The 57,009-nt window shown below is 50.0% G+C and carries 56 protein-coding genes and 1 pseudogene (2 of these 57 cut by a window edge); 37 read left to right on the top strand and 20 right to left on the bottom strand.

All coding sequences use genetic code 11. The features are described from left to right. From panC to AADEFJLK_RS01795, 7 genes are all read left to right on the top strand, one after another. Positions 1–504: the 3' portion of a pantoate--beta-alanine ligase gene (panC, locus tag AADEFJLK_RS01825; RefSeq protein WP_088618770.1), read on the top strand. 372 nt of this gene lie to the left of the window's left edge; the window shows 504 of its 876 coding nt (coding positions 373–876); the start codon falls outside the window, past its left edge; it ends in the stop codon at positions 502–504. A 141-nt stretch (positions 505–645) separates the two neighbouring features. Beyond that, on the top strand, positions 646–1,029 hold the full coding sequence (gene panD, locus AADEFJLK_RS01820) for an aspartate 1-decarboxylase (protein WP_088618769.1): 384 nt from the start codon (positions 646–648) through the stop codon (positions 1,027–1,029). Between the two features lie 601 nt (positions 1,030–1,630). Continuing rightward, positions 1,631–2,560 (top strand): hydroxymethylbilane synthase, encoded by a 930-nt coding sequence (hemC, locus tag AADEFJLK_RS01815; protein ID WP_088618768.1) that lies wholly within the window; start codon positions 1,631–1,633, stop codon positions 2,558–2,560. Continuing rightward, positions 2,557–3,327 (top strand): uroporphyrinogen-III synthase, encoded by a 771-nt coding sequence (locus AADEFJLK_RS01810; RefSeq protein WP_103973100.1) that lies wholly within the window; start codon positions 2,557–2,559, stop codon positions 3,325–3,327. Before hemC ends, AADEFJLK_RS01810 begins: the two co-directional genes overlap by 4 nt. Before the next feature lies 1 nt (position 3,328). After that, positions 3,329–4,567 carry a uroporphyrinogen-III C-methyltransferase gene (locus tag AADEFJLK_RS01805; protein WP_088618766.1) on the top strand — a complete coding sequence of 413 codons (1,239 nt, stop codon included), beginning with the start codon at positions 3,329–3,331 and terminating at the stop codon, positions 4,565–4,567. 15 nt (positions 4,568–4,582) lie between these two features. Then, a complete protein-coding gene (locus AADEFJLK_RS01800) occupies positions 4,583–5,827 on the top strand; it encodes a heme biosynthesis HemY N-terminal domain-containing protein (RefSeq protein ID WP_103973099.1) in 1,245 nt (414 codons plus the stop codon). A gap of 124 nt (positions 5,828–5,951) precedes the next feature. Beyond that, positions 5,952–6,299, top strand: a complete 348-nt coding sequence (locus AADEFJLK_RS01795) for a hypothetical protein (protein WP_088618764.1) — start codon at positions 5,952–5,954, stop codon at positions 6,297–6,299. A 68-nt stretch (positions 6,300–6,367) separates the two neighbouring features. On the opposite strand, the gene AADEFJLK_RS01790 is transcribed toward AADEFJLK_RS01795, so the two are convergent. Beyond that, on the bottom strand, positions 6,368–8,014 hold the full coding sequence (locus tag AADEFJLK_RS01790) for an OFA family MFS transporter (RefSeq protein WP_103973098.1): 1,647 nt from the start codon (positions 8,012–8,014) through the stop codon (positions 6,368–6,370). A gap of 792 nt (positions 8,015–8,806) precedes the next feature. Between AADEFJLK_RS01790 and AADEFJLK_RS01785 the strand changes: the two genes are divergently transcribed. The 7 genes from AADEFJLK_RS01785 (at position 8,807) to clpB (ending at position 20,977) form a co-directional block, all read left to right on the top strand. Then, on the top strand, positions 8,807–12,205 hold the full coding sequence (locus AADEFJLK_RS01785) for a transglutaminase family protein (RefSeq protein ID WP_103973097.1): 3,399 nt from the start codon (positions 8,807–8,809) through the stop codon (positions 12,203–12,205). 115 nt (positions 12,206–12,320) lie between these two features. Further along, complete coding sequence (locus AADEFJLK_RS01780) at positions 12,321–14,894, top strand: circularly permuted type 2 ATP-grasp protein (protein WP_332455534.1); 2,574 nt, start codon at positions 12,321–12,323, stop codon at positions 14,892–14,894. Continuing rightward, positions 14,891–15,823, top strand: coding sequence for a transglutaminase family protein (locus AADEFJLK_RS01775; protein WP_088618761.1), 933 nt, complete (start codon positions 14,891–14,893; stop codon positions 15,821–15,823). Before AADEFJLK_RS01780 ends, AADEFJLK_RS01775 begins: the two co-directional genes overlap by 4 nt. 59 nt (positions 15,824–15,882) lie before the next feature. Further along, positions 15,883–16,578, top strand: coding sequence for a P-loop NTPase family protein (locus AADEFJLK_RS01770; protein ID WP_088618760.1), 696 nt, complete (start codon positions 15,883–15,885; stop codon positions 16,576–16,578). 35 nt (positions 16,579–16,613) lie between these two features. Then, positions 16,614–17,411, top strand: coding sequence for a transglutaminase-like domain-containing protein (locus tag AADEFJLK_RS01765; RefSeq protein ID WP_088621533.1), 798 nt, complete (start codon positions 16,614–16,616; stop codon positions 17,409–17,411). 68 nt (positions 17,412–17,479) lie between these two features. Then, positions 17,480–18,235, top strand: a complete 756-nt coding sequence (locus AADEFJLK_RS01760; protein ID WP_088618759.1) for a proteasome-type protease — start codon at positions 17,480–17,482, stop codon at positions 18,233–18,235. 165 nt (positions 18,236–18,400) lie between these two features. After that, positions 18,401–20,977, top strand: a complete 2,577-nt coding sequence (gene clpB / locus AADEFJLK_RS01755) for an ATP-dependent chaperone ClpB (protein WP_103973096.1) — start codon at positions 18,401–18,403, stop codon at positions 20,975–20,977. A gap of 56 nt (positions 20,978–21,033) precedes the next feature. On the opposite strand, the gene AADEFJLK_RS01750 is transcribed toward clpB, so the two are convergent. From AADEFJLK_RS01750 to AADEFJLK_RS01735, 4 genes are read right to left on the bottom strand one after another with little or no spacing between them, the layout of a single operon-like run. Then, positions 21,034–21,732 carry a (5-formylfuran-3-yl)methyl phosphate synthase gene (locus AADEFJLK_RS01750; protein ID WP_088618757.1) on the bottom strand — a complete coding sequence of 233 codons (699 nt, stop codon included), beginning with the start codon at positions 21,730–21,732 and terminating at the stop codon, positions 21,034–21,036. After that, positions 21,729–22,292 (bottom strand): DUF447 domain-containing protein, encoded by a 564-nt coding sequence (locus tag AADEFJLK_RS01745; protein ID WP_103973095.1) that lies wholly within the window; start codon positions 22,290–22,292, stop codon positions 21,729–21,731. The genes AADEFJLK_RS01750 and AADEFJLK_RS01745 overlap by 4 nt, the downstream gene beginning before the upstream one ends. Next, positions 22,289–23,677 carry a DUF6513 domain-containing protein gene (locus AADEFJLK_RS01740; protein WP_103973094.1) on the bottom strand — a complete coding sequence of 463 codons (1,389 nt, stop codon included), beginning with the start codon at positions 23,675–23,677 and terminating at the stop codon, positions 22,289–22,291. Before AADEFJLK_RS01740 ends, AADEFJLK_RS01745 begins: the two co-directional genes overlap by 4 nt. Continuing rightward, entirely contained in the window at positions 23,674–24,210 is a 537-nt protein-coding gene (locus AADEFJLK_RS01735; protein WP_103973093.1) for a flavoprotein, read from the bottom strand. Before AADEFJLK_RS01735 ends, AADEFJLK_RS01740 begins: the two co-directional genes overlap by 4 nt. A gap of 327 nt (positions 24,211–24,537) precedes the next feature. On the opposite strand from AADEFJLK_RS01735, the gene AADEFJLK_RS01730 reads away from it, so the two are divergent. From AADEFJLK_RS01730 to AADEFJLK_RS01715, 4 genes are all read left to right on the top strand, one after another. Then, positions 24,538–25,134 (top strand): TetR/AcrR family transcriptional regulator, encoded by a 597-nt coding sequence (locus tag AADEFJLK_RS01730; RefSeq protein WP_103973092.1) that lies wholly within the window; start codon positions 24,538–24,540, stop codon positions 25,132–25,134. Positions 25,135–25,192: 58 nt separating this feature from the next. After that, positions 25,193–25,468: a DUF4242 domain-containing protein gene (locus AADEFJLK_RS01725; protein ID WP_088618752.1), complete on the top strand. Its 276-nt coding sequence runs from the start codon at positions 25,193–25,195 to the stop codon at positions 25,466–25,468. A gap of 78 nt (positions 25,469–25,546) precedes the next feature. After that, positions 25,547–26,716: a YncE family protein gene (locus tag AADEFJLK_RS01720; RefSeq protein ID WP_088618751.1), complete on the top strand. Its 1,170-nt coding sequence runs from the start codon at positions 25,547–25,549 to the stop codon at positions 26,714–26,716. 150 nt (positions 26,717–26,866) lie between these two features. Then, positions 26,867–28,162 (top strand): MATE family efflux transporter, encoded by a 1,296-nt coding sequence (locus AADEFJLK_RS01715; protein ID WP_103973091.1) that lies wholly within the window; start codon positions 26,867–26,869, stop codon positions 28,160–28,162. A gap of 3 nt (positions 28,163–28,165) precedes the next feature. On the opposite strand, the gene AADEFJLK_RS01710 is transcribed toward AADEFJLK_RS01715, so the two are convergent. Together AADEFJLK_RS01710 and AADEFJLK_RS01705 are read right to left on the bottom strand one after the other, a co-directional pair. Beyond that, on the bottom strand, positions 28,166–28,585 hold the full coding sequence (locus AADEFJLK_RS01710; RefSeq protein ID WP_103973090.1) for a hypothetical protein: 420 nt from the start codon (positions 28,583–28,585) through the stop codon (positions 28,166–28,168). After that, a complete protein-coding gene (locus AADEFJLK_RS01705) occupies positions 28,585–29,871 on the bottom strand; it encodes an AAA family ATPase (protein ID WP_103973089.1) in 1,287 nt (428 codons plus the stop codon). Before AADEFJLK_RS01705 ends, AADEFJLK_RS01710 begins: the two co-directional genes overlap by 1 nt. 248 nt (positions 29,872–30,119) lie before the next feature. Between AADEFJLK_RS01705 and AADEFJLK_RS01700 the strand changes: the two genes are divergently transcribed. From AADEFJLK_RS01700 to cobT, 4 genes and pseudogenes are all read left to right on the top strand, one after another. Further along, positions 30,120–30,401, top strand: coding sequence for a hypothetical protein (locus AADEFJLK_RS01700; RefSeq protein ID WP_232463780.1), 282 nt, complete (start codon positions 30,120–30,122; stop codon positions 30,399–30,401). 17 nt (positions 30,402–30,418) lie between these two features. Further along, on the top strand, positions 30,419–31,276 hold the full coding sequence (locus tag AADEFJLK_RS01695) for a quinoprotein dehydrogenase-associated putative ABC transporter substrate-binding protein (RefSeq protein ID WP_088618748.1): 858 nt from the start codon (positions 30,419–30,421) through the stop codon (positions 31,274–31,276). A 32-nt stretch (positions 31,277–31,308) separates the two neighbouring features. Beyond that, a pseudogene (bluB, locus tag AADEFJLK_RS24970) lies at positions 31,309–31,956 on the top strand (5,6-dimethylbenzimidazole synthase); the annotation flags it as partial. 3 nt (positions 31,957–31,959) lie between these two features. Continuing rightward, positions 31,960–33,000, top strand: a complete 1,041-nt coding sequence (gene cobT, locus AADEFJLK_RS24965; RefSeq protein ID WP_211299153.1) for a nicotinate-nucleotide--dimethylbenzimidazole phosphoribosyltransferase — start codon at positions 31,960–31,962, stop codon at positions 32,998–33,000. A gap of 138 nt (positions 33,001–33,138) precedes the next feature. Here cobT and AADEFJLK_RS01685 read toward each other — a convergent pair whose 3' ends face one another. Beyond that, positions 33,139–33,741 (bottom strand): nitroreductase family protein, encoded by a 603-nt coding sequence (locus AADEFJLK_RS01685; RefSeq protein WP_088618745.1) that lies wholly within the window; start codon positions 33,739–33,741, stop codon positions 33,139–33,141. A 400-nt stretch (positions 33,742–34,141) separates the two neighbouring features. Here AADEFJLK_RS01685 and AADEFJLK_RS01680 point away from each other — a divergent pair, with 400 nt between their 5' ends. From AADEFJLK_RS01680 to AADEFJLK_RS01670, 3 genes are all read left to right on the top strand, one after another. After that, entirely contained in the window at positions 34,142–34,993 is an 852-nt protein-coding gene (locus AADEFJLK_RS01680) for a PEP-CTERM sorting domain-containing protein (protein WP_088618744.1), read from the top strand. Positions 34,994–35,079: 86 nt separating this feature from the next. After that, positions 35,080–35,928, top strand: coding sequence for a sterol desaturase family protein (locus AADEFJLK_RS01675; protein ID WP_249027953.1), 849 nt, complete (start codon positions 35,080–35,082; stop codon positions 35,926–35,928). A gap of 212 nt (positions 35,929–36,140) precedes the next feature. Beyond that, entirely contained in the window at positions 36,141–36,755 is a 615-nt protein-coding gene (locus AADEFJLK_RS01670; protein ID WP_103973087.1) for a hypothetical protein, read from the top strand. Positions 36,756–36,789: 34 nt separating this feature from the next. Here the strand turns inward: AADEFJLK_RS01670 and mtgA are convergent, their stop codons facing one another. The 6 genes from mtgA to AADEFJLK_RS01640 all read right to left on the bottom strand — a co-directional run bounded on the left by mtgA (position 36,790) and on the right by AADEFJLK_RS01640 (position 42,663). After that, entirely contained in the window at positions 36,790–37,500 is a 711-nt protein-coding gene (gene mtgA, locus AADEFJLK_RS01665; RefSeq protein WP_170065009.1) for a monofunctional biosynthetic peptidoglycan transglycosylase, read from the bottom strand. 18 nt (positions 37,501–37,518) lie between these two features. Continuing rightward, complete coding sequence (locus AADEFJLK_RS01660; protein ID WP_103973086.1) at positions 37,519–39,039, bottom strand: efflux transporter outer membrane subunit; 1,521 nt, start codon at positions 39,037–39,039, stop codon at positions 37,519–37,521. A gap of 5 nt (positions 39,040–39,044) precedes the next feature. Further along, complete coding sequence (locus AADEFJLK_RS01655) at positions 39,045–40,007, bottom strand: efflux RND transporter periplasmic adaptor subunit (RefSeq protein WP_088618741.1); 963 nt, start codon at positions 40,005–40,007, stop codon at positions 39,045–39,047. A gap of 111 nt (positions 40,008–40,118) precedes the next feature. After that, positions 40,119–40,829 carry an ABC transporter ATP-binding protein gene (locus AADEFJLK_RS01650; protein WP_103973085.1) on the bottom strand — a complete coding sequence of 237 codons (711 nt, stop codon included), beginning with the start codon at positions 40,827–40,829 and terminating at the stop codon, positions 40,119–40,121. 17 nt (positions 40,830–40,846) lie between these two features. Beyond that, a complete protein-coding gene (locus tag AADEFJLK_RS01645) occupies positions 40,847–42,007 on the bottom strand; it encodes an ABC transporter permease (protein WP_103973084.1) in 1,161 nt (386 codons plus the stop codon). Beyond that, positions 42,004–42,663 carry a TetR/AcrR family transcriptional regulator gene (locus AADEFJLK_RS01640; protein ID WP_103973589.1) on the bottom strand — a complete coding sequence of 220 codons (660 nt, stop codon included), beginning with the start codon at positions 42,661–42,663 and terminating at the stop codon, positions 42,004–42,006. Before AADEFJLK_RS01640 ends, AADEFJLK_RS01645 begins: the two co-directional genes overlap by 4 nt. A 158-nt stretch (positions 42,664–42,821) precedes the next feature. Here AADEFJLK_RS01640 and AADEFJLK_RS01635 point away from each other — a divergent pair, with 158 nt between their 5' ends. Beyond that, complete coding sequence (locus AADEFJLK_RS01635; protein WP_103973083.1) at positions 42,822–43,670, top strand: GNAT family N-acetyltransferase; 849 nt, start codon at positions 42,822–42,824, stop codon at positions 43,668–43,670. Here AADEFJLK_RS01635 and zapE read toward each other — a convergent pair. Continuing rightward, complete coding sequence (gene zapE / locus AADEFJLK_RS01630) at positions 43,667–44,824, bottom strand: cell division protein ZapE (RefSeq protein ID WP_088618736.1); 1,158 nt, start codon at positions 44,822–44,824, stop codon at positions 43,667–43,669. The genes AADEFJLK_RS01635 and zapE overlap by 4 nt on opposite strands. Before the next feature lie 285 nt (positions 44,825–45,109). On the opposite strand from zapE, the gene lpxC reads away from it, so the two are divergent. Together lpxC and AADEFJLK_RS01620 are read left to right on the top strand one after the other, a co-directional pair. Beyond that, positions 45,110–46,033 carry a UDP-3-O-acyl-N-acetylglucosamine deacetylase gene (lpxC, locus tag AADEFJLK_RS01625; RefSeq protein WP_088618735.1) on the top strand — a complete coding sequence of 308 codons (924 nt, stop codon included), beginning with the start codon at positions 45,110–45,112 and terminating at the stop codon, positions 46,031–46,033. A gap of 821 nt (positions 46,034–46,854) precedes the next feature. Then, positions 46,855–47,604 (top strand): hypothetical protein, encoded by a 750-nt coding sequence (locus tag AADEFJLK_RS01620; protein WP_088621530.1) that lies wholly within the window; start codon positions 46,855–46,857, stop codon positions 47,602–47,604. Between the two features lie 108 nt (positions 47,605–47,712). Here AADEFJLK_RS01620 and eutC read toward each other — a convergent pair whose 3' ends face one another. From eutC to AADEFJLK_RS01600, 4 genes are all read right to left on the bottom strand, one after another. After that, complete coding sequence (eutC, locus tag AADEFJLK_RS01615; protein WP_103973082.1) at positions 47,713–48,516, bottom strand: ethanolamine ammonia-lyase subunit EutC; 804 nt, start codon at positions 48,514–48,516, stop codon at positions 47,713–47,715. After that, complete coding sequence (locus AADEFJLK_RS01610) at positions 48,503–49,906, bottom strand: ethanolamine ammonia-lyase subunit EutB (RefSeq protein WP_103973081.1); 1,404 nt, start codon at positions 49,904–49,906, stop codon at positions 48,503–48,505. Before AADEFJLK_RS01610 ends, eutC begins: the two co-directional genes overlap by 14 nt. Before the next feature lie 44 nt (positions 49,907–49,950). Further along, positions 49,951–50,526, bottom strand: coding sequence for a retropepsin-like aspartic protease family protein (locus AADEFJLK_RS01605; protein WP_170065008.1), 576 nt, complete (start codon positions 50,524–50,526; stop codon positions 49,951–49,953). Positions 50,527–50,614: 88 nt separating this feature from the next. Continuing rightward, a complete protein-coding gene (locus AADEFJLK_RS01600) occupies positions 50,615–51,085 on the bottom strand; it encodes a retropepsin-like aspartic protease family protein (protein WP_170065007.1) in 471 nt (156 codons plus the stop codon). A gap of 658 nt (positions 51,086–51,743) precedes the next feature. Here AADEFJLK_RS01600 and AADEFJLK_RS01595 point away from each other — a divergent pair. Further along, positions 51,744–52,070, top strand: a complete 327-nt coding sequence (locus tag AADEFJLK_RS01595) for a CCDC90 family protein (RefSeq protein ID WP_103973078.1) — start codon at positions 51,744–51,746, stop codon at positions 52,068–52,070. Positions 52,071–52,132: 62 nt separating this feature from the next. Here the strand turns inward: AADEFJLK_RS01595 and AADEFJLK_RS01590 are convergent, their stop codons facing one another. Beyond that, on the bottom strand, positions 52,133–52,477 hold the full coding sequence (locus AADEFJLK_RS01590) for a helix-turn-helix domain-containing protein (RefSeq protein ID WP_103973077.1): 345 nt from the start codon (positions 52,475–52,477) through the stop codon (positions 52,133–52,135). 122 nt (positions 52,478–52,599) lie between these two features. Here AADEFJLK_RS01590 and AADEFJLK_RS01585 point away from each other — a divergent pair, with 122 nt between their 5' ends. The 8 genes from AADEFJLK_RS01585 to AADEFJLK_RS01555 form a co-directional block, all read left to right on the top strand. Further along, positions 52,600–53,139, top strand: coding sequence for a hypothetical protein (locus AADEFJLK_RS01585; RefSeq protein WP_103973076.1), 540 nt, complete (start codon positions 52,600–52,602; stop codon positions 53,137–53,139). Positions 53,140–53,148: 9 nt separating this feature from the next. Then, positions 53,149–53,622 (top strand): hypothetical protein, encoded by a 474-nt coding sequence (locus AADEFJLK_RS01580; RefSeq protein ID WP_103973075.1) that lies wholly within the window; start codon positions 53,149–53,151, stop codon positions 53,620–53,622. A gap of 292 nt (positions 53,623–53,914) precedes the next feature. Further along, a complete protein-coding gene (locus AADEFJLK_RS24960) occupies positions 53,915–54,085 on the top strand; it encodes a hypothetical protein (protein ID WP_211299128.1) in 171 nt (56 codons plus the stop codon). Between the two features lie 105 nt (positions 54,086–54,190). After that, positions 54,191–54,334 carry a hypothetical protein gene (locus tag AADEFJLK_RS24310; protein ID WP_170065006.1) on the top strand — a complete coding sequence of 48 codons (144 nt, stop codon included), beginning with the start codon at positions 54,191–54,193 and terminating at the stop codon, positions 54,332–54,334. A 443-nt stretch (positions 54,335–54,777) separates the two neighbouring features. Beyond that, entirely contained in the window at positions 54,778–55,134 is a 357-nt protein-coding gene (locus AADEFJLK_RS01570) for a hypothetical protein (RefSeq protein WP_103973073.1), read from the top strand. After that, the gene (locus tag AADEFJLK_RS01565; protein WP_103973072.1) at positions 55,131–56,519 is read left to right on the top strand and encodes a replication endonuclease; all 1,389 of its coding nucleotides are present in this window, start codon (positions 55,131–55,133) and stop codon (positions 56,517–56,519) included. Before AADEFJLK_RS01570 ends, AADEFJLK_RS01565 begins: the two co-directional genes overlap by 4 nt. A 5-nt stretch (positions 56,520–56,524) precedes the next feature. Further along, positions 56,525–56,881, top strand: coding sequence for a hypothetical protein (locus AADEFJLK_RS01560; protein ID WP_103973071.1), 357 nt, complete (start codon positions 56,525–56,527; stop codon positions 56,879–56,881). 12 nt (positions 56,882–56,893) lie between these two features. Beyond that, positions 56,894–57,009, top strand: partial view of a hypothetical protein gene (locus AADEFJLK_RS01555; protein ID WP_103973070.1) — the 5' portion only. Its footprint extends 190 nt past the window's final position; only the first 116 of its 306 coding nucleotides appear in the window; the start codon lies at positions 56,894–56,896; its stop codon lies off the right edge, out of view.

The following is a 57,009-nucleotide window of genomic DNA, read 5'->3' as shown; positions in this document are numbered from 1 at the left end:
TTTACCGGCGTAGCAACAGTGGTCTGTAAGTTGCTGAATATGGTACAGCCGGACATCGCTGTCTTTGGCGAGAAGGATTTTCAGCAGTTAGCGGTGATACGCGCGATGGTCAGGGATTTGAACATGCCGGTCGCTATCCGCAGTGTCGCCACGGTACGCGAAGCCAGCGGCTTGGCGATGAGTTCACGTAACAATTATCTGACAACGGCGGAAAAGGCTACCGCTGTTGTGCTGTACCAAGCACTATGCGCGGCCCGCGAGGCCTTGTTGCAGGGGGGGGCTGCGGTTGCCGAGATTGAGGCCGAAGCCCTGCACCGTTTGCGGCAAGCAGGCTTTCTGCCGGATTATTTCAGCGTTTGCCGTAGTGCCGATTTGCAGCCCGCTAGCCATGATGATAGCGAATTGGTCATTTTGGCGGCGGCAAAATTGGGCAAAACCCGCTTGATCGATAACGTCAGCTTGGTGCGCTTGCCCAAAGAAGCCCCTGTTCTAAACGGGCGATGAGCCGGGGCAGAACAGGGTTATGACCCCGCGATGATGGTCTTTTTTTAATGCTAATCCGAGACAAAACCCGCCAATAGTTGAAGGAAATGGTAGGTTAAGGGATAATTAGCGGTTTTCTAACGTATTTTATAGTGTTTTATTATGCAAATTACGCTGCTTAAGGCAAAGTTACACAGAGCGACGGTCACCCGTTCGGAATTGGGTTATGAAGGGTCGTGTGCGATTGATGGGGCTATTTTGGATTTGTCAGGCATCAGAGAATACGAGCAGATTCAGATTTACAACATTAACAACGGTGCACGGTTTACCACCTATGCTATCCGCGCCGAAGACCATTCAGGAGTGTTTTCGGTTAATGGGGCAGCCGCGCGTATGGCTTGTCCGGGCGATTTGATTATTGTCTGCGCCTACGCTAGTTTTAGCCAAGAAGCCGCTGACAAGCATAAGCCCATCTTGGTTTATTTCAATGACAAGAACGAAGTTTTGCGTTCTGCTTCCGCCATTCCTGTACAAGCCGCCGGTTAATTTAGGGCAGGGAGGCAACGCATCGCCTCCCTGCGGCACGCGTCCAGCCGCTGTTTGCCAGGTAACCGTCCCCAGCAAACAGCAATACCCTTTTGTCCGGTTGCTTAACCGGCAAGACACTTTCACCGCTAAAGCAAGCGTTTGCCCGTATTATTGGCTTGTTTGCCTCATGCGCATCGCCTTAATCATTAAGGTTAGGGCAATTTCTTAAGGCCAAGCGGGGCGGACAGGTTTAATGCGCCGTATTTATTCGGCAATGCGTTGATAACGGCACAATAACCTGCCTTAGGATAACCTTAAACATGGCCGTAGCTTTGGCAATATTACCCGTTTAAAAACTATTTTTTCGCGGAAATATAATGGGATACCAATGTATTGGGATTATCGGGGCCTTAATAACGAAGAATGGCATTTAAGAGTACAGGTCAAGCAGGTTACAATAGGCATATTTATCTGCCCTGTTCCGCGCTATAGCACCGCATCCCAAGGCGGTTGTGCCATCCGGCGGATTCTGGGGCAACGCTTGTGAAGGTTGCCGTGCGGAAACTATAAATATGCGGCATAACCCGTTTCTTTTTGCTAAAAATGCAGGTCTTTTCCTTTGACTAAAAAAATTATTCGCATTGCCACGCGGCAAAGCCCTTTAGCCGTTTGGCAAGCCGAGCATGTCGCCCAACGTTTACAGCAACTGTTTCCGAATATCAGCACCGAATTGGTGAAAATGGTGACGCGCGGCGATAAAATCCTTGACGCGCCCTTGGCAAAAGTCGGCGGTAAAGGCTTGTTCGTTAAAGAATTAGAGCAAGGTATGCTGGAGGGGATTGCCGATATTGCCGTGCATTCCATGAAAGATGTGCCGGTTGACTTTCCCGACGGCCTGCATTTGGCGGCTATCTTGGAGCGGGAAGACCCTAGTGATGCGTTTGTCTCTAACCGCTATGCGTCGATTGACGACTTGCCCGGCAATGCCAAAATTGGCACGTCTAGCTTACGTCGCCAATGCCAAATTAAAGGGCGTTTCCCCGAAGCCGAAATTCTGTCTTTACGCGGTAATGTCAATACCCGCCTAGCGAAACTCGATGCGGGTGACTATGATGCGATCATTTTGGCCTCGGCAGGGTTAAAGCGTTTGGGCTTGGCTGGGCGGATCCGCCAGGCTTTGCCGGTTAACCTGAGCTTGCCCGCCATAGGGCAGGGGGCTATAGGCATAGAATGCCGGATTGACGATGCCGAAACCAATGCCCTGTTGGCGGCCTTGCACGATGCTGATACGGGTTTATGCGTGGCGGCGGAGCGGGCGATGAACGCACGTTTGCAAGGCGGTTGCCAAGTGCCGATTGCCGGTTTTGCCATTCATCAAGACGGGAAGTTGTATATGCGCGGTTTAGTCGGGGCACCTGACGGCAGTCTGCTCTACCGTAGCGAGGGCGTGGCCGACTTAGATGCGGCGCAAGACTTGGGCCGCCAAATTGCCGAAGATTTGTTAAGCCAAGGCGCGGATAAAATTCTTCAGGCCTTGTTTGCCGAATGAGCGGGTTAGGCGGGGCGGGTGTGTTAGTGACCAGGCCTGCGCATCAGGCTGAGGTTTTGTGTCGCCTGATTGCCGAACAAGGCGGTACCGCCATCCGTTTCCCGACCTTAGCGATTGAGGCCACCGCAGATACGGCGGCGGTACAAACGGCTTTGGCAAATTTGGGAAATTTTCAATGGCTTATTTTTATTAGCGCCAATGCGGTAAATTTTGCGCTCAAGGCGAATGGTGGCAAAATACCCAAATTAATTGCACCACGCTTAGCGGCCATTGGCCAAAGTACCGCCCAAGCCCTCGCAAATGCGGGCTTGGGTGTCGATCTCGTGCCTGCACAGGGTTTTAACAGCGAAGCCTTGTTGGCGGAGCCGCTTTTGCAACAAGTCGGTGGGCAACGCATCTTAATTGTGCGTGGTGAAGGCGGGCGCGAAGAATTGGCGGCACAGCTACGGCATCGGGGGGCTGAAGTCAGCTATATTGATGTCTATAAACGGGTTATGCCGGATAATAATGCCTCCGAGGTGCAGGCGTTATTAACGCAGCAACGCTTGCAGGCCATTACCATCACCAGCGGCGAAGCCTTGCAGAATCTATTGATGATGGTTGCACCGGCTTACCATCCGTTATTGACGGCGATCCCCGTCATTGTGGTGAGTGGGCGGCTGGCGCAAATGGCAAATAATTTAGGCTTTAAACACGTTGTCGTGGCGGAGCAGCCTGCCGACAGCGCAATGATTAAAGCAGTAACAATGTGTTTAACGGGGAAATAGCGTGGCAGAATTGAGCGGACAACAACAAGAAGAACTGGGCGCAAGCACAAAAGTCCAGCGGTCACGAAACGGATTCTGGTTTGGTATCATCATGTTACTGATTATTGCCAGTTTGGCAGGGGCAGGTTTTTATCTGTTTACCCAACTGCGTGACCGTCAGGAAGGCCTAGGCGGTGAAGTAAAAGGCGAAATGTCCAAACAATTAGGCGACTACCAAAGCCAATTGGCCGCCATCCAAAGCCAACTCGCCGCGTTAGAAACTAACATCAGCAACAAAGACGGCCATTTTACCAAGACGTTGGCCGATTTTTCCCAACTGCATGAAGAAAAACTGAACAACACGCGTAAGGAATTAGGCGAATCTATCCAGCACCTGCAACGTCAGCTCGGTAAGACCCGTGGCGATTGGCTGATTGCCGATGCCGAATACCTGCTCAGTATCGCCAACGAAAGGCTGCATTTGGTCGGCGATGTCAATACTACCCGTGAAGCCTTGGAAGCCGCCGACCAGCGTTTGCGCGAAAGCGGTGATGTCGGGGTTATTAAAGTCCGCGAGCAAATCGCCAAGGACATCAGTGCCCTGCGCAATATCAGTATGCCTGATATAGTCGGCATTTATGCAAAATTACAGGGCTTGGAAGCGGTGGCCGATAAGCTCAACCTGCTGTTGCCTTATGCCGGCAAGCCTTTATCAGGGGAGACCGCCGTCCATGCCCACGCCGATAGCACAGCCGAAGCCGAAGGCCATGACTTGTTGCAGTCGGCGATGGACCAATTGGAAGGCATTGTCACCATCCGCCACACCGACCAACCGGTTAAGGAAATCTTAACCCCAGAACAGGCCCAGTTTATCCATGAGCAACTGCGCGTGAAGCTGGAAATGGTCAAAATTGCTTTGGTCGAACATAATGAGGCCATTTATCAGGCCGGCTTGGGTGATGCCCAAGCTTGGTTGGCCGAGCATTTTACCAAAAATGACGAGAGCAAGGCGTTAGCTGGCGAACTTGAGCGTTTGGCGGCGGTTAAACTCAACAGCCAATTCCCCGATATTAGCCAATCATTTAAAATGCTCAGGGACATCGCCAAACTCAGGCTGGATACCGATAAGGACATAAAACCGGAAGCGGAAGCCGCCCCGTCGGCACCGCCTCCCGCCCCACAGCCTGCCGTACAACCCGCACCGCCCGCAGCAGCCCCCGCTGCCCAACCCAGTACCGAACATGCGCCAGAAGCAGAATAATAACTGAGCATTCAAATGAAAAAACTATTTTCGAAAAAGATACTGTATGTTCTGGTACTGCTTCTGCCTGCCATCGTCTTAGGGGGATTGGCTTATGTTTGGCTAGAGAGTTTTGACACTCCGGGCTATGTCTTATTGGGGATTGGCCATTGGTCGTTGGAAACCACCCTGTCGGTATTCATCTTCGCCCTGATTATCACCTTTTTCCTTTTGTACTTTAGCCTTAGGACGCTGGATTATTTAATCCGCCTACCCGGACAGCTTAAGGCGCGTTCAAGGTTAGTCAAATTTAACCGCTCGCAAGATGCTTTAATCTCCGGATTGGTCGATTCCGCAGAAGGTAACTGGGAAAGGGCAGAAACCGCCTTAATTAAACATGTTTCCCATAGCGGTGCGCCGTTACTGCATTACCTGACCGCCGCCAAAGCCGCACAATCGCGCGGGGCTTTGGACAAACGTGACGAGTACCTGAAAAAAGCCAGTGACCATGCCCCCGATTCGGCTATCGCCATCGGCCTCACCCAAGCTGAACTGCATCTGTCGGGTAATGAATTCGACCAAGCTTTAGAGGCCTTGGGCAAACTGCACGCCATTGAGCCCAGCCATGCCAGCGTTTTAAAATTGCTGCACCAAACTTACAAAACGATGGGCGACTGGGAGGCTATCCGCAAATTATTGCCGTCCTTACATAGCCATAAGGTGTTATTGGAAACCGAGATCAGGCAATTGGAAACTGAAGCGTTCACCCGCTTGTTAAAACAATCGGCCGCCACCGGACACATCGACACCCTCCAGCAACATTGGGCGGAAGTCCCCAATTACATCCGCAAACTGTCGGGCATTTCCGCCATTTACTTTGCCGCCATGATTAATGGCGGGGCAGGGGCTGACATTGAAGATGAGCTGGCCTTGGCCCTGTCGATTGATTGGGACACCACGCTATTGGTGCTGTTTGGCAGCGTCCCGTCTAACGATGCCTTAAAGCAACTGGCGATGGCGGAACGCTGGCTATCGGTACATGAAAACGATGCCGTGTTATTGGCGGTGTTAGGTAAATTAAGCGCGAAATGCGCCGATAACACCAAAGCGCGGACGTATTTGCAGCAAAGCTTGGCGATTGAGCCGACCGTGTCCGCTTACCAGTTACTTGGTGATCTGCTCACCGCCGAAGGCGAACAGGCCGAAGCCAGCCAGTGCTATAAAAAAGGTTTGGAATTGGCTTCTAATGAAGCGGTTAGCCGGATAATTCCTGCTGTATAGGCAGTGTGCCGCATATAATAAAAACCCTTACAATCATAAGGTACAAGCATAAAAAGCCCCAATAAATGCCGATTTTTATATAAAATATTGATTGTGCGGTAATTTAAAAAGAGAGGCGGGACTTATGCTAAAAGAAGCGGTTTCATGGGTGTTATTTGCCCTGCTGTTTATTGAAGGCATTTACCTGAACGTCTTACTAGTACGCACCGATTATGCAAGCCATGCGACGACTATTGGCTGTGATGCCCTATTAATGATGTACGCGTTGTGCCTAATGACACTTACCATTGCATCTGCCCTTTTCTTTAAAACTAAGCCCATATCTTATTTCTACTTGATTTTTATGGTGTTAAGTTGCTTCATGTTAGGCGTATTTTCTCTCATGAATGTAACCCAAATTTTTATTGGGATTGGTGGCGACGATATAGAAGGTAGCTGGATGCACTTTTTTTGTCCTCATGGATTCAAGTGATCAGTGCATACCCGTTTTTCAGTAATAACCCTCGCGCGGAATACCTTGTAAAGCGGCTTCCCTTTGCTTCAAGAAAAAAACTTACTGACATTCAGTGCCGTTTTGTAAATCCCCCAAGACAAAGGGATAACCACCCCTGCCCAGGCCAATACCGCCAAGGCGATAGCCAGTGCTTTGGGTTGGGCGGCGGCTTGGGTTTCGGCGGCAATGACCACTGCCGGGGCGGGTTGTTGGGGCGTTTGTTCCGCCAGCAATTGTTCTTCATTCATAAACCATTTCTCGGCAACCGGACGCACCAAGAGGTTGCAAAGCAGGCCGAGCATCAGCATGCCTGCCAGAATCATCATGGTTTGGTTATACACCTGCTCGCGCGGCAAGCCGATGCTGAGCTGGTATTCGCGCATGTAATTGACGATGACCGGCCCCAGGATACCGGCGGTCGCCCAAGCCGTCAGCAACCGCCCGTGGATGGCGCCGACATTTAAAGTGCCGAACAAATCGGCAAGATAAGCGGGGATGGTGGCAAAGCCGCCGCCATACATGCTCAAGATAAGGCAAAACGCCCCGACAAACAGCAATTTGTTGCCTGAGGCCGCGCTACTTGGGATGCTCAGATACAACAGGCCACCTAAGACAAAAAAGACAATGAAGGTCACTTTTCGCCCCATTTTGTCCGATAAGCTGGCCCAGAAAAACCGCCCGCCAATGTTAAATAAGCTCAGCAGGGCGGTAAATCCGGCGGCGATGGCGGCAATGGCGGCGAGTTGGCTTTTATCCAGTTCGCCGTAAGTTTTGCTGATACCGATCAATTGCCCGCCGAACACTTCTTGCAACATCGGCGAAGACATGCCGATCACGCCGATACCGGCGCTGACATTCATGCACAAGACCCCCCATAACAGCCAAAATTGCTTAATCTTGAAGACGTTCTTAACGTGAACATGGTGGGGGGTAATCATGCGGTTGCGGTTTTGCTTGGCGGGGGCTGTCCACCCGGCGGGTTGCCAATTTTCCGGTGGGATGCGGTAGCCGAGCGCGCCTGCCATCATAAAGACGAAATAAATCGTCGCCATACTGATAAATGTCGCCATAACCCCGACATCACTAGGGCTGGCAAAGAATTTCATCAGTTCGGTCGCTAAGGGTGAGCCGATCATCGCGCCGCCGCCAAAACCCATGATGGCCATGCCGGTTGCCATACCGCGCCGATCGGGAAACCATTTGATGAGGGTGGAGACGGGCGAGATATAACCCAACCCTAGTCCCATGCCGCCGATAACACCCGATCCTAGCAGCATTAACCAAAATTGGTGCAGATAAATGCCTAAGGCGGACAGCAGCATCCCGCCGCACCAACAACAGGCACTGACCACGCCGGCTTTGCGCGGGCCGGCATGTTCCAACCAGCCGCCCCACACCGCTGCCGAAGAGCCTAAAAAGACAAAAAATAAGGTATACATCCAACCGAGTGTGGATATTTTCCAGTCGCAGGTAGTGGTGAACAATTCTTGGAAAAAACCGACTTCGGGAGGGCAGGCCACACTGTCTTTTATGCCGATGGCTTTCGATAACGGCAACCAAAATACCGAGAAGCCATAAGCCATGCCGATACATAAATGGATGGCCAGGGCGGCGGGCGGGACTAGCCAGCGGTTAAAGCCAGCCTCGGCAATAATGCGTTTTTTGTCTAAAAAAGGATAGGTGGTAGGCATCATAATGCAGCTGTGTCAGTTAAGCATAAAAAGGATAAGACTAGTTTAAGCCAAAGCGGATTATTATCAGAACAAAAAAGTGGCGGGCTTTATCGTAGGGTGGGTCAGGGCGAAGTTAAGCCCAAAAGTGTGTGTTTGCAGATGGGGGAGGGGAAACCGTCAGGCAAAAAAAAGCGCATTAAACCGACGACAGGATTAATGCGCAGTGCTTAACAAAGCAAATTTTATCACGAGGAGGTAAAACAAACCGATGAATGCTTGTATTAAACATAAAGCATATATTATGCCAATAATACAGTTATTAAGGATTTGTTTTATCTCATTGAAAGTAAAGTGTTTATATTTTATTTTGGGATTTTTGCCATTCAGCCGTTTTGTAGGGCTTCGCACCGAAGCCAAGCAAACAGTCCGCTAATTACCCATTAGTGGGCGATAACGTGCCAAAAAAGCCGCTAGCCACGGGCTAAGCCTATTTTGCTTCAAATTGGTGCAAAAGCCTTATAAAAAAAGCCGCCACCGTTGACCACTAACAAGTAGGTGATAGTTAAAGCGGCGGATTTTGTTAGTATAGCCTTCATCTATAAAATAAAGGTTCGGGAAAAAGGTAAATCAATTTACCACTGACATTATGGTATAGTGCTTGCTTAATGATTGCTGTATAAAGTGCCGGGCGTGTCTTCCTTGTGTAGGCGCGTCTTTTGGGCTTTAGGGCGGTTAGTGCCAAGCCGGTTCGGCGTGTACTGTTTACCCCCAACTTTTGATTACCACCCCACACAGGCAATAGGAATAATCATCATGACAATTCGAGTGGCCCTCAGTCACAAAACCAAATATATCTTTGATCGGGCTGTATCTTTGTCGCCGCATGTGTTTCGCTTGCGTCCTGCGGTACATAGTCGGACACCGATTATAGGGTATAGCCTGAATATCGAACCGAAAGAACACTTTATTAATTGGCAGCAAGATCCGTTCGGCAATATTTTGGCGCGGGTCGTGTTTCCTGATAAGTGCCGACATCTCAGTGTTGAAGTGGAGGTTATCGCGGATATGACCGTCATTAACCCCTTCGATTTCTTTGTTGAGGAATATGCCGAAAAATTTCCGTTTAAATATGAGGAACAACTGCTTAAAGAGTTGCAGCCCTATCTTGAAGTCACTGAAGATGGGCCATTGCTGGCGCAATGGGTGGAAGATTTTGATTTGACCCCGCGCAACATCAACGACTTTTTAGTTGATGTCAACCGTAAGCTGTACGGCGACATCAGTTACAATATCCGCATGGAAGTCGGTATTCAAAGTTGCGAAGAATCACTGACCAAACGTAGTGGCTCCTGCCGCGATTCGGCATGGCTATTGGTGCAGATACTGCGCCATTTGGGCTTGGCGGCGCGTTTTGTGTCCGGCTATTTGGTACAGTTGACCGCTGACATTAAATCTTTGGATGGCCCGTCCGGCCCCGAAGAAGATTTTACTGACCTTCATGCTTGGACAGAAGTCTATGTGCCTGGGGCAGGCTGGATAGGCTTAGATCCGACTTCCGGGCTGTTAGCAGGGGAAGGCCATATCCCCCTGGCCTGCACACCGCATCCTTCCAGTGCCGCGCCAGTGACCGGGGCGACCGATGAATGTGAAGTGGAATTTGAGTTTAGCAATTCCGTCGAGCGTCTGCATGAAGACCCGCGCGTCACCAAGCCTTATACTGATGAGCAATGGTATTACATTGACGCTTTAGGTGAGCAAGTCGATCAGCAATTTCTTGATGACGATGTCCGCCTGACGATGGGCGGTGAGCCGACCTTTGTATCGGTGGATGATATGGAAGGTGGGGAATGGAATACGCTCGCTGATGGTGCGCACAAGCGCGAACGCGCACAAGAGTTGACCAAGCGTCTGCGCGATGTGTTTGCCAAAGGTGCATTGCTACATTATGGGCAGGGCAAATGGTATCCCGGAGAACCGATACCGCGTTGGCAATACGGCATTTTTTGGCGCAAGGACGGTGTGCCTGTTTGGCGGAACCCTGAGTTGCTTGCCGATATTAATAAAGATTATAAGCACACGGTCAAACATGCCGAGCAATTTGTTTTGCAAATGAGCCAGCATTTGGGGGTAAAACCCGGCTATATCAGCGCGGCGTTTGAAGATAATTTTTATTATCTGTGGCAAGAAGGCAATTTGCCGACTAATGTCAACCCGCTAAAATATGATCTGAAAGATTCGATAGAACGCAAAACCATCACCAAGGTGTTGGATGCCAATTTGGCGATACCGGTCGGTTTTGCCCTGCCGCTAAAATGGAACTGGTACGCGCAAACGTGGCAAAGCGGGCCGTGGGATTTCCGACGCGGCAATATGTTCCTGATCCCCGGCAATTCGCCTATGGGGATGCGGATGCCGCTCAATAGTTTGCCTTGGGTCGCTCCTGATAAGCGTGACCACCAGGAACCCCAAAGTTTGTTTGGCGATTTGCCGGAATTAGGCGATTATTACGGCGAAGTGGCTCGCCGTTACAGCCATTTTGAGGAAAAAACCAAGGAACATCCAGAGATTGTCGACCAAGAAGTTGGCGATGCGCCGACTGTACACGTCGAAGTGCCGCACACCGCCGTGTGTATCGAGCCGCGTGATGGCCGCCTGCACATTTTTATGCCGCCGTTATCGCTGCTGGAGCATTATCTGGATTTGATCGCCGCAATTGAGGCGACCGCAGAGAAGTTGGCGATGCCTGTCGTGCTTGAAGGCTATGAGCCGCCGCGTGATTACCGGATTGAACGCCTGATGGTCACGCCTGACCCAGGCGTGATTGAGGTCAATATCCATCCGTCCAAAAGCTGGCGGGAATTGGTCGATAAAACCACTATTTTGTACGAACAGGCTTTCCAAGTCCGTTTGGGTACGGAAAAATTCATGTTGGACGGCCGCCATACAGGAACGGGCGGCGGCAACCATATTACGATGGGGGCGGAAACCCCGACCGATAGCCCCTTGTTACGCCGCCCCGATTTGTTGCGCAGTTTGGTGACGTATTGGCAGCATCATCCTGGCTTGTCTTATCTGTTTTCCGGCATGTTTATCGGCCCTACCAGCCAAGCCCCGCGTGTTGATGAAGGCAGGGATGAGAAGTTGTATGAGTTGGAAATCGCTTTCCAGCAAATGCCCGAAGGTGAAGTCCCGGCACCGTGGTTGGTGGACAGGTTACTTAGGCATTTGTTGACCGACATTACCGGCAATACGCACCGTTCGGAATTTTGTATCGATAAACTATACTCACCTGACAGTTCCACAGGCCGTTTAGGCATTTTGGAACTGCGGGCTTTTGAAATGCCGCCCCATGCCCGGATGTCGTTGGTGCAGATGGTGTTGTTGCGCTCGTTGATCGCTTGGTTTTGGCGCAATCCGTACAAGCACGAATTGGTGCGGTGGGGTACGGAGTTGCATGACCGCTTTATGTTGCCGCATTATGTGCGTGAAGATTTGCGCCATGTCGTCAAAGATTTGCAACGTGGCGGGTACGCTTTTGAATTGGAATGGCTAGACCCATTTTTTGAATTCCGCTTCCCGCGCTACGGCACCACCATGATTGATGAGATGGAATTGGAGTTGCGTTTTGCCATCGAACCTTGGCATGTGTTGGGTGAGGAGGTCAGCAGTACCGGCACCGCCCGTTATGTCGATTCTTCAGTGGAGCGTTTGCAGATAAAAGTGACGGGCTTTACCGAAGGCCGTTATGTCTTGGCCTGTAATGGCCGCCGCCTACCAATGCGCAGTACCGGACGCAAAGGCGAATATACCGCCGGAGTCCGCTACCGCGCTTGGCAACCGCCGTCAGCTTTACACCCGACCATAGCCCCGCACGTTCCGCTAGTGTTTGATGTCATTGATACTTGGAACGGCCATGCCATAGGCGGCTGTACTTATCACGTCGCCCATCCGGGTGGCCGCAGTTATGATTCGTTTCCGGTCAACAGTTTTGAGGCCGAAGCGCGGCGCATTACCCGTTTCTGGGATTATGGGCACACCCCTGGGGCGGTCATCCGTCCGCCGTTATCGGCCTCTTACTCAGAAGCCTCGGAAAAGCCGTTCCTGAACCGTTTCAGTATCAGCAATACCGCGCCGAGACCGATGGCACCGCCCGCTGAGGAGCTGAATCCTGAATATCCGTTCACCCTGGATTTACGGTTGCGGGGACGCTGATTAAGGTGTAAAACGATATTATATTGGCCTGGTTAACCGATGGGGTAAAAAGCCATTTTTACCCCATCGCCGTATTATCCAAACCATAAAAATTAACCAACCAAAGGCCTAGTGAGTGCGTAGCCCTAGTGAATTAGCCAACGACATCGGTGTGCAATATTACGAGACCCGACTGGGTGTCTATGATGAAATGGTCACGACTGAGCATAAGGTCTTGCCCTATTGGCAGCATTTTGTCAACGCCTTGGAAACCATGGGCAGCGAGGAAATCGAGCATCGCCGCCGTGAAGCCCAACGCCTGCTCAGAGAAAACGGCGTTACTTATAATGTCTATGGCGATACCCAAAAACTGACCAGGCCGTGGCGGTTAGACCCTATCCCTTTGCTGATCAGCAGTGAGGAATGGACGGTTATTGAAGCGGGTTTAAAGCAACGGGCGCGGCTGTTGGATTTGATCCTTAAAGATATTTATGGCGAACAAAACCTGCTGAAAAAAGGCTTGTTGCCTATGGAACTGGTCTTTGCCCATCAGGGTTTTTTGCATCCCTGTCAGGGGACTTTGCAAAACCAGCCTATCCAATTGACAATTTATTCGGCCAACTTAGTCCGTGGTGCCAAAGGCCGCTTTTGGGTATTGGATGACCGCGCCCAAGCCCCGTCAGGCTTTGGCTACGCGCTGGAGAACCGTACCGTCATGACGCGGGTCTTGCCGGATATTTTGCGCGATACCCAAGTCCACCGCCTGTCGGGTTTTTTTAAGGGCCTCAGTAAAGGCTTGGCCAATATTGCCCTGCACAATAAGGAAAATCCCCGGATTGTCGTCCTGACTCCGGGCCCTTTTAACGAGACTTATTTTGAACATGCGTATTTGGCGGCTTATCTAGGCTATACCTTGGTGCAAGGTGATGACTTGACGGTGCGGGACGGGCATGTTTGGCTAAAATCGTTGGAAGGCTTGCAGCATGTTGATGTGATTTTGCGCCGTGTCGACGATTCTTTTTGTGATCCTTTGGAACTGCGTATCGATTCGCGTTTGGGGGTGACCGGCTTATTGGAGGCGGTACGGCGCGGCAATGTGGCGATAGCCAACCCCTTAGGCAGCAGCGTCTTAGAAAATCCGGCTTTGCTGGCATTTTTACCGAAACTGGCCAGGTACTTTTTGAATGAAGACCTACTTTTGCCGTCAGTGGCGACGTGGTGGTGCGGACAACAGCGCGAGCGTGATTTTGTCCTGCAAAACCTCGAACATCTGGATATTAAGCAAATCAACCGTCGGCAAGATACTAGCTTTTTGGCGGGCAATACCTTAAGTGCCGCGCAAAAAGATGCCTTACGCGCGGCAATTTTAGCCAAGCCGCATTTGTATGTCGGCCAAGAGCAAGTGACCCCTTCGACCGTACCTTCTTTTATCAGCCACCGTATCCAGCCGCGCACGGCGGTGTTACGCAATTTTGTGGTGGCTAATGGTGAAGATTACTTGGTCATGCCAGGTGGCCTGACGCGTGTCGCTCAAGATAAGGACGATGTGGCCGTTTCTAACCAAGCAGGCGGCATCAGTAAAGACACTTGGGTATTGGCGGCCGAGCCTAGCCAAGCGCCGAGTGTTTTGGTTCAGCCGAACCGTTTGTTTCTGCTTGATGCCGTCACCGAACCGTTAACCAGCCGCGCCGCCGACCATTTGTTTTGGGTAGGGCGTTATCTGGAACGTACGGAAGCGGTCGCCCGGTTATTGCGTACGGCCTTGTTAAAATATCAGGACATGCTGGAGTTTAAGGACACGATTGACAGTGTCGCGCTGGCGGCCTTACTGCATAGCCTGACTCACGTTACAATGACGTATCCTGGGTTTGTTAACGGCCCGCCTGAGAGCTTGGAACATCCGCAAGACGAATTATTATCCCTTGCTAAAGATGGCCACCGCCCTGGGTCATTGGCGGCAAATATCCAGGCATTCGTCCAATCCGCCTATAATATCCGTGACTTATGGTCACAGGATACTTGGCGGAGTGTCGATAATATCCAGTACCGCTGGAAATTGCGGGTGGTCAATGGGGAAATCGTCATTGAGCAATTGCAAAGTTATTTGGATGACCTGATTACTGGGGTCGTGGCTTTTTCCGGTCTGACTAGCGAAACCATGACCCGTGAGGCCGGTTGGCTGATGCTGGGTAGTGGCCGCCGCTTGGAACGGGCTTTGGCGTTGATTGCCTTATTACGCGCCACGCTGGTCCAGCGCTATGACACGGCGGTGCAAAATCAAGTATTGGAGGCGGTGCTGTTTTCTACCGACAGCCTGACCATTTACCAGCGCCGCTACCGTTCTTTTATGGAATTGTCGGCAGTGCTGGAATTATTGCTGTTGGACGAGACCCATCCGCGTTCTGTGGCCTATCAGCTACGCTTGTTATCTGAGCATATCAGCGCTTTACCTAGAGACCGAAGCAAGCGTAAGTTAAGCGAAGAAGAGCGTTTGATTATTAAAGCTTATACTGACTTGCGTTTGAGCAATATCGTCGATTTGCTAAAAATTAGCGATGACGAGGGCATCTATACGCAGTTGGAGCAATTGCTTGCCGACACCACAAAATTATTGTGGGGGATTGCCGATACTATCGCCCAAGCCTATTTCAGCCATTCCCAGACCTCGCAATTAATGACCGCGAATATCCCGCCTGAGGACGAGCCGTGAAATACCGCATCACCCATACAACGACCTACAATTACAGCCAAGCCGTTGGTTTATGCCAAAACCAAGCGCGTTTGCAGCCGCGCAATTTTTGGCGGCAACATTGTGTGGACAGCCGTTTTGAGATTATCCCGCCCCCTAAAGATTTTCGGGAACTGAGCGATTATTTCGGCAACCGCCTCGCCTATTTTGCTATCCAGCAACCACATAGGCAGCTAGTGGTGACGGCAGTCAGCGATATCAGCTTATTTCCCGGACGGCAACGGCATGAACTGTTACCGCAGCAAAGCTGGCGGCAGGTGCAGCATTTTTTTCAGGAAACCTCCGGGCAAAACCTGAATAAGCAACAACTGCAAACCTTATTGGAGGCCAAGCAATATGTTTTGGATTCGCCGATGATTAGTGCTTCGCCGGAATTGGCGGACTACGCCCTGCCGTCTTTTCAAGACGACCGCCCGCTGCTGGATGTCGTGTCGGATTTGATGCGGCGGATTTACACCGATTTTACTTACGACCCCACTTCCACGACTATTGCCACACCCTTATTGGAGGTGTTGGCGAAACGGCGCGGGGTTTGTCAGGATTTTGCCCATTTGGCTATCGGTTGTCTGCGTAGCTTTGGCATTCCTGCCCGTTATGTCAGCGGTTATCTGGAAACCGTACCCGCTCCGGGCAAACCCCGCTTAGTGGGTGCCGACGCTTCCCATGCGTGGTTTGCCGTTTACATCCCTGATTTGGGCTGGCTGGATTTTGACCCGACCAACAACAAAATGCCCCATGACCAGCATATCACGTTGGCTTGGGGACGTGATTATGCCGATGTCACGCCGCTAAAAGGCATTGCTTTCGGGGGAGGCCAGCATACGCTGTCGGTCTCTGTGGATGTGTTGCGCCTGGAGGGGGACGGAGGATTTGGCGAAGAATTTTTTTAACCTTTACCAGCATAACCATAAGGCTATTGCTAAGCATTCAAACTAAAACGGAGGATTTTATGACTACTATACATCTAATTGGCGGTGAAAAAGGCGGTGTCGGCAAATCGGTGCTGGCGCGGGTATTGGCGCAATATATGATTGACAGCAATATCCCTTTTATTGGTTTCGACACTGACCGCTCACACGGTGCGTTACTGCGTTTTTATGCCGATTATGCGTCACCGACCATCATTGACGATTACCAAAGCCTGGATGTTATCATGGAAACGGCGGTCGCCAATCCTGAGCAACGGGTGTTGGTGGACTTGGCGGCGCAAACTCACCATTCGTTGGCGACATGGATAGATGATGGCGGAGTGCTGGAATTAGCCGAAGAAATGGGCGTGTCTTTGGTGTATTGGAATGTTATGGATTCGGGTAAGGACAGTGTCGAACTGCTCAGTAAGCTGCTCGACCATTATGGCGTGAAATTACACTATGTTCTGGTGCAAAACCAAGTGCGCGAAGATGATTTCAGCTTACTGGAATTTTCCGGTGTTAAAGACCGTGCGGTGGATATGGGCGCAAAAGTGATGACGCTAAAACGTTTGTATACGCCGATCATGACCAAAATTGACGGTAACAATTCCAGTTTTTGGGCGGCCAGAAACCGTGACCTTGAAAACCTTAACGCCTTGGGCCTGATTGATAGGCAGCGGGTCAAAATGTGGTTGAACCATGCCTATAGCCAGCTTGATATGTTGGGCGTTTGAACCGTTTGATGGGCAGGGCAGGGGATAAAACGGTTATGAGGCTGTTAGTCACTTGTAACTTATGCTTCCAAATTGATAATCCGGTCGCGCTGATCTTAATGTTGCGGCCATTTCGGGGCATACAACAATGGATTATCCGGGAGACCTACACCATCAAGCCCGCCGTGGCAGTGACCGAAAGCACGGATAGTTACGGTAATTCCTGCCAGCGGCTGGTAGCGCCACAAGGGGATTTTTTACTTTATACCTCGGCGGAAGTGATTGTTAATGATTTTATCGACACCATGCCGGGAGCGCATTTTGTCGAAATCCAATACTTGCCTAATGATGTCTTGCCGTATCTGTTGCCTAGCCGCTATTGCGAATCTGACCGCTTTGGTGAGCTGGCCAGAGACCTGACCGCAGGGGCTTTGCCGGGTTATGACCAAGTGGCTTGCCTGGCCGACTGGATACGCCAAAATGTGCAGTATTTGCCCGGCTCTAGCGATGTCCATTTATCGGCGACCGAAATTTACCAACGGGGTTTCGGGGTCTGCCGTGACTTGGCACATTTGGGGATAGCCTTATGCCGCAGCATCAGCATTCCGGCACGGATTGTCGTGGGGTATCTGCATAATCTCCAGCCTATGGACATGCACGCTTGGTTTGAGGCCTATATTGGCGGGCAATGGTATGCTTTTGACCCTACCCAATATGGCTTATATGGTGGGCGGGTGATTATCGCATTTGGCCGCGATGCCGCCGACGTATCGGTTTTTCACCAGTTCGGTTTCGGGGCAATCCTCACCAGCATGGTGGTGCGGGTGGAAAACTTGGGTAATTCCATGAATTGATGGCGCATTTCTGTCCGAAAAAGATTAAAATAGCGGTCATTTTGAACGTCTCATAAAAAATAACAACTATGACTTATTGTATTGCAGCTTCAATCAACGAAGGGTTAATCCTGGTTTCCGATTCAAGAACCAATGCGGGTATTGATAATGTAAGCACGCATGGCAAAATGCACGCTTTCGATAGCCGTCCCGACCGCAAGATAATTTTGCTTTCGGCGGGTAACCTTGCCACTACTCAGGCCGTCCTTGAGCAAATGCACCGCGATAAAATCAAAGAGGCCAAGGTGAATATCAATACGGTCGAATGCTTGTCCGAAGCCGCCGATTATTTAGGCCATATCAGCGTCGAAAAACAAAAGCAGCACATCAATACTCAGGGTCAATCGGCCTTTAACCCGTCGGCGACGTTTATTTTGGCCGGACAAATCGGCGGGGAGCCGCACGGCGCGTATATGATCTATGCCGAAGGCAATAGCATCACCACTTCCGCCAACACGCCCTTTTTGCAAATTGGCGAAAGCAAATACGGTAAGCCGATCCTTGACCGTTTCCTTAAGCTGGACACTTCCATAGATGAAGCGGCGCGGTGCTGCCTGGTGTCTATGGACTCGACTATCCGCAGTAACGCCAGTGTCGGTGCGCCGGTAGAAATGCTGGTATACCGTAAAGACAGCTTCGCTTTTCAGGAATATTATTGTTTTGATGACGGCGACGATTACATGCTCCAGCTCCGCCGTAGCTGGGAAACGAAACTACGCGAGGCTATCGCGGCTTTGCCTTCGTTGGATAAAAATGCGGTTAAGCCAATGCGTGTAGAACTGTAAATGCTTGGGCAAAGGGTGCCCTGCCTTTGGGCAGGGTGCTTTTTTAGCTTACGCAAACCCTTGTGATGAAAGTAACGGGCAAAATATTTCCCCCTTCCTTGAAAGTGTCGCCGCTCCCCCCCATATCCTAGCTAACTAAAAACCTACAAATGTAAAGGTAATGCTATGCGTATGGATAAACTCACCAGCAAGTTCCAATCTGCCCTTGCCGATGCCCAAAGTTTGGCGTTGGGTAAAGACCACCAATTTATAGAACCCGCCCATGTCATGGCGGCCTTGCTCGATCAAGAAGGCGGCAGTGTTAAGCCCTTGCTGGCTCAGATCAATGCTAACCCTGGCGCATTGCGCCAAGATTTGGCTAAATTGCTCGACCGTATCGCCACCGTCAGCGGTTCTGGCGGCGATGTCCAATTGTCGAATGAATTAACCCGTTTGCTTAACCTGACCGATAAGTTGGCGCAAAAACGCCAAGACCAGTTTATTTCCAGTGAGCTATTCCTGCTCGCCGCTTGCGAAGAAAAAGGCGTGCTTAACGACTTGCTGAAAAAATACGGCGTAACCAAGGCCTTGTTAGAAAAAGCGGTCGATGCGATGCGCGGGGGTGCGGCGGTCAATGATGCCAATGCCGAAGACCAGCGCCAAGCCTTAAAAAAATATACCATTGACCTGACCGAACGCGCCGAACGCGGCAAGCTCGACCCCGTTATTGGCCGTGATGATGAAATCCGCCGCACCATTCAGGTGTTGCAGCGCCGCACCAAAAACAATCCGGTGCTGATCGGTGAGCCTGGCGTCGGTAAAACGGCTATTGTCGAAGGCTTGGCGCAACGTATTGTCAATGGCGAAGTGCCTGAGGGCATGAAACACAAACAAGTGTTGGCGTTAGATATGGCGGCTTTGATTGCGGGGGCCAAATTTCGCGGCGAATTTGAAGAACGCTTGAAGGCCGTGTTAAGTGATCTTGCCAAAGAAGAAGGGCAGGTCATTCTCTTTATTGACGAACTGCATACCATGGTCGGTGCAGGTAAAGCCGAAGGGGCGATGGATGCGGGCAATATGCTCAAACCGGCTTTGGCGCGGGGCGAACTGCATTGTGTCGGGGCGACGACCTTAGACGAGTACCGCAAATATGTCGAGAAAGATGCCGCGCTTGAACGCCGTTTTCAAAAAGTGTTGGTGGATGAGCCGTCAGTTGAAGACACTATCGCCATTTTGCGCGGTTTGAAAGAAAAATACGAAGTGCATCATGGTGTGGAAATCACTGATCCGGCTATCGTCGCCGCCGCTACGTTGTCTTACCGTTATATTGCCGACCGGCAATTGCCTGATAAGGCCATTGATTTGATCGATGAGGCCGCCAGCCGCATCCGTATGGAAATTGATTCCAAACCGGAGGTGATGGATCGCTTGCACCGCCGCCTCATCCAATTGAAAATCGAACAAGTCGCGCTTAAGAAAGAAAAAGATAGCGCCTCGAAAAAACGTCTGGAAATTCTTGAAGACGAAATTGCCGATTTGGAAAAAGAATATTCCGACTTGGAAGAAATTTGGAAAGCCGAAAAAGCCTCTTTGCAAGGCTCGGCCTCAATTAAGGAAAAACTGGAACACGCTAAAACCGAATTGGAAGCGGCTAGCCGCGCTAACGATTTGGCGCGTCAGGCCGAATTGCAGTATGGCATTATTCCGGCTTTAGAAAAACAACTCAACCAAGCGGTACCTGCGGAAGCCCAAAAAATGACCTTGTTGCGTAACAAAGTCACCGACGAAGAAATTGCCGAAGTGGTATCGAAATGGACAGGGATTCCGGTCTCGAAAATGCTTGAAGGCGAACGCGACAAATTGTTGCGTATGGAAGAGTTTTTAAGCCAGCGGGTCATTGGTCAGCAAGAGGCCCTAAAAGCCGTCAGCAACGCCATCCGCCGCTCGCGTGCCGGGTTATCAGACCCTAACCGCCCTAATGGCTCGTTCCTATTCTTAGGGCCTACAGGAGTCGGTAAAACGGAGTTATGCAAGGCTTTGGCGGAGTTCATGTTTGACACCACCGATGCGATGGTGCGTATTGATATGTCCGAGTTTATGGAAAAGCATTCGGTCGCCCGTCTGATTGGCGCACCTCCGGGTTATGTCGGTTATGAAGAAGGCGGTTATCTGACCGAACTGGTGCGGCGTAGGCCTTATTCGGTCATTCTGATGGATGAGATTGAAAAAGCCCATGCCGATGTCTTCAATGTCTTATTGCAAGTGTTGGATGACGGGCGTTTGACCGACGGCCAAGGCCGGACGGTGGACTTTAGGAATACCGTCATTGTCATGACCTCTAACTTGGGTTCCGATATTATCCAAGAATTGGCTGGTGAGACGTTATATCCAGTGATGAAGTCGGCAGTAATGGAACGGGTCAGCCAACATTTCCGGCCTGAGTTCATTAATCGGATTGATGAAGCGGTGGTGTTCCACCCTTTAGGACGCGCACAGATCCGCGCCATTTCGGGCATTCAGATCGACTTCTTACGCCGTCGCCTGCAAGACCGCGAACTCGGTTTTGTCATCAGCGAAGCCGCGTTAGATTTGCTCGGTGAAGCGGGTTTTGATCCGGTGTATGGGGCCAGACCTATGAAACGCGCTATCCAGCAGCACTTGGAAAACCCGCTGGCGCAAGCCATTTTAGCGGGGGATTTTGTGGCCGGTGATGTGATAACGGTGGCGGTTGACGGGGCGGGGCATTTGGTTTTTGGCAAATAACGCCGGATAGCCTGTGGCATAGGCCTTGGTAAGGCCTATGCTTACGCGGTCTGGTGCTAGACTTTTAGGGAAGCCGGCTTCACGGGGTTTATCGCCTGTTTAATGAGCGTGATCGCCTCGCCATTCAGTTGGGCGGTGCGCTTGTTGCCGACGCATAATGCCCCGCGAAAGCCTAAATAATCGGGCTTTAAGATCATCAGGCCAGGAATGTCGGTCAGCCGTAAGGAACCGGCCAAGCCGCATAACAGTTTATTGCGTTTCGCCAAACGGATGAATTGGCGCAGTTCCATCACATCCATCGCTTTGGTCAATGAGCCTCGGTTTTTGGTCATGGTGTCCAGCATTACGCCTTTAAAACCAGCTCTTTTAAAGAGTTTTATCAGGCTCAGATCGGGACTGGCATCGGCAAACAGCACGGCTATCAGGTTATGCTGGGGCGTTAATGCCGATAACTTGTTAATCATGGTCGGCCAGTCGCCGTCCGGGAAAAAGCCGATTTTTATATAATCAACCCCAGTTTGTGCCATAATTTGGGTGGCAAAGTAGACCAACTCCGGCTGCATCGGCAAATCGCCAATAGTGGCGCTGACCAAGCAGCGATGGCCAATGGCCTCGACAATTTGTTGGACAACTTCGGTGTCCAAAGCCCCTAAAGCGCCGTGTGCAGGTTGTTTCAGGTCAATGATGTCAACCTGTGCCGCCAATACCTCTAAGGCTTCTTCAATGCTGTTGACGCTTGCTAACATGCCGGTCATGGCCTGTCTCCATTTTTGAAAGTTTCAATGGCTTCCATCAGCCAATCCCAGGCTTCGCGTTCGCGCTCACCAGCGGTTTTCTCAAAACCAATACGCAAATACGCCAAATCGGCCTCAATTTTTGCCATCGGCAATAAATGTAGACGGCTGACCAAAATAGCCGCTTCCAATACCGCAAACTGGCTGCGGTTAAACCCGGTGAACGGGGCGTGGTTGACGCTATGCACCGCCGTGCAGAACAGCTTAGGGCGGGTGCTGTCGTCTTCTATGCGCACAACTTGCACTTCGGTATGCGCCAAGGCATTCGCTAAAACGGGTGCGTTGACATGGACGGCTGCTTGGAGGGGCCACTCGCGCCGTCCGGTCAGGCAACCGGCAAACACCCGCACATCATCGCAATAATTGAGCACGGCGTTAGGGTTTGCCAGCAGATTGTCCAAGGTTGTCGAAGGCCGGAACGGCAGGATGATGAATTCATCGCCTTGGCAGTGGACACCCATCGGGGCGATATGGCTATCACCTGTGCTATCTTGAGTGGTGACTATGGTTTCTTGAATCATTTTTTCGGCAAAGTAGTTCCGGCGGGTTTAAAAGTATGTAAGTCAACGGTGGCTTCGGCCTGGTCGGTGGCGCAACCCCAGGTTAAGGCCTGGTCTTGGGTAAAGCGCTTGCCGAGTTGCCACGCGATTTCGGCACGGGCCAACTCTACCCCCAGGTAAAAAGCATGGCCACCATCTTGGCCGACATTGAGGTGCGGATAGAGGGCAAACGGGTCAGTCGCGCTGTATAAGCCATCGCGGTTAAAAATATGTAGGCCTTCGGCACTGGTTTGGATACGGAAACTGGGGTCTGTAATAGCCCCGGCCAATTCGCGTATCTCTTCTGGCGAATAGGGAAAAGGCGCAATTTCATGCGTGGTCATCAGGCCAGGGTGGATATGTTTCGGTAAAGTGGCCTGCTGTTTGGCGGCAAACATAATACGTCTGGCCACGTCGGCCTCTTTAATCGCCCGGCAAGCATGGCGGCTGACTTCGGTCGCCAAAATATGGTTAATATCCAACTCGGAACAAATGCCCAACAACAGGGCATTCATTCCGACCGTATCGGCGTGGGTTAGTTCGGTAATGTTGCCTACCCCCAACATCATTTCTATGCCGGGATGCCGGGTCCTGACTTCATGGTAACGCGCCAGCGAGCGGGTAAAGCCAAAATGCAGGGGGTCTAAAATTGGGTCGACGATAAACGGCTTGTTTTTGGCCTGCATCATGGCGATCGCCCTGTCCAAAGAGGCCAAGTCATCATGGTGTTCGGGGATTAAAATCGGCGTCGCGGCCACCTCATCGGCAATCCAGAGGCTGCTTTCATGGAGGCTGAGCAGGTAATCCGCCCCGGCTTGGCCGCCCCTCAGCAAATCTTCATCGACCAACGAGTCGATACTGACCCTAAATCCCGCCGCTTTTAAGGCGTGGATCAGCTCTTCCATCTGCGGGAAAGGGGTGCTGGGCAAACAGCCCAGATCAATGACATCGGCGCCGTTGTGCCGATAATACGCCGCCCGCTCCAACACTTGTGCGATGCTTAAGTTAGGCGCGTCGGTGATTTCGGCAAAAATTTTCACTTGGTAACGGCTTAAATCATAAGTCTGGGCTTTTTTGCCGAAATACTGCGGCAAATCTTTTAGCTCTTCCGGGCCGCGCAGGACGGGCACGTTAAGGTGCGCCGACAAAGCGGCAATATCGCCCCGGCAACGCCCCGGCAAAATGATCCTATCTGCCCCGAAGGTGTCGTGCAAACGTCTTGCCACCATGTCGGTGGTCATGAGTGCGGCGACTTTCAGCCCCAATTGATGCACCGTATAAGTAAAATCCGGCTGCATTTTTTCGAGTATGTTATGCAGTTGCTTTTCGGCCAGTTTGCCTGTCAAAAATAGGATATGTTCGCTCATGCCAAAGTCGCCAAGCGGGCTTGTACCGTCGCGATTAGGGACTCAACGCTGTCCACCACGGTTGTGTACTCAAATTGCCGTAACTTGTCAGTGCCTTCCAAGTCGATTTTACGCGGATACACCATGACTCTGCCACCGGGGGCGGTGGTCTCCATTTCTGGCGCAATATCGCAAGGGTAGACGATGCTGGGGATGCGGCATTTGCCCGCCTGCGAATACAGATTGGTCACTAAGGTATCGGCGATGCCTAACACACATTTGGCGACAGTATTGGACGTGGTCGGCGCCATGACAAAGGTGTGGTAATAGCCTTTGTAAAACAGCCCGACCGGGGGGGCTGACGCGGCTTTGTCGCGGTAAACCGACATTCTGCTACGGATATCCTGCAATGGGATGCCATACATTTTCAGCACTTCCTCGGCGGCCGGACTCAGGTATAAGTCTACGGCCTCCAAAGTCATTAAGAAAGCGATACATTCTTCTATATAATGGCCGGAGCCAGTGATTGCCCACGCTAATCGAGGTTTATCCATGAATTGTGTCAAATCGGTCTATGCAAACGGTTATTATAACCGAATTGTGGGCACTTTTTGTGGTCAGACAAATTTTAAGCAGGGTTTTGCTAGTAGGGGTTTGGTGGCAGGGCGTAATCTGCACTCCACCAAACCAAAAAAGATCTTGAAACCCATATAGAGCCCAACTATTTGCTATTCGCCTTAGCTTAGCGGGGAATTTTGCGAAAATCTATTAAGTGCTTAACAACTATTTTGGTAACTTTTCACTCTTGCATATTTTAGCTGACGTAAGCCCAATAGAAGCGGCATAATGGCGGCGATTGCAGTTAAAAAGTTTAGGAAGCCATGTCACACCCCACACAAAAACAAATCAACAAAGATAATTTGTTAAGCCAAGGCGTGGTCTTATTGACCCGTCAGGGTTATCACGGCACTGGCCTGAAAGAAATTCTCGATGCCGTGCAAATCCCCAAAGGGTCTTTTTATAATTATTTCGGCAGCAAAGAAAACTTTGCCGCCGAGGTGACCCAGCATTATATCGCCCCTTTTATCCGGCAATTAAGCGAGCATTTACAAAATCCCGATTGCGATGCGCTGACGGCGATTAAACGCTATTTTGATGAGCTAATTGCCGAGCTTGAGCAAACCGACTTTAAAGGCGGTTGCCTATTAGGCAATTTAATGGGGGAAATTGGCGACACCAGCGAAGTGGTCAGGGCTTCACTACAACAGGCGGTCAACCAATACCGCGATTTGTTGCAAGTGGGCTTAAGCCAAGCCCAGCAGGAAGGTACGGTCAGAACCGATAAGACGGCAGAGGAAATGGCGGATTTGCTGGTCAACACTTGGCAAGGCGTGTTGTTGCGCATGAAAATTGATAAATCCTCGGTACCGCTTAAGCAATGTTGCGAAAATTTATTGGATGATTATTTTAGGAATTGATGCTATTATTTAATTTCAAGACGACTGGTCATTTTATTAGTAACGAGGAGATCCACTGATGCCAAAATATATTATCGAACGCGATATTCCTGGAGCAGGTGCTTTAACTGCTGCCGATTTACAAGGTATTTCGCAAAAATCTTGCGGTGTCCTGAGCGACATGGGGCCGAAAATCCAATGGCTGGAAAGCTATGTGACCGATGATAAGGTCTATTGCGTTTACATCGCCCCCGATGCGGATACCGTGCGTGAACATGCCGAAAAAGGCGGTTTTCCGGCGAATCGCGTCTCGGAAATAAAAACCATCATCGACCCGACCACTGCTGAAGCCTAAGCACACACTATCCGAAACCGGCACTGGCTAAAACGTGCCGGTTTCGGATTGCGCCATCCATTACCTTAAGAGTTGACAATGAAAACAACAAATACTCTAAAATCCTTGTTGCTAAGCATGGCGTTACTGTCACCGTTAGCACATGCGGAAATACTGGCTATGCTCAATTATGAGAGCAAGCCCAACGTTACCCCCAGACGGGAAGGCATAGCGATTATTGATGTTGATCCCGCCTCCGCCAATTTCGCCAAAATAGTGACGGACATCCCTTTGCCGCCGGATTTGGTCGGACACCATATTTTTTACAATAAAGATGCCAGCAAAGCCTATTTGACGGCATTAGGCAGTAATCCCCTGCAAGTCATGGATATGAAAAAATATCCGTACCGCCTAAAAACGGTTGCCGTACCCGATTGCCAAGTCGCTGAAGATGTCGCCTTTTCCAAGGACAATAAATTCTGGTATCTCACCTGTATGGGTTCCAGTAATGTCATCGTCGGTGACGCGCAAACTGACCAAGCCATCAAAACCATCGCCGCCCCTGAAACTGGCGCGGCAAGTGCTTTTATCAGCTATCCGCACGGCATCGGCTTACAGGATGATATTGACCGTATCGTCGTCACCAGCACGGTGCGACCTTCCGATTTAGGTAACGCCGGCGAAACCGTCACCGTGATTGAAGCCAGCAGCGGCAAAGTGTTGTCTACCCATAAGCTGTCGGACAAACCCTCGCCTTCGGGCGTGTCGCCTGTCGAAGCGGTCTTTTTGCCGGGTGCTGATCCGGCGACTGTCTATGTCAACAATATGTTTGGCGGGACAATTTGGGCGGGTACTTGGGATAAGGACAGCAAAGACTTGAAATTCCGTGAAGTCTACGATTTCAGCCCAATTAAACAAGGTGTGCCGTTAGAGATTTACTTTAACCACAAACATGACCGCATGTTTGTCACCACGGCGAATCCAGGGGCGCTGAACGTTTTCGACATCAGCAAACCGACGCAACCGAAACTGTTAAAATCCATCCCTACAGCGGGTGGGGCGCACCACGTCGTGTTTTCGCCCGACGAGCATTATGCTTTTGTACAAAACAGTTTTTTAAATCTGCCCAATATGGATGACGGCTCCATCAGCGTTATCGACTTGGTGAAAATGGAAAAGAAAACCAGTATTGATACTTTAAAAAACCAAGGCTTTAACCCGAACTGCATCGTCATGTTACCCGAATGGCATCATGATGATGCCCATTAACAAAGCGCTTAAGCTGTAAACAAAAAGCCGCTTGATGCGGCTTTTTTTATGCCCGCTGAATGGCCGGGCGTTTGACTAAGCCCCTGCAATACGGTTTATTGTCTGTCATCACGTCTGGTTTTTGCCAGCTACTTTCTGAATAATTAATCCATGACCATCCGTAGCCGCCAACTCATTGCCCTGACCTTGCCCACTGCCTTATCGGCAATGCTCAATAACGCCTATCGGGTCATCGACCAGCAGGCCGTACAATGGCTGGGGGTCGATGCCCAAGCCGCGATTGCTTCCTGTACGTTTATCCTGATTGGCTATTACGCCATTTACTCGATTATCTCCGCAGGCACCTTGTCGTTGGTCGCCCGCGCGGTGGGGGCAGAACAGGCGCATGAGCAACAACGCCTGATCGGTAACGCCTTGACGGGAGCGGTGCTGATCGGCGCAGTGGTCTTGGGCTTAAGCGGCCTGTTCGCACCTGCCATCACGCATTTGCTGGGTTTGTCGGACGCGGTCGCCGACCAAGCCACCATTTTCTTGCGCTGGCAAGCGGCGTATTGTTTGCCGCAAGCGATAATGCCGACCTTAGATGCTATTTTTATCGCCTACGGACGCACCCGCATTGTCTTAGGGTTACAAATTATCGCCACCGTGCTGAATATTGTCCTAAACCCCGTCTGTATCTACCGTTTAGGCTACGGCATTGGCGGCTCCGCTATGGCGACCGGACTGAGCCAAGCGTTTGCCGCTTTAATCGGCTTGCTGTTATTGCGCAGGAGTTGCCCGTTCCGGTTCCGGCACTTAGGCTTTGATGGCGCGGTATTAAAAATCGCCAAAATCGGCTTGCCGATGTGTTGGGGGATTTTAATGTTCTCGCTGGTGTACGGGGCGATGCTGCATTGGGTGATTTCTCCTTTGGGTGCACCGGTTAATGCCGCCTTGGGCATCGGTTTTTCGGCCTTAGAAGGCTTCACTTGGCCGATTTTCTGGGGCTTTTCAATGGGCATCGCCAGTCTGGTCGGGCGTAATCTGGGGGCAGGGGATGTGACCGAAGCCAAACAGGCCATCCGGTTGGGGTTTAAATTATTGACCTTAACGGGTTTGCTGGTGACGGGGATATTTTTCTTCGGGGCGCAGTGGTTATGCGGCTGGTTTACCAAAGATGCGCAAGTCTTGGCCGAAGCGGTGCGGTATGCGCAAATCCTAGCCTTCGCACAATTGTTTGTCGCTTATGAATCTTTAGCCGAAGGCGTGTTGAGCGGGGCAGGCAAAACCACGACCATCTTTTACTGGTCAGCGCCGTTAAATATTTTGCGCATCCCGTTCAGTTGGTTTTTCGCTATTTATTTGGGTTACGGGTCGGCGGCGGTCTGGTGGGTGATTGGCGCATCCACGTTCCTTAAGGCCTTGGGTAAGGGCTGGTCGGTGCGCTCTGGGGGCTGGCAACGTTAGGGTTTATACGTCAATAACGGCTTGTTGGGTACTGATGTGTAAAGTGGCTTGCTTAGCCTTTTGTAGCCGGATGTTTAATTGCTGAGTTTTAGGGGCAGCTTTAGGGACTCTGGATGCAACAATATGGCAAGCTTTTTTACAATTTTTGTGTATAGGCTGGAACAGCTCAAGCGTAGCGACTAATTGTGCATAGGCTTTTTCTATATCGCAGCCTTTCAGTTCCAGATAAATGACCTGAGCAGAGGGGTCGTCAATCTCGAACAGATAATCGCAACGTTTGCCAGCAATGTTTTCTAAACAGCCATCCACTTTAACTCTACGGATTAACCGTGCGGTAGGATTTTTAATCGTCAGTTTCCGGCCATTTTCTTCGGCGGTAATGATTTTATGGCTTGATTGGCTTGCACAAGTGCCATAATCCATTATCCGGCCCCGTATAAAATCTCTGTCGCCACACCGAAGGCCTTATCAAACTCATCTGAGACGGCATCCAATAGGTTCGCCCCGATTAGCCGATTTTCACTATCAATAATCGATTCCAGCTTGCCTTTATTGAGCGTGTAGGCGGACACATCTTCCAAACGGATCAGCTCGTCAGTAGGCAAGACGTGGGCGAGTTTTTTTAGCTGTTCGGCATCGCCATTTGCCGTGGCTTTGTCATAAGCATCTTGACCTACGACCAAGTTATTGATCGCCGTTAAAATATAAGGGCTATGTGTGGTAATGAAGAAGCTATGGCCGAAGGTGTTGTAAATCGTTGCTATTAGGCTGATGATTTGCTTTTGTGATACAGGGAATAAATGCGCTTCGGGTTCTTCTATAAAAAATGTTGATGAGCTGCCCCGTTCATTCGCACCCAACATAGCAGACCATATTTTCAGAATTAGCATCATAGGCAATGACTCTTGTTGACCAGATGAGGCGTTTGCCAGATTAGTTTTTTTACCGTTATTTAAAATCCAATCTTGTTCATCTGCATAAACATATTCACCAGCTATTATATTACTGATAAGTAATGCTATTTTTATTTCTCTATCACTGTCTTGGAATAAACCACGCTGATGGGCGATATGATATTGTTTGGAACTTTCATAACGGAAACCAAATTCCTTAATAAAAGGGTCTATATCGATATTATTGGCAAGAAAAGAAAAAATATTTTTTTGGAGATTAGCGAAAAAAGATCGGCCTGCCGGGATAAATACTGATATTGCCAGTAACTTATTGAATTTATGATTATTTATTTTTTTAAAATCAAGTGTGTCCCATGTTTTTATTGTCCCTTGCAAATTGCCAAATTCATCAGCCCATAAAGTCGGTTTTCCGGCGTTTTTCAATTGCCTATGAAGGTCTGTCAGCTCCTTGCAATAATTTAGCTTTAAGGAGAATTTATTTCCTACTTTATTTCTTATGATAGATACATCATAGCCGCCACTTCTATAAACAACAGCAAACTCTTGGTTTGCCCATGAATAACGCGGGAAAATCTGTTCAAACTGTTCTAGGCATTTTTTCTCAATGTCTTTTTTGGTTTGAAATTTTCCGATAGATTCTAAAAAGATAGCCGAAAAATAGTGTTTGAAAAAATACACCAATTTAGCAATAACGCTTTTACCCTGCGCTTGCGCACCGATTAAGATGTTGATTTTCTTTATCTCAAAACACGCGTGGCCGATGGTCAAAAAACCATTTATTTCTATGCTTTCCATGGGGTTTCTCTAAAAAGGCTATTTGTTTGGACTATTGTGGTAGCAGTGTAATCTATTTTATTAAGCGGTAAAAACGTTACTGAATCGTATTTGTTTTAGCATCATCCTATATTTTCACCCCATCTCCCCAGAAGACCATGCTTGCGTGTAGAATAGGCGGATGCCCAGCCCATGAAATTGCCAATACCGTAAACTGTGTATGACTCCACGAGGATTGCGGCAAACCCGATTCACCCTTTAGAGCGATTATGATGACCATAGCCCCTATTATATGCCGTTGCTTGTTATTTGCCCTAGTGCTGGTAGGCTGTACCCAAGACCAGCAGAACCAGTTATCCAGAAAGGTGGTGGAGTTGCTGGACGGCAATTATCGCGTCACTTATGCCAATGGCCCTACGGAAAAAAGTTGGGTCATTAAAAACGGTAAGGTCACGACCAGCGAGAAGGGCTATTATTATTTTTGGGATGAGCATAAGCATTATGTGCAAGTGCCTATCGAAAACACCTTTATTGAAGAAATTGCTAACTGACATCTGAGACTTAACGAATGGATATGACCAAACTCTTGGCCGGACTGTGTCTGGCCGCCGTCACGTTTTCCGCTGCCGCCGAGCCTTTTAAGGTCTGCGCCGACCCGCTCAACCCGCCGTATTCCAGCAAGCAGCAAGACGGGTTTGAAAACAAAATCGCCGAGCTGTTCGCCAAGGAGTTGGGCCAGCCTTTAGAGTACACTTGGTTTCCGCAACGTATCGGTTTTATCCGCAATACCTTGACCGCGCCTGTTAACGATAAGGAAGTCGACAGTAAGGTGTTTAAATGCGATGTGGTGATGAATGTGCCGGACGGTTCGGACATGACCCTCACCACCCAGCCTTATTACCGTTCGACTTATGTGCTGTTAATCGCTAAAGGACGGGGCTGGGATGACATTACCGATACCAAGCAATTGGTGCTGATGCCGTTGCAGCGACAAGAAAAGTTGCAGATTGCCATGTTTGACCGCAGCCCCGGCACGACTTGGATGCAAAAGAACGGCTTGCTCGACCAAGGTATCCCGTATCAGTCGATGTCGGGCGATGAGGACAATAATATCGCCATGCAGTTGGATAAGGATTTAAAAGCCAAGAAAATTGATATGGTGATTGTCTGGGGGCCGTTGGCGGGCTATATCATTTCGCAAAGCCCTAAAAACAGTTACAACATTATCCCGATGGTTTCGTCGCAAGGCATCCAATTTGAGTTTTCTATGGCGATGGGGGTGCGTAACGGCGATAAAGACCGTAAGGCTATGCTAGATAAGCTTATCCAGGCGAAAGCGGCGGATATCCGTAAGATTATCGAGTCTTATAATATCCCTTTGTTAGATTTGCCGAAAGCTCCCCAAAAAAAGGCTGATGATGATTAAGGCCATGCAGGAACAACCCAACGGTAAACCATTTGCCCGCTGATAACCGCTATTCCGATGCCGACATTGCCGCCGTCTATCGGGTGATTTATGAGCGGCGTGATATGCGGCATTTTTTGCCCGACCCGATTGCTCCCGAACAGTTCAAGCGTTTGCTGGCGGCCGCCCACCATGCGCCCAGTGTGGGCTTTATGCAGCCGTGGCGGTTTGTCCGTGTCCGTTGCCCGGCGCTGAGGGCGCAATTGCACCAATTGGTTGAGCAGGAACGCCTGTTGACGGCCAAAGCTTTGCAGGAGCGTGAAGACAGCTTTATGAAGCTGAAAGTGGAGGGCATTTTGGAGTGTGCGGAGGTGTTGGTCGCGGCCTTATGCGGACAGCGCGAACAGCATGTTTTTGGGCGGCGGACTTTGCCGGAAATGGATTTGGCTTCGGTGTCCTGCGCTATCCAAAATATTTGGCTGGCAGCGCGTGCCGAAGGTCTGGGCATGGGTTGGGTGTCGCTGTTTGCGCCTGAAGCACTGAAGGGGCTGCTGGACATGCCTGAGGACAGCCATCCGGTCGCGGTGTTATGTCTGGGCCATGTCGCCACGTTTTATGAGCAGCCGCTGTTGCAGCAAGCAGGCTGGGCCGAGCGTCAGAATCTTGACGAACTGATCTTTGAGAACTATTGGAATACCCCCCCCGTGCCGTTAAACTTTACTATCGTGCCGCCGTCTTCGGCTTTGGCATCCGCCTTACAGCAAAAAATCGATCAAAAAACCAAGCCTCTAGGAGCCTTAGGGCAATTGGAGGCGTTGGCCTTACGCATCGGCCTGATCCAAAACACCTTAACGCCGACGCTAAATAAGCCGCAGATTATCGTTTTTGCGGGCGACCACGGGTTGGCGGCGGCTGGGGTGAGCGCGTATCCGGCCAGCGTTACCGCGCAAATGGTCGCCAATTTCCTTAACGGCGGGGCGGCGATTAATGTCTTTGCCAAGCAACACGGTTTGGGGCTGTGGATTGTCGATGCGGGGGTGGATGCCGATTTGTCGGCATATCCGGGCTTAATTGCCGCCAAAATCGCTAGGGGTACACGCAACTGCCTTACCGAAGCGGCGATGAGTACGGCAGAGTGTTACGCGGCACTGCAAAAAGGCGCGGAATTGGTCAAAGCCAGCTATGCCCAGGGCTGTAATTGCCTGGGGCTGGGTGAGATGGGCATCGGCAATACGGCTTCGGCCAGTTTGCTGATGCACCGCTTGACGGGCTTGCCTTTGGCGGATTGTGTCGGGCGCGGCACGGGTCTGGATGACGGGCAATTACGCCATAAAATGTCGGTGTTGGAGCAGGTGCTGGCGCGGCATCAGAGCGTGTCGGCAGACTCGCCTTTAGAGGTTCTGGCGGCGTTCGGCGGCTTTGAAATCGCCATGATGGTTGGGGCGTACTTGCAAGCCGCCGAATTGGGCATGGTGATTATGGTGGACGGCTTTATCGCCAGTGCGGCGTTGTTGGTGGCGGCACAGTGTTATCCGGCGGTATTGGCGTACTGCGTGTTCAGCCATGTCTCCAACGAGCGAGGCCATCAGGCTTTGTTAACGCATTTTAATGCCACCGCGCTGTTAAATTTGGATATGCGTTTGGGCGAAGGCTCCGGGGTCGCTATCGCTTACCCTATACTGCAATCCGCCGTGCTATTTTTAAATACGATGGCGACCTTTGCTGAGGCGGGGGTTAATCAGTAAGGCCATTGCACTTTGCTGGAGAGGCCACACCGCCCGGCGTACAATGGTCTTCAGCCACTGTACGCTTACCTAACCGTGTGTACCAATTTTAGCCTGTCGTTTGCTTAACGCTGGACTCTATATGCCAAACCAAATCCCTTAGGCAAAACCTTTGCCCCACGTCCCCGCATAAAACTGTTGTCCGACCTCGGCGCGTGAGCGCTCCGCCACTTCGGCGGCTTGGAACATGTCATCCAAGCTTGCCGCCTCAGCTTGATAGCCTACTGCCATCATGGCCATTGGCGTACAGTCCTCTGGCAAAGCGAAAGTATGACGCGCTTTATCGGCATCAAACCCGCCCATCTGATGTGCCACCAAGCCTAAGGCGGTAGCCTGCAAGCTTAAGGTAGCGCTGGCCGCGCCAGTATCGTACATGGCCCAGCGGTTGGCTTGGCCGTTATGGTTAAAATTTGCCATGGCCACTGACAGTATCAGCACAGGGGCATTTTTCGCCCAAAGGCGGTTTTTTTCGACGAGAGTCGCCAACGCCGCTTCCCAGCCAGTCGGGTCGGTACTTTTGTCGCAAACGACAAACCGCCATGGCTGATCGTTGAAGCATGAAGCGGCCCAGCGGGCGGCTTCTAGCAAAGCCAGTAAATCAGCATGGCTAACGGGTTTGCTAGGATCCATCGCCCGCGGACTCCAACGATTTGCGATAAGGTCATGAATATCTACGGATGTTACGGCAGGTTTCAGTTGCATAGTTAAATTCCTAAAAAGAGGGTCAGCGGGATGGAAGGCCAGAAGCGCGTCTGTAAGGCGATTCTACCATTTAATGGCATGAAGACTGGAAAACAAAACGGGATATAGTCGGTATTTTTGTCAACAAGTGCCGCATTTTGTCACTTTTTTTACTGGCCAGTGTCTTTCAGGGCGAATAAAAAGCCCATTTATTGCATATAGCGTATGGGTTTTTATCAGAAATACGGTTTTTATAAAAAAAATGGTATATAAAATGCTGTAAATTATTTAAAATAGTGCCCATAACCAATGGTTATTTTTTATGTACCCTCCGTGCCCTCGTAGGAATTAAGGTGTTGTTCCGCGAGATCGCTTTATATTTGAAAGTTATCTTTAGTGACACACTTAATTGGAGTGACCAATGGCCTGTTCATTTAGCACAAATCTTCACGCGTTACGCGGCTTCCTTGCCATAGGATGCGCGGCGTTGTCTTTATCCGTTTCTACGGCAGCTTTTGCAGGGCAAGTCGAGTTTGTCAACAATGGTTCTTTTGAAACCACTACGGCGACCGGATCAACCTTACTCCAAAGCGGTACCCATGCCTTATCCGGTTGGACTGTTGGGGCCGGGTCTGGTAACGGTTATACGTTTTTGGCTTTTCCCGGTACGGCGGGTACCAGCATTAATGGCAGCAATGGCATTAGGTTATGGGATAAAGGCAATGGCGGGCTGAATACCATCCCTACGTCTAGCCCGGATGGCGGTAAATTTATCGTCAGTGACGGCGCCTATCAATTGACCACACTTTACCAAACCTTAACTGGGCTGAGTGTCGGGCATTTGTATCAGCTACGTTTTTATCAGGCGGCGGGACAGCAAACCGGTTTTACGGGTAACACGACCAACCAGTGGCAGGTGTCTTTTGGCGGTTCGTTAACGACTGTCAATAGCATTACTTTGCCTAACGGGCAAACCTATAGCGGTTCAACGCAGGTTGTCAGCGGCGGCGACACCCGTTTGTCACAAGTGATGAGCAATACCAGCAAAGGCTTTACTGGCTGGTCTTATCAATCTATGACGTTTAGGGCTACTGCGCAAAACCAACTGTTGGGCTTTTTAGCGTTGGGTGGGCCTTTAGGGCAGCCGCCTTTTTCGTTGCTTGACGGCATTTCCCTTACGGAACAATTGCCCGAACCGGGTAGTTTGGCTTTAGTCTTTTTAGGTATGGGAGCCGCTGGATTGATGCGGCAACGCCGCCTTAAACGGGCTTAAATAGCCATTATTGCAGAAAAAAATGGAAGCGGCGGCTGTTTAAAAACAGCCGCCGCTTTTTTTGTTTATAGCCTTCCCGTTTCATTATGGACTTTCTTCAAAACGCGCCATCTTTTGTCATTGATGTTTTCAGGCTATCGCTTTGGCTACTGATTATTATGGTTATCTTTGCACCTTTAGAGGTGCTTTGGCCCTTACATCGGCAAGCATTTTTCCGCAAAGCTTGGTTGACCGATTTAAGTTACTTTTTTTTAAGCGGTTTGTTGCCAAAGTTTTTCTTAGTCCTGCCGATGGCTTTTATCACGCTGTGGCTGCGTGATCTGATGCCCGTAGAATTGCACCGCTATGTCTCTGAATTACCGCTATGGGCGCGTTTTGCCGCCGCTATGGTCGTGGGGGAATTCGGTACTTATTGGGGGCACCGTTGGATGCACGAAATCCCCTTCTTATGGCGTTTCCATGCCATCCACCACAGTGCCGAACAGATAGATTGGCTGGTCAATACCCGCGCCCACCCGATAGATTTGGCGTTGCCGCGCTTATGCGGTTTTGTGCCGATGTTTTTGTTGGGGTTGGCGCAACCACCGGCTGCCGATCAGGTGGATTTATTGCCTTTGCTGGTTACGTTAGTCGGTACGGTTTGGGGGTTTTTTATCCATGCCAATCTGCGTTGGCGGTTTGGCTGCTTGGAATGGTTTATCTCTACGCCAGCTTTTCATCATTGGCATCACACGAAAGACAATCTACACGTCATTAATAAAAACTATGCGGCGATGTTGCCGTGGATGGACAAGTTGTTCGGCACTTATTATTTGCCTAAGGACGCTTGGCCTAAACGCTATGGCATTGATACGCCGATGACCCCAAGTCTGTTAAAACAAATGCTCCAGCCTTTTTACAGGCAAATCAAGCCATCCGGTCAACCTAAAGGCTGAGCCAGCCATATCAAGGCTTAGCTAAAAATCATACCCATATGTCGGGTAAATACGGCACAATGATAGTGGTTATAACGCATAACACTTGTTTGTAAAATCGTCCTAAGCTATACCTGACTTCAAAAACCGCCCAGGATCTTGCGTAACGCCTTGGCCTTATTTGAAGCAAGCCCTTATAGGGCATCTAATAATAGCACTTGGAGTAGACGATCATGAAAACAGCAGTCAATAAAGTCGGCAAACTTGCCGCTCTGGCTTTAACTTTAGCCAGTTTCACTTATGGCGGCCAAGCCGCCGCCGATGTTGCCGGCCGCATTGAGTGGAATGACCCCTCACCTTGGACAACACTCGCGTCAACCTGTGCGGTGGATGAAAGCGGTTTAAAGCAGTATGCGTTTAATTATGCCGACTTTTATTATCTTGGCAGTGCGGTGAGTACCCCTAACCGTAAAGGCGGGGTTTTTCCGCTGGTAGGCCGTTGTAATGTCGATAATCCTTTAGACGCGAATGTCAACCCCAAATGGAACACCTTGATTATCGGTTATATGGATCCGGATTTGCAAAAAACCGCTGCTTCAGTCGTTGCCAGACTCATTCAGGTTAAACGCGCCACTGGCGCGACCAGCACTTTGGCAATCTTTAATAGCAACACGAATAGCACTGTAGGGCGTACTGAAGGTTATGTGACCTTTGATGCTAGCTTCGACTTCCATAACAACGCTTACTTTGTGCAATTGGAGTTGGTGCGTGCCAGCACCGAAGTCCTTAGCCCGATTGTGTACAGTGCGCGTTTGGTGGACAGCTCACCCGATACCGTGCCTAAGTAACAAGAAACTGGGGCTCGCCCTGAAAGCTTTCCAATCATGGCAATTCCCCTAAGTTCTGCATTTGCCGCAGTATCCATTGCTGGCGTTTGAGCAAATACGCCGATGGCTGGGTCGCCCTAAACTTAATCGGGTTAGGTAAGGTTGCCGCCAACAAGGCCGCTTGTTGGCGGCTTAATTGTTTGGCGGGAATGCCAAAATAATGTTGGCTGGCCGCTTCAATGCCGAAAATATGGTCGCCAAATTCGGCGATGTTCAGATACACCTCCAAAATCCGTTGCTTATCCCAGAGCATTTCCAGCAATAACGTGAACCAAACTTCCAAGCCTTTGCGGACGACATTTTTCGAGGGGGTCAGGAACAGATTCTTAGCGACTTGCTGGGAGATGGTGCTGGCCCCGCGCAGTTTGCCGCCATGATTATAAACCTCAAGCGAGGCTTCAATAGACGCAAGGTCGAAGCCGTTATGTTGAAAAAAGTTCTGGTCTTCGCTGGCAATGGCGGCTAACGGTGCGGCACTGGCGATATTGTCCAGACTCGTCCAACGGTAATCAATGGCTTGGAATATGCCCGCCGCCAACAAGTCTTCGCCGTGCCGATAGAGCATCATCCCTGATGTCGGGGGCGGCAACCAACGGAGCAGAGTGCATAAACCGATAGACGATAAGAGGAAGAATAACAGCAGATTGCGTAAGATAACGCTAATCGGCCATCGCGGCGGTATGGGGGTATCGTGATGTGTGGACAAATGCTGACTAAAGGCGGTTTAAGGCTGGTTTTTATATAATAAAGCCTTTACCTCCTGATGAATACTCTCCGCCCAGCTATTTTTGCAATCTTGGCACATTGGGGTGCTGACCGGCGTTTGCCACCCCCCTCCTAAAGCTTTATAAAGTGCCACCAAGTTGCTGGCAACCATCAGGTTACTTTCGGCTTGGCTGCTTTGGGTTTGGTAGAGCGCTTGTTGGCTGTCCAACACCTCCGTAAAAGCCGTCAGGCCTTTTTGGTAGCGTTCGGTCGCCAATTGTACCGCCAACTGGTTAGCCGCCACGGCACGCGCTAAGGCCTGGTGACGTTGCTGTTCTTTACTGTAGGCTATCAGCGCGTCTTCAACGTCTTTAAAAGCCGTTAGCACCGCCGTTTCATAGCTTAGCTTGGCTTCTTCGGATAAGGCTTGCTTGCTGCTGACATTGGCTTGCAGATTGCCCCAGTTAAAAATCGGCAGGGTCAGGGAGGCGGCGGTTGACCACGACTTGCCGATAGGCGTGACATCCTTGACGCTCATATTTTGCAAACCCAGAAACGCGGTCAGGTTCAGCTTAGGGTACAGCTCCGCCTTGGCAACGCCGATATTGGCGGTCGCCACTGCCAATAAGCGTTCGGCACGGCGAATATCGGGGCGGCGTTTTAACAGTTCCGAAGGTAAGTCGGGGATGACCGTAGCCGCTACGCTGGGCAGCGGGGCAGGGCGTTGCAGCTTGCCATTCAGGGCGGCAGGTTGCTTGCCCAATAACAGGCTGAGCGCGTGCAGCTTTTGTTGGATTTGGCTTTCATAATTGGGCAGTTGCGCTTGGGTGGTCGCCAGTTGCGCCTCAGCGCGGACGGCTGCCAAACTGTCTGCCAACCCCGATTGCTGGCGGATTTGCGTCAATGCCAAGGTATCGGCTTGGCTTGTTACGTTAGCTTGGGTGATGCCCAACAATTGTTGGTTGGCGCGTAATTCTAGATAGTTTCTGGCGACTTCGGCAATCAAGGTCACTAAAATGTCCCGGCTGTTTTCGATTTCGCTGTCTACCGTCGCATCCGCCGCTTCCGCCGCCCGCCTGACACCGCCAAAAAAATCCAGTTCCCATTGGGCATCAAAGCCGGTCTGGAAAATGTCAATCAGTTGGTTGCCGATGCCAAAACCGCCGCCCGCACTACTGCCGCCCGCCGCTGACGAGCCGCTAGAGGTATTGTTTAAGCGGCGGCTGATATTGCTTCTGGCGGTCATGCTCGGCAACGCCGAGGCATAAATGGCCACGCGCTGGGCGCGGACATCTTTAACACGCATCAAGGCTTTCCTTACGTCTAAATTGGCGGTAATGGCCTCATTAATCAGTTGATTGAGTTGCGGGTCGCGAAAAGTTTGCCACCATGCGTCCGCTTGCTTGGCTTGTGCTGCCGTTGGCGCGGCCATACCTTGCCATTGCTTGGGGGTGCTAACGGTCGGGGGCTTATAATCGGGGCCTACCGCCGTACACGCGCTCAGCGTCATACTCAGGCACACTAAGAAGGAGGGCTTCATCGCTGCTAGCCTCCCGTTTTGGGGGTGTTGGGCTCGGCAAAGGCTTGTGCTTCGATAAACACATCCATTTGCTGGCCGACATACACTGAAAACTGCTTACGGTCAAAGCTATACAAGGCTTGTAACACGCGGGTGTCGACCCGCTCGGTGCTGTCGCCGGTGAGGGATTTTTTCGGCACGACGAACGGCTCGACATAAGCCAATTGCAGGGGAAATTTAAAATCGCGGTTGCCGCGTAAATACGCCACCGCCGGACGGCTTTTATCGAAACGCCACGCGTCATTTTCGTCAATATCGACCCGGACATGGAGTTGGTCTAAATTACCCAACACCAGCAAGGCATTACCGCCGCCCGCTTGGGCAAATTCACCTGGCCGCAGATTGATTTGCAACACTTCGCCGTCAACAGGGGCGCGTATCACCAGCCTGTCTAAGGTGGTTTGGCTATCCGCCAGAGCCGCCGCCATTTGCTGTACTGCCGCTTTGGCGCTCTCTAGCTGAGCTTTGGCGATTAACAGCGTGTTCTGCCGTTTCAGCAACTCTTCGCCGCTGATCGCCCGCTTGTCGGTGACTGCTTCGGCTAAGCGGCTCAGCGCTTGGCTATCATTGACGTTAGCGAGCGCGACATTGACTTCGGCTTGGGCTTTGGCAAGATCGGCGTGTCTGACCGCTTGGGTGGCTTTTGCTTCACGGTCATCCAGATAAAACAACACCGCACCCGCTTTGACCTTATCGCCGACCTTGACGGTGACCACGTTGACGATACCCGACAGCGGTGTGCCGATAGCGATGTTTTGGCTTTTGGCTTCGATGATCCCGGCTCCGGCAATAAAGCTTTGGAACGGCGCGGAAGCGGGTTCGGCCACGGCAGCGGCCACGGGCATGGGTTGGCTACCGCTGATGACGGTATAAATGGCAAAAATAAATCCGGCACTGGCGAGTACCGGCAAGACATGTCTGATTTTCATAACGCCTCTGGATAGGGTGGGATACGTCTGGCGTACCCTTACGTTAAAGCCTAATTACGTTTAGAACCGCACCGACATGAGGGTTTAAAAATCTGCGGTACGGACGTGGGGTTATTTCAGCTCAGCGGCGGAATGCGCCACGTTGACAATATGCCCGTCGTCCATTTCGGCGATACGGTCGGCAAAATTAAAAATCCGCGCATCATGGGTCACAATCACCAAAACCCGCTGCTGATCGAGGGCTACGGCTTTTAGCAAGTTCATGACATTCTGGCCGCTTTCGTGATCCAAGGCACTGGTAGGTTCGTCGCAGACAATCAGACGCGGGCTGTGTATTAAAGCGCGGGCGATGGCGACCCGTTGCTGCTGGCCACCGGACAGTTGCGCAGGTAAGGACATTGTCCGTTCGCCCAAGCCCACTTTTTCCAACATTTGCGCCGCCCGGCGCTCGGCCTCACCACGCTTTACCCCGTTGATAATTAACGGCACCGAGACATTTTCGGCGGCATTCAGGGCGGGCAGCAAATTATAAGCTTGGAAGACAAAGCCTATATTTTCGGCGCGGAACCGTAATTTGTCCTTACTGCGTAAGGTCAACAAGTTCTCGCCAAACAATTCACAGTCACCCGATGTTTGGTCAAGAATACCGGCAATAATGGAGATGAGGGTCGTTTTTCCGCAACCTGAAGGGCCGACCAACATCATCAGTTCGCCCATGTTAATATCCAAATTCACACCGTTGAGCGCAGTTACCACTTGGCCGCCTGTGTCGTAGGTCTTAACAATATCACGGCAACGGATAGCTAACGGCGTGGCGTTCATGACGGGATTCCCAAGGTTTAGCTCTTAAAAACAATGGCGGGTTCTAAACGGATGACTTTCATGATGCTGATGAGGGCGACCATGACGCAAATCAGCCCGACCCCGCCGCCGCTAAACACCAGCAATTGCCAAGGCATCTTAAAAGCCAAAATGCTATGGCGCATCAAAAAGCCGAATAAGGCGGCGATGCCGACCCCTAAACCATAGCCAATACTGCCCACCACCACGGCTTGCAGTAAGATCATCCGCAAGAGGGTGCTGTTGCTTGCCCCCATGGCTTTTAATACCCCAAATTGGCGCAAATTTTCCAGGGTGAAGTTGTAAAACGTTTGCCCGGCGATAGCCGTGCCGACGATAAAGCCTAAAGCGATGGTGATGCCAAAGTTAATCGGAATGCCCGTATTTTTCAGAAAATAGGAATAGGTCAATTTTTTAAAATCATCTTGGGTATAGGCCTCCAAGCCTGTGATGGCCACTATGCGTTTGACCAATTCTGCTTTATCTTGGCCGGGTTTGGCTTTTACCAAAACAAACGAGAGCATTTTTCGCTCTACAGGCGCGTAGGATTTAGCCCGTGAATAAGTGGTGTAAATGACAGGCTGTGACTGGAAGGTGCGGGTCACTTTTGCCAAACCGACCACGATGGCACGGCGGTCATTTAATTCTAGGCTATCACCCACTTTCAGCGGTGTTTTCTTACCGTCTGGGGTTGCCGCCGGTTTCGCCAGCTTTTCACTCGCACCGTCAATGTCGATAATTACTGCATCACTGCGGCGCAAATCGCTCAACTTACCTTCCAACATCACCGCCGGGCCGCCGATCAGTGTGGTATCGTCCAAGCCAACGACATTACAAGTCTGAAACGCCCCGTCAGTGAGACGGGCTTTTAATAAGCCCTTATACAAGGGCATTGCCCATTCCACGCCAGTGATGCCGCGCACCCGGTACAGTTCGGTTTCCTGCATGGGCTTAATGTCGTCAATAAACTGCACTTTGGGATCCATCACCCAAATGTCGGGCAAACCGACATCAGAAATAAAGCTGTAAGAACGTGCCATCAGGCCGATGAAAATGGCTGGCTGCTGAGTCATAATCAGTGAGGCAAACGTCAGCCCCATGACAATCCCTAGATATTTGCCTTTATCTCCCATCAGCATTTTTAAGGCGATATGATTCATAACGGACACTCGGCGGCGGGCTTTAATTGCTGGAGCGCCGCTAGAGAAAACGCGGCGATATGCTGGCTGCTTGCTTGTATGGCGGCGGGGCCGGCAATTGCTTCAGGAAACAGGCGGTCAATAATCGACCGCGAATGCTTAAACATCAGACATTGCCCTAAAATGCTCATCACACACCGTTGCAAGAGCATTTTATCGGCCTGTCCACCTAACAATACTAAGATAATCTCTTCCAGCAACGCACATTGCGGAATAATCGCCTTGGCGATGATGATATCCAAGGCTTTGGTCGGCTCGGCAATTTCCCGGCTAATCAGTTTGCCCGGTATACCCAAATGGCTGTCATCCAATAATTTATTGAGAAAATGTTGGATAAATAGGTTTAGGCGTTGCTCAGGCGGCAAACCGACATCCTCGGCAGCTTGGTAAGGGTAGAGTTTGTTCAGTTCGGTAAAGGCAAAAACCAATGCTTCCGTATACAAGCCTTCCTTGCTGCGGAAATAATAATTAACTGCCGCCACATTGACATTGGCGCGGGTACAAATTTCGCGCACGGTCGCGTCACGGTAGCCCTGCTCGGCAAACACTTCCACGGCAATTTGCAATAAGCGGTTAATGGCTAATTCTGGCTTGGTTGCTGAGCGGGTCTCTAACATGTAAACGGCAGTATTAAACAGTTGTTTGAAATGATTGTATAAGAAAATGCTGTAGGTGGCAATGCAAGAGTGTGCCAATTTCCCTAATTAAAGCTTGAAAGCAAGCGAAAAGCTAAGCATAGTAAACCCTACCCACATTTACATAAGAGGTTAAAAAAATGGCTGAATATCTGATCCGTACAATGGGCTCAACGGAGCTGACAACGGTTTTGGGCTGGGCAGGGCAAGAAGGCTGGCGGCCTGGGGTGGCAGATGCCGGGTATTTTTACCCGACCGACCCGCAAGGGTTTTTTCTCGGCTTATTGGATGGCGAGCCGATAGGCAGCATTTCGGGAGTGAAATATAGCCCAGAGTACGGCTTTATCGGGCTGTATATCGTCAAGCCAGACTACCGTGGGCAGGGTTTTGGTATGCAGCTTTGGCAAACGGCCATGGCTTATTTACAAGGCGGTAATATAGGCTTGGACGGGGTAGTAGCCCAACAGGGCAATTATCAGAAATCGGGTTTTCACAGCGCCTATCGGCATGTCCGTTATCAAGGCTTAAGTACGGTGGAGGCCGCCAGCTCAGATAATGGCATCAGGGCAGCGGCCAGTGTGCCGTTTGCGGAATTATTGGCGTATGACAGTACCTTGTTTCCAGCGCCTAGGCCAGAGTTTTTAAAGGCTTGGCTAAACCAAACCCACGGCACGGCCTTGGCGGTGGTAAGGGAAGGGCGGCTGCAAGGTTTTGGGGTCATCCGTGCTTGCCATGGCGGTTATCGGCTAGGGCCGCTGCTGGCGGATACGGCCAACGTTGCCGAAGCGTTATTAACGGCCTTAGTGGCGACCTTGCCCGAAGGTAGCCCTTTTTTTATGGACATCCCCGAACCTAACCGCGAGGCTTTAGCCTTAGCGGCTGACCGTGCCATGCAGCCGGTTTTTGAAACGGCGCGGATGTACACGCAATCCCCGCCCAATGTTGCTATCGGCAAGCTCTTTGCCGTGACCAGCCTTGAGCTGGGTTAACGGTTTTGGCGCAACGCGTCGGCACGTTGGCAATAGCTGTCCGATTGCATTTCAATCAGCCTGGAGACGGTGCGCTTAAACTCAAACGCGCCGTCGCCTTCGGTGTACAGTTCAGGGGCAGGGACTTGGGCGCTGCAAATCAGCTTGATGGTATGCTCATATAACACATCGATTAAGGTCATAAAACGCTTGGCTTCGTTGCGCTTTTCGGCGGACAGTTGAGGGATGCCGACCATCATGACGATGTTAAAGCGTCCGGCCATCGCCAGATAATCGGCGGCGCTGAGGGCTTGGGCGCACAGTTCGTCAAATGAGGTGAACAGAATATCCTGATAGGTGGCTTTTAGTTGGATTTCACGGCCTAAGACGGTGACAAAATCCGGCTGTAACAAGGCCCCTTCCGATAATTCCCGATAGGTTTGCCAAACAAATTGGCGCATCTGCTCAGTCCGTTCGCCCGGCACTTCGCTAAGCGGGCAATAATAAGTGACCTGTTGCGCACTGCCATGGCCTAAACGGTAGTCTTGCTCGGCAGACAGCTCTATAATATGCGCGGCTTTTTCTAAAATGCTAATGAAAAATAAAAATTGCTCGCGCTGTAGGCCGCCTTGATAAAGGTCATTAGGGTGACGGTTGGAAGTGATCACCACCACCAGCCCCAGTTCAAACAGCTTACCGAACAAACGCCCTAAAATCATGGCATCGGCAATATCGGTGACATGGAACTCGTCAAAACACAATAGCCGCACCGAGCTGCGGATATTTTGCGCCAAGGCGGAAATCGCGTCAGTTTGGTTTTGTTGCCGCCATTTATAGATAAATGTGTGAACTTCCTGCATGAAGGTATTAAAATGTACCCGACGTTTTTGGGTAATGGGGCAGGCTTCGTAAAACAATGCCATTAGCATGGATTTGCCGCGCCCGACATCACCATAAATGTATACGCTCCGGCAAGGCCGCTGCTTGCCGCCCTCCTGCGCCGCCAATTCCTCCAACAAGATTTGCAAAACTTGCAACGTTTGGAGTTGGGCGGGGTCTTGCCGGAGTTGTTTTTGCACAACTTGCTGTGCATATCTGCCCGCTAATAAGCCTGCTAACTCAGGCGCAGGATCGGGAGGCAGGGTAGGGCGGGGCTGAAAAAAATGTTTTAGCATAATTCCGTAAAAAATAGTAAAGTCAGCTCTTTATGGGTTGAAGCTTTTCTTTAATGAAATGGTCAATCAAGAGTTAACATCAAAAATAGCACTAAGAGCGGCAGTAAGAGTAGCATTAATCGCTACGCCAAACTATCGGTACCTATTGCTGGCTGTAAATAGTCACTATCCAAATCATATTAATGCCTTTATGCGCTGTAATGCTTGGCGTTAACATGCTTCCTTCTTAACAAATTGTGATAATATTCACGGTTTTTGCTCCTTTCATTCGGAGTTAATGAGTTTATGATCAAACAGCGTACGTTAAAAAATACTATTCGGGCCACGGGTGTCGGCTTGCACAGCGGCGAAAAAGTCTATCTGACCTTACGTCCTGCCGAAGCGAATACGGGCATCAGATTCCGCCGTGTCGACCTTGCGGACCCCGTCACTATCCAAGCATCGCCCAATAATGTTGGTGAAACAGTGCTGTCGACCACGTTGGTTGCGGGGCGGGTGAAAATCTCCACAGTTGAGCATTTATTGTCCGCATTTGCGGGTTTGGGTATTGATAATGCCATGATTGATGTCAGTGCCGCCGAAGTGCCGATTATGGACGGCAGTGCCGGGCCTTTTGTGTTTTTATTGCAATCTGCCGGGGTTGAAGAGCAGGAGTGCCCTAAACAATATATCCGCATCAAACGTCGGGTGCTGGTTGAAGACGGCGATAAATGGGCCGCTTTTGATCCCTTCGACGGCTTTAAAGTCACGTTTACCATTGATTTTGAACATCCTGCTTTTGAAGAACATGTCAAAACGGCGACAATGGACTTCTCGTCCACCACCTTCGTCAAGGAAGTCAGCCGTGCCAGAACCTTTGGCTTTATGAAAGACATTGATATGTTACGGCAAAACAATCTGGCATTGGGCGGCAGTTTAGATAACGCCATTGTTGTCGATGACTATAAAATCCTCAATGAAGAAGGCCTGCGTTGTGCTGACGAATTCGTCAAACATAAGATTCTTGATGCCATCGGCGACCTGTACTTACTGGGTTATAGCCTGATTGGCGGCTTTACCGGCCATAAGTCCGGCCATGGTTTGAATAACAAATTATTGCGTAAATTGCTTGAAGAGAAAGACGCTTGGGAAATGGTCACGTTCGATAACGAAAATGATGCGCCGATTTCTTTTATGCGTTCCGCGCAATCGCAACGCCCTGAGTCATAAAAGCCTTACATTAGTGTAAGTGCTAATCTCCCCCCTCTCTTCACTAATAATAAGTCACGGAACGGGTTAATATCCCGTTCACGCTGGCTAACCCCCCTATTCTACAAGCCACAAGACCATAACCTTTATGGTTTTTAACCACGCCAAAAATAGGCTTCTCGGAGCGATCGCCAGATTATATCTGGCACAGCTACGCGAGCCGCGTCTTTTGCTTGTGTCCCCAAAAAAGTTAGCGAGGTTATTCTTGCGCTAGCTGTTAATACCCGCCACTTTGCATTTTTACTGTTTATCCTTGGCTTTGCTAAGCGAAGGAGTCAGTGGCTTGCATCTTTCCGTTGCTTGATTTAGATGGTTATTCATAAAAAAACCGTTTTTAATCATGCCGACAATAAATATTTTAGCTTTAAATATCAGTTGCTTATTGCCGTAGGCGCGTCATTTGTTAAATATTGACTATTTTTAATAGTAATAGTTAATTTCATTTAATAGTTTTTTAACTTAGACTAAAACAACTCATTAAATTTATCTTTCGGATATATGATTTTTTAATAATTAAAACCGACTTTAGCTTATAAAGCTTTAAGCTTTATCAGTTTTTTAAATAAAACGGAGTTTTTATTAACTTTATTGGTCAAAAGAATTAAATTTCAATGACTTTTATGAATGAGTGCGCCTTTAAACTGGCTTTGAAACACAAAAGTTTATATGGCGTACAGGCATGGATGCACCTTCCGCATTACCTATAATAGGGGTAATGTTTTCTTGGGTGATTATAAAAATAATGACCTGCAATGCGTTTAACTTTTTCAAAGGCGTTTAAAATGACTAACAATGTATATGCATCATACAATGGCTCACAAAAAGGCTTTACCGTACGCGACTTAAACTTAAACCAATTGTCTTTTTGTAACACTGGCTTTAATATCAACAGCATCGCGGCAGGGGCGAACGGTGATTTATATCTGACCTCGGCCAATCGTATTTACCATTACAAAGCAGATGGCACTTTGATTAACACGATGACTTTTCCAGATGCGGGAATCAATTATACAAGCATTACCGTCACCGTAGACCATGTTTATGCTTCGTATTCCGGCTCACAAGTGGGCGTGACCGTCCGTGATTTGAACCTTAACCAGCTTTCATGGTTTGCCACACCATTTGTTACCAGCGGCATCGCCGCCGGAACGAATAATGACCTTTATCTGGCTTCCGGAAACCATATCTACCATTATGGAACAAATGGGGCGCTGATTTACGATATGGTCTTCCCCATTAACACGATAAACTATACCGATGTGACCGTTCTTGGCGATAAAGTTTATGCTTCCTACAACGGTTCCCAGTTAGGGTTCACTGTACGCGATCTGAATTTGAATCAGTTGTCCTACTGCAATACAGGGTTTAGCATAAGCAGCATAGCTGCCGGTAAGTCAGGCAATGTCTATTTGGCATCGGCAAACAATCTGTATAACTATACGGCAAGCGGCGCTTTAATTTACGATATGAGATTCCCAGATACTGGCGTAAATTATACAGGCGTTTCTGTGGTGTTTGTCTCATTGACTTAAGTTTGTGTAAAAATTGGCAAGCTTAAGCGACCCAATGAAATATATGGCCCCCTCCAATCCCTCAGGAGGGGGCTTTGTTTATAAGCCGCCCAAGTGAGTGTCTGTTCGTCACCCCAATAAAAAACACCCTGACGCTTGCTGGTTGTCCAGCACCGCCTCGACCGTCCCGTCTTTTAATTCCACCCCAGAAAGCTGGCGCTGCTCCGCTTCTTTGATTAAAAACAACAACTTTTGCACGGCTTGTGCGTAGCTTAAGCCATTGTGATGGATGTTGGAAATGCAATTGCGGTCGGCATCGGTACTGATACCGGCACGGGGGCGATAGGTGAAATAAATTCCCATACTGTCCGGCGAACTTAGGCCGGGGCGTTCGCCGATTAAGAGGATACATAATCGGGCGGCAAACTGCTCGGCGATGGCATCGCCGATAGCGACCCGACCATGCCTGACCAGACACACCGGGGGTAGGGCATAGCTTTGCAAGGCCGGCAACAGCAGGGCTAAAAAATTTTCCGCATGACAGGCAATGGCTTTTGACGATAAACCATCCGCCACCACAATGACGGCGTCGGCTTGGTGAGTGGCGTGGCGGCGTAACGTCTCTGCTGCCGACTCCGCCAATAAACGCCCTAAATCAGGACGCTGTAAATACAGGCGCTGGTTGTCCGCTTGGCTTGCCAAGGTCAACGATGCTAAGCCCCGCGCCGCCAAAGCCTCGGCCAGATGGGTAAAATCTAAAGGGATATTGACTGCATCACGCGCTAAGGCATGGGCTAGCTGAAAATCTAAGCTGGCTTGGGTGGGCAGGCTCATACCCGCACGGCCTAGGCCGATACGCGCCGGGGTAAACTCGCGTAAGGTCTGCCATGGGTCTGGCGTGGCTATGGGTTGTTCGGGTTTATTCACTGCCATAGCCGCCGAGTTTTTCTAAAGTGGGTTTAAACAGCGCGGGGATATCGCGGTGATTAGGCAGACGGTTATCGCCAGTAAAAATCTGTTGGTTTTGCAGCCATTGCTCAAATTCGGGGGCAGGGCGCAGGTCTAACACCTGCCGTAAATACAACGCGTCATGGAAAGATGTAGACTGATAATTGAGCATGACATCATCCGCCCCCGGCACACCCATGATAAATGTGCCGCCCGCCACCGCGAACTGGGTCAGCAGTATGTCCATATCGTCTTGATCCGCTTCGGCGTGATTGGTATAGCAAACATCGCAGCCCATCGGCAGGCCTAACAGTTTGCCGCAGAAATGGTCTTCCAAACCCGCACGGATAATCTGCTTACCGTCATACAGGTATTCGGGGCCGATAAAGCCGACTACGGTATTGACCAATAAAGGCTGAAAACGCCGCGCCACCGCATAAGCCCGCGCTTCACAAGTTTGTTGGTCTAGGCCTAAATGGGCATTGGCGGATAAGGCGCTGCCTTGGCCAGTTTCAAAATACATGCAGTTAGTGCCGACTGTGCCGCGCTGTAACGCCAAAGCGGCTTGATGGGCTTCATCGAGCAGGGTTAGATTGATGCCGAAACTGTCATTGGCTTTTTCAGTACCCGCAATGGATTGGAACACCAAATCGACTGGCGTACCTTGCGCCATAGCGTTTAACGTCGTGGTGACATGCGCCAAGACGCAGGCTTGGGTGGGGATTTGATAACGCTCAATAACATCATTCAGCAAATGCAGTAAGCGCGTGGTGGCCTGCAAATTATCCGAGGCCGGGTTGATGCCGATCACCGCATCGCCGCAGCCGTACAGCAACCCGTCTAACAGGCTGGCGGCCACTCCGGCGGCATTATCGGTCGGGTGATTGGGCTGTAAGCGCGTAGACAGGCGGTCAGCCAAGCCGATAGTGCCACGGAAACGGGTAACTACACGGCATTTTTTCGCCACCAGAATCAAATCCTGAATCCGCATGATTTTTGATACTGCCGCGACCATCTCAGGGGTCAGGCCAGGGGCGAGGGCGGTTAACGCCTTGGTTGTCGCTTGTTCTGACAGCAACCAATTGCGGAAATCCCCGACCGTTAAATGACTGACTGGCGCGAAAGCCGACGCGTTATGGCTGTCGATAATCAGGCGCGTCACTTCGTCCTGTTCATATGGCACTAAGGCTTCGTTTAAAAACTGCTTTAACGGCACGTCCGCCAACACCCATTGCGCCGCCACCCGCTCCAGATGGTTAACTGCCGCTACGCCGGCCAAATAATCACCGGAACGCGGCGGCGTGGCTTTCGCCATCAGGTTGCGCAAGGATTTAAAATCATAAGACAGGTTTGCCGTTTGTATCTTATAACGCATCGGCCATCCTAAGCTTAAGCCAGCGGGGCAGGGGGCTTATCCTGTCAATGGCTGTAACTGGTTTTGCAGTCATTGCCTTCGCTATTGCATACCACATTCTTTTTCCAGGTTTTCTCTGCCGCGATGTCGACACCATAGCCTTTATTGGCGATCAGTATTAAGGTATTTTCCTCAAAACGCACCTGAAAATGTTTCAGGGCGGTCATGCCGATCAGCACCTCGTCCAAATTATCGCTAATACTGGCTTCAGTATTTTTGATAATGGCGTTACCCAATTTCAATTCTTTTATTTCCGTCTCATGCACTTCCGCCAGACCATTAGCGGTACTGACCATGCCGGATTCGCCTATCGGCAACTTCGCTTCCTTGGCTAATTTGCTGGGTATGGCGGTAGTAGTCGCTCCGGTATCAATCAAAAAGGGCATACTGACCCCATTAATCAATGCCCGACCCCTGAAATGGCCTTTATTATCGCCGTGGATAACAATGTCTTTTTGGTCTAATTCGCAGTGCTGCCCGATAAACGGGCCTATCGCTTGGCGGTAATCGACAGTATGCAACACGCCTAAGAGCATCAATAACGCCACCATACCTTGGCTTAATTTTGTCCAAGAACTCATAACAGTACCTTTTTTAAACTGGCAGTTGGGGCGCAAAGTGCAGGCTATGTGGCACAATCTTTTAATAGGACTGGAAAATAGCCAAAACTCATTCGCTATAGGTTGTCCGGCACTCTTCGCCATCGGCATTACAGACCCGATTTTTCTTCCATTTCGTTACTGAGTCACCCTCACTGACGGTCAAGTCGGTATTATAACCTTTTTTCGCCGTTAGCCTCATCGTGCCGTTTTCAATTTTAACATTGAACATCTTTAAGGCCGTCATGCCCATTAGCACTTCGTCTAGGGAGTAACTGACGGTCGCATCGATATTTTTTAACAGCGCCTTGCCTAGCTTCATTTCTTTAATCGTAGAGCCCACGCCATAAGTTTCGCCGTTAGCCGTCAGCATTCGCCTGATCTCGCCAATAGGCATATTGGCGGCTCTGGCCAATTCAATGGGTACAGTGACTGAGGTGGCTCCGGTATCCAGCAAAAAGGGCATGGTGACACCATTAATGACCGCTCTACCCCTATAATGGCCTTGGCCATCGGCGTTGAGCAAAACCCCGCCTGTCACTTCAACGCCTTCATCAACTGGCTTAAATTCAGGCAGTTTAGGCTTTTTATCGTCCTTACTGTCGGCATCGGGTTGGAGCTTAAAGGGGAGTCGCTATTTTTGCGAAAGATTGCTTCGGCATCCTTGCCGGTCAATCAGCAAAAATCACGCGACCGCTTATGCCTTCGGCTGCCCCAGCCGTCCTGGTCACTCGCTCGCCACCCAACAAGGGGTGGCTCACATGCTCTCCAATGACTCGACGCGATTTCGTATAGCCTGCATTTTCACTTCCGCTTCGCTTCGTGAAAACTCAGGCACTATCGCTTCTGGGGACTACTCGACTCCTGTCTCGCAGCGTCGGCTATGTAGCTTATCAAGGTATTTTCTTTAATATCCTTAACTTCTATAGACTTAGAAACCAATATTGCACAGAACACCCCAAGGCCTACGCCAACAGTCTGGGCAAGCAATTTTGCTAAAAACTTCATATCCATTACCTTATATTAGGTTTGCTTATTATAAGCTTAGATCATTATGGGATTTTATTAAACCCCTTGGCGATAAAATAAACGCTATTGCCGATGGAATATAGCCGCAAAGCCTATATTCCTTTATTGCCCCATCAAATCTTGCTTGATAAACTGCTGCTAAGTGATTGAATTTATGAAATGAGAAAAAAATGGCTATAGTATTCTTCGATACCCATAAGGTTTTTACTGAACTTAAGCCGGCAGGTTTTAGCGAGGCACAGGCGGAAGTTCTGCTTGACCTGCAAAAGACTATGGTCAACCACATAGTGGAACAGGTACGGCATCAATATTATGAGCTGGACACTATTGCCGCCGAACGTGATCTGAAAGACGATGAACCAAAAACACACCAGGACACGAAAGACAAAGATATTGCCGAGATAAAGTCCAAACTTATCCGCTGGCTGGTCTGTGCCTGGCTTTTGCAGATAGCCATAACGATTTGCCTGATCCTGTTGATTCCAAGCAGCCTGTAAACGTAGGGCAGAGCGTACCGTATTCCTGGCAGTCTCTGGCGCGGTTAAATCGGGTTTTGCCTTTAATTTAACATAATATGCATTTTTTGCAGCTCCAGCCCCCACCAAACATAGTTAATGCTTTGAATTAATAGAAAAAAACTCGCAGCCACCCCCATGGCTTTGGAAATCTTCACCCATGCGGTTAGCACTTTTCCGCTGCTTCTGGCAACCGCTGCCGCTATCAATATCTCTGTTTCATCAATCCCCAAGGCTTCTGCAATTTTAACCGCTGTTTCGTCAGACATTAATAGCCGCTTTCTGATGTTTGAAATTGTGCTTTTTTCTATATTTATGAGCTGTGCACTTTTGTAATCACTGCCCGTTTTTTCTTTCAAATCATCCAGATAATTTATTATCGTTTTCATCGTGAAATCCTCTTGTTTACGTTATGTGAACTTTACGCTTGACTCTCTTTTGCATCAATGGTTTCATATCGTCAACGGTTACGTTATGACAACCATTTTAAACCCTCATTGAAGGCAAGCCAATGAACCCTAAACGCAAAAAAAGCAGTACCCAAGCCCCCCTTTCCCCTTTAGATGCGCTTGCCTGTCCCGGCTCCATAGCATCGTTTGAATCTTTAGCCGGGACACCTTTAATTGACGATTATGAGCATATAGACTGGGATAAGTTGCAAGCGTTGCTTGATACGTCTGTAGCCCTTGGCGTTGCGCTTCGGTCTTATACTCATGTCCTCGCCGCTTCTCAAGTGCCGTTTGTCCGTGTCCTTCACGCCTTCCCCTCCCAAACTGTTGGGGTTAAGCCGCTCTATAATGCCGAGTTTGATTTCTGCGTTTATCTTGAGCGTTCTATTTCCACGCTTCGTGCCGTTCTTGCCTTGAAGCCTTCACCAGCCCCCAAGTCGCCCAAGCTGCCAGATTCTTGGAAGCTTGGCGACAAAGGCAATAAGCAAGCTGAATTTTCACGGGATGGAATCCCCCAAGCTGTGCGTTGCAATGACCCCGATTGCACGATTAAGACGACCTGCCCAGATTGCGGCACCTCATTGATTGATTTCAAAGGGTAGGGGGCTAACATGGACAACGCCGCACTATCACAAGACCAGATCAAGCAAACCGTGGTCAACCTTTACCAGCTTTTTTTAAACCAAGCTGGCTCTGCCGACAGCTACGACGCTTTTTTTATCGCCCAGCACTCCGCGCTGATGGCTTTGGCCGCGATTAAAGACTTATTGGGTGACGCAGTACCCGCAGATTGCATAATCATCATTAACGCTTATTCAACGCTGATAGATCAGTTTGAATTCGAGCAAGCCGTTGTTTTCAATCCCGTCCAACTATTCACCGCCCTTTGTGTTATGGCTTCCTCCGTCGCGCTCGCCGCTCTCCATCCTTTCGCGGTGGGGGCGGCTTCTTTAGTGCTGTTGGTTTATGGCGTGGAGAAATTCTTTACCTCATTTTTGGGCGAAGATTACGGGTTTTTGGATTTGATACGCGATTTTTTGGATTTTTTCCATCCCGTCTTTTTGAAGATTAAGGCGGGTTTATGATTCGCTTTTTTTTAGATTTGAATCGTTTTTTTGTAAATCGCCTTCTTGATATTTCCAACTATTTTTTTGGATTTTTGTCTTTCTGTTTTTTTGTCGCGCCTTACTGTATAGCAATCGTTTTATTTACACCTTTTAAGTTTTATAAAAGCGTGATAAACGGCCATATTATTTCTTGGGCTTCGTTTTGGCTTTATATCTCCCATTGTTTAGACTCTGACTTTTTAAGAAATTTTGCCTTTTTATTCGTTTTTTGTTTTGACGCTATTCTTTTAGCTTTGTTGGCGGTGGCATTATGATGTTTGCCGAATTCGCTGGCCTTGTCCTTTTATCCCTTGTTGTCCTTTTCACCATCCGTTTAAGTTTTTCCGAAGAGATAGCTTTTTATACTTTTTTGGCGGTCTTTCTGTCCGGTTATCTTTTGATTTTATTTTCTTTTGTTTTCGTGGGTGCTTCCCATGGATGAATTATTGAAAATAATGGATTCCATTTGTCCTTTACAAGACCTTATTGTTTTTGTTTGTTCTGACCTTTTTTTACTTTGGTTTATTTTCGTATTTTGGGGGCGTAGATGAGCTTATTAGCCCTTTACTTCACCCTGCTATTCTCCGTGATTTTCTTTGTCTTGAGAATGTTGGTTAAGTTGGTCAAGTTCTCATGGAACAAGTACCAAGATCACAAAGCCGTTAAGGCCTTGGGGGCTTACGATGAATAAAGCCCTTTATTATTACCCCGTTGAGCTTGACCCCTCAATAGTCGCCAAGCCAGCTTGTACAGTGTGCGGCGGCTCTCCAGCGGCTCCGCTTCGCCTGGTCCTGGCTTGCACCCATTGCCTCGGCACAGGATTCGAGCCTAAGCCAGAAACGTCCAACAGCCGCAAGCCCTTTGTTAAAAGATGGTTAAGCCCCCAGCCCTGCCCATTTTGTCAAAAGCCTATCAGCTATCACCGCACTTATGCGGCCAATGCTGCTTACAAGCGTATCACCCGCGCGGTCTGCGGTTGCGGCTTGGACGTTGACGAGCGGCACATGATAAACCCATGCCAAGACCATAGCCAGCGTACTAGAGATTTTTCGGCCTACATCCTCCACCTTTTCGAGGCGGACAGGTTGCCGGACTTCTTTTTTTACCTTTTGCCTACGGATAATTAATCATGTTATGTCCGACTATCCCGCGCCGCTCACTGCTTCGGAACTTATCAGCCGTCAAACGGCATTCGAGGCTGTTTTTATTGGGTTTTTGCACCGCGATTACATACGTCACATGGACTATTGCACATGTAGCGGTGGCGGCTGCGTGTTCTGCTCCGGTCACGGATGGCGGCACACCCCACAGTCAATGGCATTTGGAGAAGGCCTTAACGCCCCCACCGCCTCAAGCAATCCCTACGAGCTTAAAACCCAATATGGCTTGCACATGGCCTTCCACTACGGAAAAGCCGCAAGAGCCAGATTTGAGGTTGCCCGTATACGCGAACAGCTCGGCATATCCGAATACGGCGAGGGCATAGCATGAAACGCGCACAAGCCAAAAGAGTCGCAGCGGCCTATATTAAGGAGCTTCAACCCCTTATACACGAACCCGTCTTGGTGCATTTTTTCCTGTTGGAGAAAGGCATAGAACCCCCCAAAGCGTCTAATGATGAATCTTTCAACGCCCGTTTGTTGAGCCTTGACTGGTGGATACGCAAAATCATTTCCAAAGCCATTAAAGACCGCGAAGCCGTTGCTATCCTTAACGGGATGGTTTCGCGCGGTCGGCAGGTCTATTGTTCGGACACCAACGTTAACTACGTCAAAGCTAAACAGCTTGAAAACCTTATTATCATGGATTCCAAGCTTTGCGTATCTGATGAAGGCGACGAAATCCCCATGTTGAAAATTTTGCAATCCAGCATGGCTAACCCCGAAAACCGCCGCGCCGAACTCATGGTGCGCATGGCCGGATTTGAGCAGTACGCCGACAGTATAGGCCACGTCGGCATGTTCTACACCATCACTTGCCCGTCAAAATACCACCGCTTTAGCGGCAACGCCCTGAACGAAAATTATAGTTGCACCCCCCGCCAAGGCCAAGACTATCTAACAACCATCTGGGCTCGTATTCGTGCCGAATTCAACCGCGAAGGCTTCCACCCTTACGGCTTCCGCGTCGCCGAACCTCACCAAGACGGTACGCCCCATTGGCACATGTTGCTGTTCATGCCTCGCGACCATGCCGCAAAAATAACCGACATTATCCGCGATTATGCGTTACGCGAAGACGGCGAAGAGCAGGGCGCACAACAGCACCGCTTTACTGTTAAAGAAATCGTCAAGGAGATCATGACCAAGGACGGCATTAAAAAAGTCTCGGCCACGGGCTACATCGCTAAGTACATTGCTAAAAATATTGGTTTCGATATTGGCCTGGACAGCGAAGAGGACACCGCCTCCACCTCCGATGTCGGCGATAGGGTCCGGTCGTGGGCTAGCGTCTGGGGCATCCGCCAATTTCAGCAGATCGGCGGGGCATCGGTCACGGTTTGGCGCGAGTTGCGGCGTTTGAAAGATCAGGAAATCGAAGACCCGCAAATAAGGGCGGCGCGTGATTTTTGCGTTGCTAACGATTGGGCGAGCTTTTTGGACTTGATGGGCGGCATAGACATCAAGCGTCTTGACCGTGCCATACAGCTTTTAAAAAAAAACGAAATCGACACCGAAACGGGCGAAATTAAGATGAACCGTTACGGTGAGGTTATCGAGAAAATCATAGGTATAGCCACCTTGATTACTGAAATGGTCACTCATACCAAAAAATGGGTTTTAGTGAATAAGCCGTCCATGGAAGCGACCCGCGCCCCCGGCGCGGGTCGCTCTCCTTGGAGTCCTATAAATAACTGTACTGAAAAATTGGAGTAACGCACATGCCAGCTTATCAAAAGCTTGAAATTTTGGGTTTCGAAGAAGATACCCAAACCGTTTATAAAGATGGAAGAGCCACCAACGAGGTTAAGCCGCGTTTGCGGGCTATCGTTCGCCCAGTCAAACCCGACACCATGACTATTAACGTTACCGAATTGGGCGATGACATCATTAATAAATTCCGCGCTATCGTCGGGCGGGTCGCTTTGATTCCAGGCCGTGCGGGTGCGACCGATTCCGGCACCTTGTTCATTACCCCTGAAAAAGGCATTACTGCCGACGATATTGAGCTGTTAGCCATGCCAAAACCGCCAGCACCTCCAGTTTCTGGGGCGGTTGGTGGCGCAACCCAAAAATAAAAAGGTCTGATTATGGCGGTATGCACCGAATTTAACTATGTCGTTGACCAAAACGGCCTTGCCGACATCAACCAAGAATTTTTGGCCGTTTCGGCGAAGTCTTTGGAAGATTGCACGGGCTTTGTTCT

This window comes from Methylovulum psychrotolerans (assembly GCF_002923755.1).
Taxonomy (GTDB): domain Bacteria; phylum Pseudomonadota; class Gammaproteobacteria; order Methylococcales; family Methylomonadaceae; genus Methylovulum; species Methylovulum psychrotolerans.
This window is presented reverse-complemented; position numbering and strand designations above follow the sequence as displayed.

Bases quoted from the DNA above. Each gene is read 5' to 3' on its own strand.
- panD (WP_088618769.1), top strand. From the start codon at position 646: ATGCAAATTACGCTGCTTAAGGCAAAGTTACACAGAGCGACGGTCACC.
- AADEFJLK_RS01810 (WP_103973100.1), top strand. From the start codon at position 2,557: ATGAGCGGGTTAGGCGGGGCGGGTGTGTTAGTGACCAGGCCTGCGCAT.
- AADEFJLK_RS01800 (WP_103973099.1), top strand. From the start codon at position 4,583: ATGAAAAAACTATTTTCGAAAAAGATACTGTATGTTCTGGTACTGCTT.
- AADEFJLK_RS01795 (WP_088618764.1), top strand. From the start codon at position 5,952: ATGCTAAAAGAAGCGGTTTCATGGGTGTTATTTGCCCTGCTGTTTATT.
- AADEFJLK_RS01790 (WP_103973098.1), bottom strand. From the start codon at position 8,014: ATGATGCCTACCACCTATCCTTTTTTAGACAAAAAACGCATTATTGCC.
- AADEFJLK_RS01785 (WP_103973097.1), top strand. From the start codon at position 8,807: ATGACAATTCGAGTGGCCCTCAGTCACAAAACCAAATATATCTTTGAT.
- AADEFJLK_RS01770 (WP_088618760.1), top strand. From the start codon at position 15,883: ATGACTACTATACATCTAATTGGCGGTGAAAAAGGCGGTGTCGGCAAA.
- AADEFJLK_RS01765 (WP_088621533.1), top strand. From the start codon at position 16,614: ATGAGGCTGTTAGTCACTTGTAACTTATGCTTCCAAATTGATAATCCG.
- AADEFJLK_RS01760 (WP_088618759.1), top strand. From the start codon at position 17,480: ATGACTTATTGTATTGCAGCTTCAATCAACGAAGGGTTAATCCTGGTT.
- clpB (WP_103973096.1), top strand. From the start codon at position 18,401: ATGCGTATGGATAAACTCACCAGCAAGTTCCAATCTGCCCTTGCCGAT.
- AADEFJLK_RS01750 (WP_088618757.1), bottom strand. From the start codon at position 21,732: ATGACCGGCATGTTAGCAAGCGTCAACAGCATTGAAGAAGCCTTAGAG.
- AADEFJLK_RS01745 (WP_103973095.1), bottom strand. From the start codon at position 22,292: ATGATTCAAGAAACCATAGTCACCACTCAAGATAGCACAGGTGATAGC.
- AADEFJLK_RS01740 (WP_103973094.1), bottom strand. From the start codon at position 23,677: ATGAGCGAACATATCCTATTTTTGACAGGCAAACTGGCCGAAAAGCAA.
- AADEFJLK_RS01735 (WP_103973093.1), bottom strand. From the start codon at position 24,210: ATGGATAAACCTCGATTAGCGTGGGCAATCACTGGCTCCGGCCATTAT.
- AADEFJLK_RS01730 (WP_103973092.1), top strand. From the start codon at position 24,538: ATGTCACACCCCACACAAAAACAAATCAACAAAGATAATTTGTTAAGC.
- AADEFJLK_RS01725 (WP_088618752.1), top strand. From the start codon at position 25,193: ATGCCAAAATATATTATCGAACGCGATATTCCTGGAGCAGGTGCTTTA.
- AADEFJLK_RS01720 (WP_088618751.1), top strand. From the start codon at position 25,547: ATGAAAACAACAAATACTCTAAAATCCTTGTTGCTAAGCATGGCGTTA.
- AADEFJLK_RS01715 (WP_103973091.1), top strand. From the start codon at position 26,867: ATGACCATCCGTAGCCGCCAACTCATTGCCCTGACCTTGCCCACTGCC.
- AADEFJLK_RS01710 (WP_103973090.1), bottom strand. From the start codon at position 28,585: ATGGATTATGGCACTTGTGCAAGCCAATCAAGCCATAAAATCATTACC.
- AADEFJLK_RS01705 (WP_103973089.1), bottom strand. From the start codon at position 29,871: ATGGAAAGCATAGAAATAAATGGTTTTTTGACCATCGGCCACGCGTGT.
- AADEFJLK_RS01700 (WP_232463780.1), top strand. From the start codon at position 30,120: ATGATGACCATAGCCCCTATTATATGCCGTTGCTTGTTATTTGCCCTA.
- AADEFJLK_RS01695 (WP_088618748.1), top strand. From the start codon at position 30,419: ATGGATATGACCAAACTCTTGGCCGGACTGTGTCTGGCCGCCGTCACG.
- AADEFJLK_RS01685 (WP_088618745.1), bottom strand. From the start codon at position 33,741: ATGCAACTGAAACCTGCCGTAACATCCGTAGATATTCATGACCTTATC.
- AADEFJLK_RS01680 (WP_088618744.1), top strand. From the start codon at position 34,142: ATGGCCTGTTCATTTAGCACAAATCTTCACGCGTTACGCGGCTTCCTT.
- AADEFJLK_RS01675 (WP_249027953.1), top strand. From the start codon at position 35,080: ATGGACTTTCTTCAAAACGCGCCATCTTTTGTCATTGATGTTTTCAGG.
- AADEFJLK_RS01670 (WP_103973087.1), top strand. From the start codon at position 36,141: ATGAAAACAGCAGTCAATAAAGTCGGCAAACTTGCCGCTCTGGCTTTA.
- AADEFJLK_RS01660 (WP_103973086.1), bottom strand. From the start codon at position 39,039: ATGAAGCCCTCCTTCTTAGTGTGCCTGAGTATGACGCTGAGCGCGTGT.
- AADEFJLK_RS01655 (WP_088618741.1), bottom strand. From the start codon at position 40,007: ATGAAAATCAGACATGTCTTGCCGGTACTCGCCAGTGCCGGATTTATT.
- AADEFJLK_RS01650 (WP_103973085.1), bottom strand. From the start codon at position 40,829: ATGAACGCCACGCCGTTAGCTATCCGTTGCCGTGATATTGTTAAGACC.
- AADEFJLK_RS01645 (WP_103973084.1), bottom strand. From the start codon at position 42,007: ATGAATCATATCGCCTTAAAAATGCTGATGGGAGATAAAGGCAAATAT.
- AADEFJLK_RS01640 (WP_103973589.1), bottom strand. From the start codon at position 42,663: ATGTTAGAGACCCGCTCAGCAACCAAGCCAGAATTAGCCATTAACCGC.
- AADEFJLK_RS01635 (WP_103973083.1), top strand. From the start codon at position 42,822: ATGGCTGAATATCTGATCCGTACAATGGGCTCAACGGAGCTGACAACG.
- zapE (WP_088618736.1), bottom strand. From the start codon at position 44,824: ATGCTAAAACATTTTTTTCAGCCCCGCCCTACCCTGCCTCCCGATCCT.
- lpxC (WP_088618735.1), top strand. From the start codon at position 45,110: ATGATCAAACAGCGTACGTTAAAAAATACTATTCGGGCCACGGGTGTC.
- AADEFJLK_RS01620 (WP_088621530.1), top strand. From the start codon at position 46,855: ATGACTAACAATGTATATGCATCATACAATGGCTCACAAAAAGGCTTT.
- eutC (WP_103973082.1), bottom strand. From the start codon at position 48,516: ATGGCAGTGAATAAACCCGAACAACCCATAGCCACGCCAGACCCATGG.
- AADEFJLK_RS01610 (WP_103973081.1), bottom strand. From the start codon at position 49,906: ATGCGTTATAAGATACAAACGGCAAACCTGTCTTATGATTTTAAATCC.
- AADEFJLK_RS01605 (WP_170065008.1), bottom strand. From the start codon at position 50,526: ATGAGTTCTTGGACAAAATTAAGCCAAGGTATGGTGGCGTTATTGATG.
- AADEFJLK_RS01595 (WP_103973078.1), top strand. From the start codon at position 51,744: ATGGCTATAGTATTCTTCGATACCCATAAGGTTTTTACTGAACTTAAG.
- AADEFJLK_RS01590 (WP_103973077.1), bottom strand. From the start codon at position 52,477: ATGAAAACGATAATAAATTATCTGGATGATTTGAAAGAAAAAACGGGC.
- AADEFJLK_RS01585 (WP_103973076.1), top strand. From the start codon at position 52,600: ATGAACCCTAAACGCAAAAAAAGCAGTACCCAAGCCCCCCTTTCCCCT.
- AADEFJLK_RS01580 (WP_103973075.1), top strand. From the start codon at position 53,149: ATGGACAACGCCGCACTATCACAAGACCAGATCAAGCAAACCGTGGTC.
- AADEFJLK_RS24960 (WP_211299128.1), top strand. From the start codon at position 53,915: ATGATGTTTGCCGAATTCGCTGGCCTTGTCCTTTTATCCCTTGTTGTC.
- AADEFJLK_RS24310 (WP_170065006.1), top strand. From the start codon at position 54,191: ATGAGCTTATTAGCCCTTTACTTCACCCTGCTATTCTCCGTGATTTTC.
- AADEFJLK_RS01570 (WP_103973073.1), top strand. From the start codon at position 54,778: ATGTCCGACTATCCCGCGCCGCTCACTGCTTCGGAACTTATCAGCCGT.
- AADEFJLK_RS01565 (WP_103973072.1), top strand. From the start codon at position 55,131: ATGAAACGCGCACAAGCCAAAAGAGTCGCAGCGGCCTATATTAAGGAG.
- AADEFJLK_RS01560 (WP_103973071.1), top strand. From the start codon at position 56,525: ATGCCAGCTTATCAAAAGCTTGAAATTTTGGGTTTCGAAGAAGATACC.